The organism is Methylibium sp. Root1272 (assembly GCF_001425905.1).
In the GTDB taxonomy this organism is placed as follows: Bacteria; Pseudomonadota; Gammaproteobacteria; order Burkholderiales; family Burkholderiaceae_C; genus Methylibium.
Map to the genome: position 1 here is coordinate 1 of NZ_LMDY01000019.1, position 55,764 is coordinate 55,764.

Here is a 55,764-nt window from a genome sequence, read left to right on the forward strand (position 1 = left end):
GCTGCCGTCGGCGCAGGCGGTCAGGGCAATGACGGAGGCCGGCGAGGCCAGGCGCTGGCGGCTCCAGCTGCGCCCCGCATCGGCCGAGCTGACCAGCGCGCCGCTCGCGGTCCCCGCCACCAGGACCCGGCCGTTGCTCGACGCCGACTGGAAGGTGTCGGTCCTCAGTACCGGCTTCTGGCGCTCGGCCTTCACCGCACTGAAATCAGGCGCCTGCATGCACCCGCTCAGACCTTGCAGACCATAGAGCAGCAGCAATGTGCTCAGGCCTCGACAGATGGTGTTCATGGTGTGTCTCTCGTCTCTCTTGTTCTTCTGTTCGGGTCTCAGACGAAACGCATCGACACGCTGCCGAGATCCTGGAAGCGCACGTTGACCGCGTCGCCCGCCTCGACCGCGATCGCCTCGGTGACGCCGCCGGTCATGATGAAAGTGCCGGCCGGGATTTCCTGCCCGCGGGCGCCGAGATGGTTGGCCAGCATTGCCACCGCCGCGGCCGGATGGCCCAGCACTGCGGCACCGGCCGCCATCGCGACGACCTGGCCGTTCTTCTCGAGCACCACGCCCAGCGTGCGCAGGTCGAGCTCGGCCAGGTCGCGCATGCGCCCGCCGACGACGAAGCGCGAGGCCGAGGTGTTGTCGGCCACCACGCTCTTCAGGTCGAACTTGAAGTCGCGGTAGCGCGAGTCGATGATCTCGACCGCCGGCACCACGAAGTCCACCGCGGCGAGCACGGCGCCGACGTGGCAGCCCGGCCCCCGCAGCGGCGCCTTGGTGACGATGCAGATCTCGGCTTCGACCTTCGGGTGGATCAGCTCGGAGGTCTGGATCTCGCCGCCATCGGGCCGGCTCATGTAGTCGCTGACGAAGCCGAACACCGGGCTGGTCACGCCCATCTGCTTCATCTTCGCGAACGAGGTCAGGCCGGCCTTCAGGCCGACGGTCTTGTGGCCGCGCGACTCCTTGCGACGGCGGATCTCGTCCTGGATCGCGTAGGCATCGTCCCAGTCCATGCCGGGGAAGTCGTCGGTGATCTTGGTGACGTCGCGCGCCTGCAGTTCGGCCGTTTCCAGGTGCTCGGCGAGCTGGGCGATGGTCTTGGCATCGAGGTTCATGGAGTGTTCCCGCTCATTCGACGAATCGCACCGAGGCGCCGCCGAGGCCCCCGACGCTGCAATACAGGCTGTCGCCGGCCACCACCGGCACGAGCGGTGATTGCGAACCCGACAGGATCACGTCGCCGGCCTTCAGCGCGATGCCGAGGCGGCCCAGCGTGTTGGCCAGCCAGGCCACGGCATTGACCGGCGACCCCTGCACCGACGCTCCGGTCGAGGTGCTGACGATCTCGCCGTTCTTCTCGAGCACCATGCCGGCCAGCGCCAGGTCGAGGCGACGCGGGTCCTTGCGCACGCCGCCGAGCACCAGCACGCCGCAGGAGGCGTTGTCCGCCACGGTGTCCTGGATCTTGATCTTCCAGTCCTTGATGCGCGAGTCGACGATCTCGAAGCACGGCATCACGCAGTCGGTGGCGCGCAGCACGTCGGCCGCGGTGACGCCGGGGCCCACCAGGTCGCGCTTGAGCACGAAGGCCACCTCGGCCTCGGCCTTCGGCGCGATCAGCGTGCTCATGCGGATCGGCTCGCCCTCGTTGAAGGCCATGCTCGAGAGCAGATGGCCGAAGTCGGGCTGGTTGACCTTGAGCATGTCCATCACGACCTTGCTCGTCACGCCGATCTTCTTGCCGATCACGGTCTCGCCGGCGTCCAGCCGGCGCTGGATCATGCGCAGCTGGATCTGGTAGGCGTCGTCGATAGTGATCTCGGGTTCGCGCTCGGTCAGTGGCGCCACCGGCGTGCGATTCAGCAGCGCCTGGTAGAGCTCGTCGCCGTAGCCCTGGATGCGTTGGAGGTCCATGGTCTGGGGTCGGAAAGTGGGAATTCAGGCAGTGGCGCTGGCGCCGGCGGCGGCATCGGCTTCCGCGAGGAAGTCGCCGACCAGCCGGACGAAGCGCTCGGTGTGCTCGATCTGCGTCCAGTGGCCGCAGCGTCCGAACAGGTGCAGTTGGGCATCCGGGATCCACTGCGCCAGCGTCAGCGAGGTGCTCATCGGAATCACCTGGTCGTCGCGGCCGTGGATCACCAGCGTGGAATGCGGCAGCGCGCGGATCGCGGCCTCCGGGCTGGCGAGCGCGTCGACCCAGCGCTGGCGCGGCGCCGGGAACATGGCCCCGAACGACTCCTGGAAGCCGGGGCGGATGCTGGCCTCGTAGCGCAGCTTCGCGAGCTCGTCGTTGACGAGCCGGCGGTCATGCGCGAACACGTCCATGATGCCGCGCATGTTCTCGAACGACGGGGTGTAGCCCCACACCGCGTCAAGCCCCGGCGTGATCGGGAAGCGCACGCCGACGCTGCCCATCAGCACCAGGCGGCGCACGCGCTGCGGGTGGCGGATCGCCAGCGCGAGCGCGAGTGCACCGCCGAAGGAGTTGCCCACCAGATCGGCCTGCGCGATGTCGAGCGCATCGAGCAGGTCGACCGCCTGCTGCACCCAGGCGTCCATCGTGTAGACGCCCGCCTGGTCGGCCGGCTGAGGGCGGTCGGTGTAGCCGAACCCCAGCATGTCGGGCGCGACAACGCGGCGCTGCGTCGCCAGCCGCGGCAGCACCAGCCGCCAGTTGGCCCAGGCGCTGACACCGGGGCCGGAGCCGTGGACGAACAGCACCGGCGGTTGCCCGGGCGCCGACGTGCCCTGGTCATGCACATTGCTTTCGAAGGCGCCGGTGCGGACCTTCTTGCCGATCTCGGGATTCGCAGTGCTCATCGTCCGGCCCTCACAGCTTCACGCACACGTTGCGCAGCTCGGTGTAGAACTCGAGCGAGTGCACGCCGCCTTCGCGGCCGATGCCCGAGGCCTTGGCGCCGCCGAAGGCGGTGCGAAGGTCGCGCAGGAACCAGCTGTTGATCCAGCAGATGCCGACCTCGACCTGCCGGGCCACGCGGTGCGCAGTACCGAGGTTCTGGGTCCACACCGTGGTGGCGAGTCCGTAGTCGGTGGCATTGGCCAGCGCGATCGCCTCCTCTTCGGTGTCGAACGGCGTGATGTGGCAGCACGGGCCGAAGATCTCCTCGCGGATCACCGCGGCCGATTCAGGCAGGCCGGTCCAGATCGTCGGCTGCACCCAATGGCCTTCGGCCAGCACGCCGCTCATCTTAGGCACGCCGCCGCCGGTGACGACAGTGGCGCCCTCCTCCACCGCCTTGCGGTAGTAGCCCAGCACCTTGTCGCGGTGCTCGGCCGAGATCAGCGGCCCCAGGCCCACGCCGGGCTCTTCCGAGGGGCCGACCTTCAGCGCCTCGGCCTTGGCCTTCAGCGCCTGCACGAACTTCTCGAAGATCGGCCGCTGCACGTAGACGCGCTCGGTGCCCAGGCAGACCTGGCCGCAGTTCTCGAAGGCGCTGCGGGTGATGCCCGCCACCGCCTTGTCGAAGTCGGCATCGGCGAACACGATGCCGGCGTTCTTGCCGCCGAGCTCGAAGCTCACCGGCCGCACACCCTTGGCGGCCGCGGCCATGATGGCCTCGCCGGTGCGCGTCTCGCCGGTGAAGGTGATCGCATCGACGCCCGGGTGCTGCGTCAGGAAGGCACCAGCCGAGTCCGGACCGAAGCCGTGCACGACGTTGTAGACGCCCTTGGGGATGCCGACCTTCTGCATCACCTCGCCGAGCAGCGTGGCGGTGGCCGGCGTTTCCTCGGAGGGCTTGACGACCACCGTGTTGCCGCAGGCCAGCGCCGGGCCGACCTTCCAGGTCATCAGCAGCAGCGGCAGGTTCCACGGGCACACCACGCCGACCACGCCGACCGGCGTGCGCACCGCGTAGTTCAGCGCCTGGCCGCCGTCGGGCGTGGCCATTTCGAAGGTCTCGGCCGGCACGTTCTTGATGATGTCGGCGAACACCTTGAAGTTGGCCGCCCCGCGCGGAATGTCGATGTGCGAGGCCAGGCTCAGCGGCTTGCCGGTGTCGGCGATCTCGGCCGCCAGGAAGTCGTCGAAGCGGCGGTTGATCTCGTCGGCCACTGCATAGAGCAGCTCGACGCGCTTGAACACCGGCATGCGGCCCCACTCGCCCTTCAGCGCAGCGCGCGCCGCGGCCACCGCGGCATCGACCTCGGTGCGCCCGGCCTCGTGCACCAGGCCCAGCACGCGGTTGTCGACCGGCGCGCGGTTGGCGAAGGTCTTGTCGGTGGCGACGAACTCGCCGTCGATGAAGTTCAGGAACTGTTTCATGGTTGGTCTTGGATCACTGCGGAAATCATTGCGCCTGTTCGGCGAGCCCGATGGCGGCCAGCCCGGCCCGCGCACAGGCCGCGTCCTGCTCGGCCGAACCGCCCGACACGCCGAGCGCGCCGACGCGCTGCGCACCCTCGTAGGCCGGAACGCCACCGCCGAACACCACCAGTCGCGGTACCGCCGGCAGGCCGGCCTTCAGCGTTGCATCGCCTTCCAGCACCGGCCCCCAGCCCTCGGTCGGGAAGCCGAAGCTCGCCGCCGTGTAGGCCTTGTCGATCGCGATGCCACCCGAATGCAGGAAGGCGCCGTCCATGCGCAGGAAGGCCAGCAGCACGCCGCTCACGTCGACCGCCGCCGCGTTGACCCGGATGCCGAGGCCGCGCGCATGCGCGACCGCCGCCGCGACGGCGGCATGCGCCGCTTCGGACGAGAGGTTGCGCAAGGGAACGGTGGAAGATGTCATCTCGGTCAATCGATCATTCGGTCTGTCGGGTCGCCCGACGCTTCGGTTCGCCACGGCCCACTTCAGCAGACGCCGCGGGTCCGGCTTCGCCGGCCCGCCAGCGTCGCCCCCTTCGAGGGGGAGCGGCGCAGCCGCAACGGGGGTGGATCAAGTCACCACGCTCAGGAAGGCCTCGTTGAGCTTGCGGTCGTGATAGAAGATCGCGCGGCCCAGCTCGTCGTCGGTCCAGGTCAGCGTGGGGCGGTCCGGGTAGGCGATGTAGCCGCCGGAGAACACCTCGTTGCGGTTGCCGCTCGGGTCGAAGAAATAGATCGTCTCGCCGCGCGTGATGCCGTGGCGCGTCGGGCCGATGTCGAGCGAGACGCGCTTGCGCGTGATGATGTCGGCCGCCTTCAGCACCTCGCCCCAGTTGTCCAGAATGAAGGAGGCGTGGTGGAACTTGTTCTTCTCCGGATGGCGGATGAAGGCGATGTCGTGCGGCTTGTTGGAGCAGGTCATGAAGGCCGCGATCTGCAGCCGGTCCGGGCCGGCCACCACTTGCTCGGCCAGGCTGAAGCCCAGCACGTCGATGAAGAGCTTGACGGTGCCGTCGAGGTCGTCGCCGTACAGCAGGCAGTGGTCGAAGCGCGACGGCGACATGCCCTTGAGCCCGTCCGGGTAGATCTCGGGGTTCTCCAGCGGCATGCCGTTGCCGACCTTCTCCTTCTCGGCGAACAATTCGATCGAGTGCCCGGTCGCCACCGTGAAGCGGAAGCGCTCGCCGGTCTTGAGCATCTCGCCGGCCTCGATCCACTGCAGGTTGGTCGCCAGGCCGCTGGCCTTCACGTCGGCGGCCAGCTTCTTCAGCGTGGCCGGTGAGTCGACGCGGAAGCCCATGAAGTCCATGCCGGCCTCGTCGGCCTCGCGCAGCACCACGCTGTGGTGGTCGTGCTCGTCCCAGGCCTTGAAGTAGACGCGCCCCTGGGCGTCGCGGCCGGTCTCCCACAGGCCCATCACGTTGCCGTAGTGCTCGGTTGCCGCTTTCAGGTCGAGCACGCGCAGTTGCACGTGTCCGGGTCTCAGTACGCCAGTCATGGCCATGGTTGTCTCCTCTTGGGGGGTGGGTCGCGGTCAGGAAGTCGTCGATCGCTGCGCGGCACGCGCAGCGTCGAGGAAGGAACGGGCATGGCTGCGCTCGATGCAGCGCGCCATCTTCTCGACGGCGCACAGCCGCAGGTCGCTCTGCGGGTAGGCGCGGCAGGCCAGCACATAGCCGGCCGCCTGCTCGGCCACGCTGACGTGGGCGCGGCTCATCTTCTCGGTGCGCACGGTGCCGGTCTCGATGCGCACCTTGCAGACACCGCAGCCACCGCCGCGGCAGCCGACCGGGATGCCGCGGCGCGCCAGCGCCTCCATGCCTTCGAGCAGCGTGCGCGTATCGGCACAGCCATAGGCCTCGCCGGTGTTGTCGATGTGAACCTCGTAGTGCGACATGGCCTGCCTCAGACCTGCTCGCGCCGCGGTGCGCCGTTCATGCCTTGTCTCCTGACCGTGCGGCCGGTGCCACGTGTCTTTGCACGCGCTGCATCACGACCGAACGGTTGAAACGATAGGGTTCGCGTCCGATACTGTCCAATACTGCTTTTCGCAGAATCGATACCAATCCAGTATTGGCAAACCGACACGGAGCGCTCCGATGGAACTGAGACAGATGCGCGAATTCCTGGCGTTGGCCGAGGAACGGAACTTCCGCCGCGCCGCCGAGCGGCTGCACATGGCGCAACCGCCGCTGACCCGGCAGATCCGCGCGCTGGAGGAGGAACTGGGCACGGCGCTGTTCGTGCGCACGCCCAAGGGCGTGGAGCTGACCGAGGCCGGCCAGGTGCTGCTCGACGAGGTGCCCAACCTGCTGACGCTGGCCGGCCGCGCCAAGGAGCGCACCCAGCTCGCCGGCAAGGGCATGATCGGTCGCATCGACGTGGGCATCTTCGGCTCGGGCGTGCTCGACGTGATCCCGCGGCTGCTGGCGCGCTTCCACGCCGAGCGGCCGACGGTGGAGATCGAGCTGCACCACCTGAGCAAGGTGCAGCAGATCGAGGCGCTGCGCGACCGCCGCATCACGGTGGGCTTCAACCGCCTGTTCCCGCGCGAACCCGATCTGGTGATCGAGACCGTGCTGCGCGAGCGGCTGGTCGTCGGCCTCTACAAGAGCCACCGGCTGTGCGAGCAGCGCGAGATCACGGTGCGCGACATGGACGGCGAGCCGCTGATCCTCTACCCCAACTCGCCGCTGCCGGGCCTGGCCCAGCAGGTGGCCTCCGCGTTCCACCGCGAGGGCGCGCGCATGAACGTGGCGCAATCGGTGGAGGACGTGCTGACCTGCGTGGCGCTGGTGGCCGGCGGCTTTGGACTGTGCATTGCAACCGAGTCGACCGCGAGCCTGCAGCTGCCCGGGGTGGTGTACCGGCCGCTGAACTGCCGCTTCCTGAAGGACATCGAGCTCGCCTGCATCCACCGGCGCGACGATCCGTCGCCGATCCTCGCCACGTTCATCGATGTGGTGCGGGCGTTCTCCAGGGAATGGCAGGGCCGCTGAGCACATGGCGCCGACTCGCTCAGAGCTTTCTGAACAGCGGGCTGCGCGGCGCCGCGTTGGCGGCGTCGGCTGCGGTGAAGAATTTCTCGGTGTAGATGTCGCGCTCGAACAGGCGACCCTGCATCAGCGTGGCGATGCAGCCCTCGATCATCGGCGGCGGCCCGCACAAGTAGGCCGTGTGGCCGCGGAAGTCGCCGGCGAACCGCGCCTTCAGCGCCTCGTGCGCATAGCCGCGCGCGCCCGTCCAGGCCGAGTCCGGAGGCAGGTCCGACAACGCCGGCACGTAGTTGAAGTTCGGGTGTTTCTGCGCCAGCTGCTCGAACAGCTCGCGGAAGTAGAGCTCGCCCTCGTTGCGCGCGCCCTGCACCAGCGTGATCGGCAACGTGCTGCCTTCGGCCAGCAGATCGAGGATCATCGACTTGGGGCTCGACAGCCCGGAGCCTCCGGCCACGAAGATCAGCGGCAGTCCGGCCGACTTGCGCACGAAGAAGCGGCCGCTCGGCGCGGTGAAGTGCAGCGTCTGCCCGACCTGCAGCGTGTCGTGCAGCCAGCCGGTGGCGCGCCCCTCGGGCACGCGGCGGATGTGCAGTTCGACCAGGTCCTCGTTCGGCCCGTTGGCGATCGAGAACGCGCGCTCGCCGTCGACCCCGGGCACCTGCAGCATCACGTACTGGCCGGCCTGGAAGGACACCGGCCGGTCGGTCCTGAGCCACAGGCCGCGGATCGTGGGCGTGAGCATGCGCGCCTCGACCAACTCGGCCCGGTAGTCCTCCAGCGGCAGGAACTGGGCGTCGGGGTCCTCGTCGATGTCGGCCTCGACGACGATGTCGGTGCTGGCCGTCGCGCAGCAGGCGAGGATCTTGCCCTCGTCGCGCTCGAAGTCCATCAGCGCGAAGCTCGACGATTCGTTGTGCTCGCACTCGCCCTCGAGCACCTGGACCTTGCAGGTGCCGCACACGCCGTGGCCGCAGGCATGCGGCAGCCAGACGCCGGCGCGCAGGCAGGCATCCAGCACGGTCTGGCCGTCGCGCACCGCGACCGCCTGGCCCAACGGCTCGATCGTGATCTGAAAGCTCATGGGCGCCTCTCTCTCAGCTGCGCGAGCCCTGGATGCCGTGCAGCCCCGGCGTGCGGAAGCGGATCACCGACTTGTGCACCAGGCCGTTGTCCGCGAGCGACTTCTCCGGGTCGGGCTGGAAGGGCTCGCTGCCATGCGTCCAGACCGCCTTCGACCAGTCGACCTGGGCGAAGTCGGGGTGGCTGCCGTAGATGCCGGGCAGCACCTGCGACTGCAGCGCGCCGAACGGCATGGTGGCCGGCAGCGGCAGCGCCACCGGGGCGCAGAACAGCAGGTGCTCGTCCCAGCAGATGTAGAGCAGGCGGTTGCCGTGGAACTTGTCCTCGGTGTCCTCCACGGGGCCCGAGTAGCCGGGCTTCAGGGCGATGGTGGGCATGGCGGGCTCCTCAGGCGGCCTTGGGCTCGGCGGCAGGCGGCGTTAGGTCCTGGCCGGTCCAGCGTTCCCAGTTGTGGCGGTCGGGCGAGGTGTTGAAGTCGCCGCTGTCGGCGCCCGGCTTAATGTGGTAGTAGTCGAGCACCGCGGCCAAGGGGTTGAAGCCCGGCACCGTCGGGTCGGTGCCCTCGGGGAAGCAGTTGCCTTGGTAGATCTGGTGCACCGGCATCCAGGCCTGGACGTACTTCTCGGGCTCGTCCTTGAAGATGTCCATGCAGCCATCCGAGCAGCAGTGGTACTTCATGCCGTGGTACGAGGTCTCGCGCAGGCTGATGCGCGTCGGGTCCGACACCTCGGTGAATATGCACGGCACCTGGCACACCTGGCACAGCATCGGCAGCGTGTCGTTGCGCCACATCTTGCCGTGCTGCTTCTCGTAGGCAGCGAGCCATTCAAAACGCGGGCGGTAGACGGCGTCGAAGGTCGCCGGGTACTGCTGGCTCAGCCAGTCCAGTTCGTCGGACTGCGGCACCCAGGTGTTGAAGTCGGCGGCGTGGCCGTAGTTGTTGAAGGTGGCCCAGGCGATGTGCGACAGGTGGCCCTTCTCGGCCTGCGCGACCTCGTGGTACTTGGGCATGCGGATGCCGTAGCGGGCCAGGTCCTCGAACAGCGCGCCGCCGTTCTTCTCGAAGTACATCTCCCAGGCCTCGCTCCAGCTCATCACGCGCTTGGGCAGCATGTAGTCCATCATCATCGACACGAGCGTCAGCAGCCGGTAGCCGCGCCAGAACCACTTGTCGACCCACTTCTGGATGATCGGCACGTTGCCGGGGTCCTGCTCGAGCATGAACTTCACGACCTCGAGGCCCAGCGTCATGTGGCGCGACTCGTCGCTCTGCGCCGAGAAGCCGAAGGTCACCGTGGCCATGTCGCCGTTGAAGGCGGCGCCGCTCATGAAGGGCATGAACAGCAGGTTGGTCAGCACGTACTCGAAGGAGAACGAGATCGCGGTGACGAACTCGAACGGCCCCGCCGTCATCGCGTCCTCGAAGTAGGACTTGGGCACCGACAGGTACCAGATGCGGTCGTGCATGTACTGCGGGTCGTGCAGCCCGTCGAAGTACTTGTTGAAGTGGCTGATCGTGTGGATCTGCGTCTGCGCGTGGCGCAGCTCGTCGATCGACTGCATCTGCGCGGCCACCCGGGCACCGACGCCGCGGAACGAGCGGCCGGCCATCGCGTAGCCGCGGTGCGCGGCGTACTCGAGCGGCGACACGCCGGTCAGGAACAGCTTGAGGGTGTTCAGGTAGCGCGGGTCGCTGATGTTGAACTGGCCCTGGTTCTGCTGGAACGCGTCGATGATCGCGTAGAGCTTCTTCTCCTTCTCGCCCTGGAACTTCCAGTACGCGTCCATCGTCAGGCGGAACGGATCCTCCCACTTGTCCCAGTCGTGGATCTTGATGCCCTCGAACTTGTCGAACGGGAACACGTCGTCCATGGACTGGTAGGTGGTCTCCCACCCGAGGCCGCGCGTCATCATCGCGTAGCGTTCCTTGATGCCCAGGCGCTTGCCGGGCTTGGCGGCGGTTTGGCTCATGCGGATCTCCTGCTGCTGAGGGGGAATATTTCGGCGGGCGGGCGGCTCAACGGCGCGCGCCCCACTGGAGGGTGAACTCTTCGTCGGTCTCGTCGATGTTTCCGGACAGCGAGATCAGGCTGAGGTGCAGTTCCTGCACGTCCCAGCGCCGGCCGAGCCGTTCCTCGACCGACTCGCGGCGGATCACGAGACGCCCGGGCGCGTCGATCTTGACCATCGCCGGGTACTCCGAAACGGTCGCCTCGGGGTTGTCGGCGACGATGGCGTCGACGATGCCGCGCGAGATGTCATTGGTCTGAAAGGAGATGAACACGGGCTGTCGCGAGGCGCCTGCGGTGGGTGCGGTGGGGCTCATGGGGTGTCCTCGGTGGTCGGTTCTGGGGCGCGATCAGGCTGCGAGACGCAGGCGTGCGGCGCGGGCATCGAACTCGGCGCGCACGTCGGCAAGCGCTGCGGCGCCCTGTTCGCCGAGCGCCAGTGCTGCCAGTGGCCCGAGCGCGCGCAGCACCTCGTCGCGCCACATGGCGACCCACTCGGCCAGGCGGGCGGCGTTGGCGGGCGACTCCTCGGCCGCCGTCTTGACGGTGGCATCGACCCAGCGTGCGCTTTCCGCATACCAGTCGTTGATGAACTCGGTGAGCATCGCCAGCGCATTGCCGGTGCGCGGGCTGACCTCATCGACGTAGTGGCGGAAGATCAGCGGGTACAGCAGGCCGTCGAACACCAGGTTCTGCGCGACGAACAGCTCGAACCAGTCCTTCGTGACGAACAGGTTCTCCATCACGCGGCGTACGCCCTGCCAGGCGGGGTCCGACAGCCAGGCGATCTTGCCGGCGTCGAGCGAGCTGCCCTGGCTGCCGTCGAGCAGCAGGCCGATGCGCGAGAGCTGCTGCGCGATGCCCAGCCGGTCCATCGCCGCGTACGAGCAGGCCTGCGTGACGGCCGTGCCGTAGCCGTAGGCGCAGCAGTAGGTGTTGTTCATGTTGCTGCCCCACTCGTAGTGGCGCAGCGGCACCAGCACGCGGGTCAGCGAATCGCGCGCCGCGTCGTCGAGCAGGCCGAGCAGGTTGCGCTTCTCGGCGAACTCGAACTGCTTGTCCACGCCCTCCTGCTGCTTGGCGCGCGCCATCGTGTAGACGCCGTAGTAGAAGTGGCGCGGGTCCTTGAACGAGTACCAGTCCGCCATCACGATGCTGGAGCGGCGCACGTCGAACACGTGGTGCTCGGCGTCCCAGAGCGGGCGGTAGTGCCAGTTGGTCGTCGGCTGCATGTCCAGCGTCGCCTCCTGGTAGCGCGACGCGGGCTTGTCCGCGCCCAGTCGGCGCGCCACGTGCGCGAAGGTCTGGCGGATCGGATGGATGTCGGTGGTCTTGATGTCGACTTGCACGGCGTTGTCTCCTGTGGGCCTTCGTCTGTCTGGGCGATCGATCTCGATCAGTCGGTGATGCCGGGGGCGCCGAAGCGCCACTTCATGCGCTCGAAGTCCAGCCGCGCGCCCTCCTCGGCGCTCAGGTGGGTGACCTCGTGCGTCGCGCAGAACTCGCGGAACTGGTCGAACTGCATCACCAGCTCGACCGACAGCTCCGGGTCGCCGATCGCGAACTCGAATTCGACGAAGCGCTCGCCCAGCGTGCCGGTCACGCGCACGAAGCAGGGCTGTCCGGTCATCCGGGCCGCTGAATCCGTCGTCGACCGGACCGCCTTGGGGGGAGCGAGCTTCATTTGTTCAATCCATCACTTCGACCCCGGCGAACGGCCAGGGCGGACAGGTAAGGGCAACGGCCGTGCCACTCGCGCTAAGTGCTTGATTCAAAACACCTCGGTGCCGAGCTTGCGGCGAACCCAGGGTTGCCCCGGATACGGGCCTGATCAGTTGCTGCGGCGCAGCTTGATCATTTGATGAAGTGCCGGTGCAGCGCCGCTCTCGGCGCGAATGGCGCGCAAGAAAAAGCCGCCCGGCCGCCACGAGGCGACGGGGCGGCCCATGCCGCAGGCAGGCGGGGCGCGCTCAGCCGGTCGGCAGGCCTTCCTTCTTGAGCCGGTAGGCCAGCTGCGGACGGGTGATGCCGAGCAGGCGCGCGGCCTGCGACAGGTTGCCCTTGGCGCGCTGCATCGCCGCCTGCATCATGCGGCGCTCCAGCGACTCGAGGTCGATGTGGTGCTCGAAGGCCTCGTCGCACAGGCGGCCCAGGGCGTCGGGGGTGACCTCGGTCACGCGGCCCTTCGCATCGACCGTGCCCTCGCTCGCTCGCAGCGCCGGCTCGCCGAACAGGTGGCAGGCTTCGATCGGGCCGTTGGCCGGCGCCAGCAGCACGGCGCGCTCGACCACGTTCTCCAGTTCGCGGATGTTGCCGGGCCAGGCGTGGCTCAGCACCTGGCGCATCGCCTTGTCGGTCAGGCCGCGCAGCTTCTTGTTGTAGAGCTCACCGTACTTCTCCAGGAAGCGCTCGATCAGCGCCGGGATGTCGGTGGTGCGCTCGCGCAGCGGCGGGATGGTGATCGGGAAGGTGTTGAGCCGGTAGAACAGATCGCTGCGGAAACGGCCGGCCTGCATGGCCTGCTGCAGGTCGACGTTGGTGGCGGCGACGATGCGCACGTCGATCTTGGTGGCGTGCTCGGAGCCGAGCCGCTCGACCTCGGCGGTCTGCAGCGCGCGCAGCAGCTTCACCTGGGCCGCCAGCGGCAGGTCGCCCACCTCGTCGAGGAACAGCGTGCCGCCGCTGGCGCGCTCGAAGCGCCCGGCACGCGCCAGCTGCGCCCCGGTGTAGGCGCCCTTCTCCACGCCGAACAGCTCGGCCTCGATCAGCTCGTGCGGGATGGCGGCGCAATTGACCGCGATGAACGGGCCGCCGGCGCGCGGGCCGTTCTCGTGCAGCCAGCGCGCGAACATCTCCTTGCCCACGCCGGTCTCGCCCAGCAGCAGCACGGTGATCGCGCTGTCGGCCGCGCTGCGCAGCAGCTCGAAGGCGGCGCGGAAACCCGGCGACACGCCGATCAGCTTGCGGTCGTACTGGCGCCGCGCCTGCACCGCGCGCAGCTGCTCCAGGCCGATGCTGTAGTCGATCAGCTGCTGGCCGATCACCTGCGGGCGGAAGTAGCCGACGTACTGCTCGTCGCGCCAGGCCTCGGCCGGCTGGCCGATGATGCGGCAGCGGCTGTCGCCCTGGCTGCGGCACTCCATCTCCTTGAACACCACCAGCCGCCCCATGAAGGCGCTGGTGTAGCCCGAGGCGTAGCCGATCTGCGTCCAGCAGGCCGGCTCCTCGCCGAAACCGAAGTCGGCGATGTTGGCCTCGTCCTCCCAGGAGTTGGTCCACAGGAAGTCGCCGAAGAAGTGGCCGGTGGCGAGGTCCATTTCCAGCGCCACCTTCTCGACGCTGACCGCCCCCTCCAGCGCATGCAGCTGCGGCCCGAGCAGGAAGGCCTCCTCGTTGCTCTTGCCGCCGCCGCGCTGCTTGACCGCCAGCTCGCCATCGTGGCGGCCGGAGGCGAAGCCCATGCGCACCAGCAGGCCGCGGGCGCGCTCGACGCCCAGGGAGTCGAACAGTTCCTTGCGCAGCGCGGCCAGCGCGCGCGCGTGCAGCAGCAGCATGCGCTGCTCGTCGAGCCAGATGTGCCCGGATGCCGCACTGAATCTCAGCAGCGACAGAGGATCGCCCACGACAAATCTCCTGCAAGAGCGCGGCCGGGCCGCACGGGCGGGGCTCGAGCGGCCCCGTTGACTATCCCGGCCGGATTATCGGAGACGCGGCGACCGCGGGTCAGCGGGCAGACCCGCTCTTGCCTGACACGAGCGGCAGCACGTTGTCGTGCCCGGCGCCGCCGAAGGCCTGCTCGCGCAGCAGCGCCAGCTGGTCGCGCACTCGCGCGGCCTTCTCGAACTCCAGGCTGCGCGCGTGCTCCAGCATCTGCTTCTCGAGCAGCTTGATGCGCCGGCCCAGGTCCTTCTCGCTCATCGACTCGATCTCGGCCGCCGCTTGCGCCGCCTTCAGGTCGTCGCCGCGGCTCTTCTCCGAGTACACACCGTCGATCAGATCCTTGACCTGCTTGTTGATGCTGCGCGGCGTGATGCCGTGCTCGGCGTTGAAGGCGACCTGGCGCTCGCGCCGGCGTTCGGTCTCGCCGATGGCGCGTTGCATCGAGTCGGTGATCCTGTCGGCGTAGAGGATGGCCTTGCCGTTGAGGTTGCGCGCCGCGCGGCCGATGGTCTGGATCAGCGAGCGCTCCGAGCGCAGGAAGCCCTCCTTGTCGGCGTCGAGGATGGCCACCAGCGACACCTCGGGGATGTCCAGGCCCTCGCGCAGCAGGTTGATGCCCACCAGCACATCGAAGCTGCCGAGCCGCAGGTCGCGCAGGATCTCGACGCGCTCCACGGTGTCGACGTCGGAGTGCAGGTAGCGCACCTTCACGCCGTTGTCGGCCAGGTAGTCGGTCAGCTGCTCGGCCATGCGCTTGGTGAGCGTGGTGATCAGCACGCGCTCGTTGACGTCGACGCGGTCGCGGATCTCCTGCAGCACGTCGTCGACCTGGCGGGTGGCCGGCCGCACCTCGACCACCGGGTCGACCAGCCCGGTGGGCCGCACCAGCTGCTCGACCACGTTGCCGGCGTGCTCCTTCTCGTAGGCCGCCGGCGTGGCGGAGACGAACACCACCTGGCGCATCTTGGTCTCGAACTCCTCGAACTTCAGCGGCCGGTTGTCCAGCGCACTCGGCAGCCGGAAGCCGTACTCGACCAGCGTGGTCTTGCGCGCGCGGTCGCCGTTGTACATGCCGCCGAGCTGTCCGATCAGCACGTGGGACTCGTCCAGGAACATCAGCGCGTCCTTCGGCAGGTAGTCGACCAGCGTCGACGGCGGCTCGCCCGGCGCCGAGCCCGCGAGGTGGCGCGAGTAGTTCTCGATGCCCTTGCAGTGACCGATCTCCTGCAGCATCTCGAGATCGAAGCGGGTGCGCTGCTCGATGCGCTGCGCCTCCACCAGCTTGCCGTCGGCCACGAACTCGGCGAGCCGGTTGCGCAGCTCCTCCTTGATGCCCTCGATCGCCGCGAGCACCTGCTCGCGCGGCGTGACGTAGTGGCTGGAGGGGTAGACCACGAAGCGCGGCACCTTCTGGCGGATCTGGCCGGTGAGCGGATCGAACAGCGAGAGCGCCTCGATCTCGTCGTCGAACAGCTCGATGCGGATCGCCAGCTCGGAGTGCTCGGCCGGGAAGATGTCGACCGTGTCGCCGCGCACGCGAAACGTGCCGCGCGCGAAGTCGGTCTCGTTGCGCTTGTACTGCATGCGGATCAGCTGCGCGATCAGGTCGCGCTGGCCGAGCTTGCCGCCGCTGCGCACGATCAGCCGCATCTGCGTGTAGTCCTCGGGCTTGCCGATGCCGTAGATCGCCGACACCGTGGCGACGATGATCACGTCGCGCCGCTCCAGCAGGCTCTTGGTGGCGGAGAGCCGCATCTGTTCGATGTGCTCGTTGATCGCGCTGTCCTTCTCGATGAACAGGTCGCGCTGCGGCACGTAGGCCTCTGGCTGGTAGTAGTCGTAGTAGCTGACGAAGTACTCGACCGCGTTCTTCGGGAAGAAATCGCGGAACTCGCTGTAGAGCTGCGCCGCCAGCGTCTTGTTCGGCGCGAACACGATCGCCGGGCGGCCCATCCGCGCGATCACGTTGGCCATCGTGAAGGTCTTGCCCGAGCCGGTGACGCCCAGCAGCGTCTGGAACACCTCGCCATCGTTGATGCCCTCCACCAGCTGCTCGATCGCGGTTGGCTGGTCGCCGGCCGGCGGATAGGGCTGGAACAGCTGGAAGGGAGAGTCCGCGAACGAGACGAACTCGCCCTCGGGCAGCGCGGCCGGGGCATCGGGCGTATCGGGCAGGACGTGGGCAAGCTCAGGCATCGTGTGCCCCTGTTCGGGTAGGGTGGGCGGCGTCGGGCCGGCTCAGCGCCGGGCCAATCCGCCAGCCTACAGCAAGCGCGATGCCGGGGGCGGCTGCGGGTCACCGCGCACGCAGCGGCGACGCGCCGTTCGCGTCGGCCCGCTCACTCCTGGGAGGGCATCGTCAGGGCGCCGTTCAAGGTCGAGGCCGGCCGGCCGGTACCGGCCTCGTAGAGCGTGGTGCCGGAGAACGAGAAGTCACGCTCGACCGCCGGGTTCGAGACGTCCCCGCCGACGCTCATCGACACGCCGCCGCAGCGCGTCCCACGGCACGACAGCGCACCCAGCGTCACGGCGTCGATCGTGCCGTCGGACCCCACGGCCACCACCAGCGCGCGCCCCTCCAGATCGCGGAAGACGAAGCGCATCGGGCCGTCGTCGGGCACCTCGAAGCCGGCTCCACCGAGAGCGCAGAAATCGATCACGGCGCCCCGGCGGTTCACGATGGTCACGCCACGACCGGCACACGCCAGCGCCGCGTCGTTGCGATCGGGCTGGGCGCTCAGGGTGGCCTTCAAACTCACCACGGGACGCGCCTCCCCCGCCGCGGTGCCGGCGGCGGGCGCGCTTCGCTTCGCGCCGGGCAGCGGCCGCCGCCACCGCTGGCCGGGCGGCAAGGCCTGCAGCCGGGTGTCGTCCAGGCTCAGGGCGCGCGCACCGTTGGCATCGGGAGCGGCGAGCGATGCGCCCTGGCAGGCCGTGTCGTCGCAGACGTACAGCCGCTCGGGCGACGTGCCGATCGCCGCCTGCCTGAGGCGCACCGAAATCACTTGCCCGCCCGCCGCGTCGACCGTCAGGTGCCAGTTCGACACGCCTTCGGCCTGCGCCACGTAGCTGCGCACGCTGCCGCTCTGGCGCGTGCGTGTCGCCGACAGGCAGCCGCGCTGCAGCAGACCGTCGGCACCGGTGATGTCGACGTGCTGATGCGGACAGGCAGGCAACACCACGGGCGACGCGGATGCCGGCGCAACCACCGCCTCGGCCGCGGCCGGTAGCGCGAGCGGGACCGGCTGCGGCAGCGCCGTCTCCACCCGCGCTGGGCGAACGGCATCGGTCGGTTGGCTCCAGCGGACCCACACCAGCCAGCCGGAAAACAGCAATGCGGACAGCATCACCGCGGCCAGCACCCAACCGCGACCATGGAGTTCGTCGTCGAGCCAACGGGGAAGGAAGATCATCGTTTGCGTCAGAACGGAGGCAGCACCGCGCTGCCGTTCAGCAGCGCCGCGGCGCCGCCGTGCAGTCCGTCGGTCACGGTGGTGCCGGAAAAGCTGAAACGGCGGCCGCTCTCGCTGGCCGGGTCGTCGCCCGGCTGCGTCGTGACGCCGGAACAGGCCAGGCCCTGGCACTCGAGGGCACCGATCTGCACGAAATCGACCACGCCGGTGGCGTCCACCCCGATCAGCAAGGTGTCGCCGGCCGCGCCACGCAGGCTGAAGATGCGGCGCTCGTGCTCCAGGCGGACCACGCCGCCGCCGCCGGAAGGGCACAGCGTGAGCACCGCGCCGCTGCGCTCGACGATGGAGATGCCGGGCTCGCTGCAGGCCAGGTCGGCATCCTGCTGGTCGCCAGGCGCCTTGAGGCTGGCGCTGAGGCTCATCGCCGCGCCATGCTCCGCCGCGAGCACCGCCTGGTTCACGACCAGCGTGCGCCCGCCGTGCGCGTCGCGCGGGCCGATCGAGAAGCCGGCGCACGTGTCTTCCCCGCAGCGGTAGTCGCCGCGACCGGGCGCCGACAGGTTGGCCGCCAGCACCCTTCCGTCCCCGCTGTCGATGCGCAGCGTCCAGTCGGAGACGCCTTGCGGCTCGAGCACGTAGCTGCGCAGGTCGCCGCTCTGCAGCATGCGGGTGGTCGCCACGCAGGCCCGTTGCACCTTGCCGTGCGCCGTCACGAGATCCAGTTGCTGGTAGGGGCAGGCCACGAGCGAAGGCTTCGTCGGAGTGGCCGTGCCACGCGCGTCGGCGCGAACGCCTGGCTGCATCGGCAGCACGACCGGCATCGCCCCGGCCGGGTTCAGCTGCGGCGCGGCAACCGCCGGCGCCGCCGCGCGCGGCGCCGGGTCTCGCCAGAGATTGGTGCCGACGGCCACCAGCAGCACCGCCAGCACCGGCAGCAGCAGGAGCAGCCACCCCAGATGGCGTGGCCGCTCGTCGAACCAGAGGGAGTTCTTGCTCATGTCAACATCGATGGCCGGATCACGGAAAACGTGAGTTCGCGAACTGCGGTGCCGGTTGGTCTCCCGGCACCGCGGTACTCGCTCCCCTCACCCGCCCCCGGCCTCAGGCCTCAGGGCTTGCAGACATAGCCGCTGGTGCTGATGCTGATGATGGGCTGTGACTCTTCGCCACCTTCACGTACCCGTGTCTTGAAGGTGATGTTGGCCGGCGCCGTCTCCACGCCGTTCGGGCAGGTCACGCGGTGGTAGACCCAGGCGCTGATCGGGTTGTTCTTCGAGTACGGCTCGCAACGCTCAGGATCACTGGCGTTGACGTCGGTGCGGAACGCGACCTTGGTGTTGTCGCGCGTGATGGCCTGGTTGAGCCCGCTGTTCGTGCGCCCGACGTACTCGACATACTTGGTCGACAGCCCGGTGTCGACGCTCGTGCCGCTCGTCCCCATGTAATAGCCGGCCTCGACGGTCGCAGCGGTGGGCACCGTGCGGAAGAAGTCGTTGATCTCGAAGGTGAGGTTCGGCGGGTTGGCGACCGTGGTGTTCAGGATCGCGCGGGTGGCGAACACGTACACCTTGGTGGCGTTGCAGGTGGTGGTGCCCGAACCGGCGCAGTAGACGCGGTCGTACAGCGTGCCCACGGTCTTGGCCGGACTGCCGGTCTGCAGCGTGTACGAGGTCGACGCGACCGGCGTCGACGCGTAGCCCGGCATCGCAGCGCTGCCCGGCAGGCCGGTGAACTTGCCGGTGGCGAGCGAGGCCGACTGCTGCTCGACCGGCAGTTGGTCGCCGGTCGGCGCCACACCGGTGTTGGTGCAGGTCGCCGGCGTCGGAGAGACGACCGTCTTCGGGTTGACGGTCTGCAGGATCGTGCCGGAGGTCGGCAGCGACACCCATTGGGCCTGGGCGGGAGCGGCGACGCCGAACGCGGCGGCGACCGCCGCCAGGGCGGTCAGGTGGGAATGAACTTTCATGAGGGTCTCCTGTGGGTTTGTCTAGGGTCCGCGACGTGTCAGTCGTCGTCCTCGTCTTCGGGCGCGCACGCTTCGCTGGTGCATACCGGCTGGTAGCCCAGCGCGTAGATGCTGTTCTGGTCGACGTCCTCGTTCTCGGAGTTCAGCAGGCGCAATGCGAAGTCCTGGAGGCTGTAGCCCTCGGGAGCGCGCGTCTTGGTCAGCAGCCACGGCGAATTCGGGCTGCTCGGCCCGCTCGCCTCGGCGGCATTGGCATCGATGCGGAAATCGACCCAAGCGTTGTTGCGCGGCGGCTTCGCGGTGTCGTACTCGTTCAGTCCCGAGAAGGTACGGCCGGCGGCCTTGAGCAGCTTGGTCGCCGCCGGGCTGCCGGCGAAATAGGCGACCTCGACGCCCTTGTCGGTGCGCACCTGGCGCAGCACGTCGTTGACGTTGAACGCGGCGCCCGTCTCGTCCCACTGGTTCGCGTTCATCTGCACGCGCACGCCGAAGATGAAGAGCTTCTTGTCGGTGCAATGCCGCCACACCTTCTCGAGCTGGGTGCCCACACTGACGCCGTTGATGATGATCGGCGCCGAGCGCGACGCCACCAGGTCGAATCCGCTCTCGCCCGGCAGGCTGGTGACCTTGCAGGTCGTCACGCCGCTCGAGTTCGTCGGGTTGCAGGTCTTCAACACGTTCGCACCGCTCGCGCTCAGCGTTTCGAACCCCGCGGCCTGCGCCGCACCCGCGCCGGCCAGTGCCAGGCCCATGCCCATCACCGTGGCGATACCACGCCGCCGCAGCGGCCATTTCGATTTCATGCTGGTCTCCTCTCTCCGTTGGAACGCTGCACCCGCCGGCCCTTCCGGCGGGTGGCACCCTCCCGCCTTGCGCGGGAAGCTCCTTGCTCTGTTGTCCGTTCTCGCCCGCATCCCACCGCGCGCTAGGGCGGCGGCGCGATGAAGCTGCCGTTCAAAGTCACCGTTCTGTTGCCCGGCAAGTCGGCGGGTTCGATCTCGTGCAGGACGGCGCCGTTGAAGGTCACGGTTCTTTCGCCGGCTCCGTTGGGCGCACCGACCACGACGTTGCTGCAATCGCTGGTGCAGAGGAAATTGCCTCCGCTGTAGGACATGCCGCTCGCGTCGATGCGGGTGACCACGCCACCGCGGATCTGCAGCAGGACTCTCGGATTCATTCCGATCGGCACGGAGCCGAACACGTCGATGTCGAGATCGCCGGCACCGGATTGGGTCGTGGTCTTGCTTCCCGGCGCCGGGCAGATGTCGGTCACCGTCTGGGCGCCGAAGCTGACCTGGCCAAAGAAGTGATCCGTCGTGCCCAGGCAGTCGTTGGGTTGCGGTGAGAACTCCGCCGGGTCGATGTACTCGATCGTCAGGAACGAACCCTGCAGCGTCGCCGCGTCGGTCAGCGTGGCCGGCGTGCCGTCGGCGTTCAGCGCCCGCAGTTGGACGCCGGTGAGCGTCAGGCTGCGCAGGGTGAGTTCGGGGCCGTAGTCGTAGTTGAGTTCCGGCGCACCGAGGACCGCGCCCGCGCATTCGGCGCCCACGCACTTGAAGATCACTGGCTGGCCGGTGCCCGGGTCGGTGTACGGCCGCAAGGCCGTGATGCTGAGCAGGTTGCCCTCCTCGAAGTACACGGACAGGGCGCCACCGAACGTGACGGCGGTTCGTGGCAGGCCGGCGTTGCCGCCGAACATGCCGCCGATGCCGAACGGATCGCTGGCGTCGATGCATTCGGCGGCCAGGCTGAAGTCCGGGTACACCAGCGCGTAGCGGTTGTTGTCGCACGGCAGCACCGGGATCGCCGGGCCGGGGGCCGGCAGCGTCAGGCTTCCGTTCAGCACCGCGCTGCCGATCCGCGCATCGGTGAAGGTGGCCGCCCGGCTGAGGTCGCCGGCCGGCGTGCCGAGCACGAGGCCGGTGCAGCCGGCCGCACTGCAGTCGTAGGCCACGCCTTCCGCGGTGACATAGCGTTCGGTGAGCAGGTCGTTGCCACGGAGACGCAGCGTCAGCGTGGCGCCGTTCGGGTCCGTGACCACGTAGGCCATCACCGTGGGATCGGCCGTCTCCGGCAGGCCGTTCTTCGTCGCCGTGCAGAAGCGGCTCGGCTGCCCACCGACGGTGACCGTGATCGACTCCGCCAGGCACAGGCGGGCCTGGGCGGCGAGCGTCTGCGACAGGTCCGTCAGCGTGATGCCGTCGGCGGTGAGCCTGGCGTTGAGCGCGACCATCGTGTCGTACATCGGGTCGCCGTCACGCGCCTCGAACACGGCCTGCGTGAAGCTCGCCGTGCCGGACTGCACCTCGACGCCCAGCACGTCCTGCAGGTAGGCGGTCACGGCGGTCTGCGCCTCTGCGATCCGCGCATCGGTGATGCGCGCGATGTTGGCCGTGGCGGAGCCGCTGTAGCTGTCGAATGCCGACGCCGGGTCGGCACCGAGCAGTTGCGCCACCAGCAAGGTGGTCAGGGCGGTGACGTTCGCACGCCCCGGCTCGGTGGCGACAGAAACGAGGAAGCTTCCATCGACCAGGGCATTGCGCAGCATGTACGGGGGGTCGAGGTCCGTCAGGCCGGTGCGGTGCTCGTTGGCCTGGCCGGCGCCGTAGTTGTCGCTGCTGCGGATGATCCCGCGGCTGCCCTTGGCCGAGACGACGATGCGTCCCTGGATCGGCGAACTGCCGGGCTCGTTGTTCTCGACCACGTAGCCCGGCGTCACGATGCCGGTCAACTCGGCACGCACCGGCGACGGTTGCCCGTCGACATCGCTGGTCGTGCCTCCCCCACCGCAAGCTGCCACCAACACGGCGACGGTGCAGGCGAGCACGCCGCAGCGCCCGCGGAGCACGCCGAGCAGAACATCGCTGGCACGCACGGCGCCCGCCTCAATCCGCGCCGAGCGCATAGGACAGCCCCAGGAAGATGCCGCGCGGTGCGCCGGGGCCGACGAAGGTCGACGGCTGCCACTCGGCCGAGTTGTAGTTCCAGCCGCTCGCGCCGATCGCGCCCACGGTCGACGGCGAGAACGGGTTGATGCCCAGGCTGCCCGCGGTCGCATAGCGGCGGTCGAACAGGTTGGTGACCTGGGCGACGACGGTGAATCCTCTGGAGACGACGACGCTGGTGTCGAGGTTGAAGACCGCGAAGCCCGGCACCGTGCCCTTCTGCCTGAAGGTGCGTCCGGGTCGGGTGGCCGTCTGGATGTAGCCGCCTTCGCTCTGGTCGCAGGCCCGGGTCTGCGCGTTCGTGGGGCAGTAGTACTGGCCGGTCTCCTGGTCCGTGGCGCCGGTGCGATGCAGGTTGTTCTCGTTGCCGCGCACATAGGACATCGAGCGCAGTTGCATGCCCAGGCCGACCTTCCACGACGGCGTGACGCGAAACCCGAGGTTCAGGTTGAAGGCATGGGCCGGGATGCCGGGCATGCGGGCCCCGGGCGACACGAGGATCTGCTGGTAGGTCCCGCGCCCGCCGTTCAGCGACGCGCCGGGCGACGGCAGCAGCTGGTAATCGCGATAGCCCAGATCGGCCTGCGTGCGCGAGTTCTGATCGAAATCGGCGCTGCTGTTGTGCGGGCTCGTCATGTAGAACGACGACTCGAAGGTGGCGTCGGTGTAGGAGTAGCCGGCCTTCACGTCGAGCAGGCCCACGCGGCCCTGCACGCCGAGCTCGAGGCCGCGGCGGCGCGTCTTGCCGATGGTGTCGAAGTAGCTGCGGCCCTGGCCGACGCCGACGTAATAGATGTCGTCCTTCAGGTCGGTGCGGTAGAGGCTGGCGTTCCACTCCCAGTTCGCGGAGAGCAGCCCACGTGCGCCGAGCTCGAACGAGGTGGAACGGATCTGCGGCAGGTAGGGGTCGCCGGACAGCGTGGTCGGCAGGTTGCACCCCGGCCCCAGCAGGCTGCGCGCGGTGGTGCCGATCACCACCGGCGGCTGCCCCGGCGGGCCCGGCAGCGTGACCGGCGTGGGGGTGTCGTCGAAGGCGCAGCCCAGTTCCACCACCGACGGCGTGCGGGACCCTCGGCTCACGTTGGCGAAGGTATTGAGACCCTGCACGGGCAGCCAGTTGAGGCCGATCGACGGATTGAAGGAGCGATAGCTGAACTTCTCGGCCGTCCGCGTCTGCGCGTTGTCGTAGTTCGCCGGCAGTTCGTGCAGGTCGACCTGGCCTTCGACGGTGCGCGTCAGCAGGTGGTTGTCGACCGTGGTGTGGTTGTAGCGCGCGGCGGTGGTGAGCGTGAGCTGCGGCGTCAGGGTCCAGGTGTCGCTGGCGTAGAGACTCTTCGTCGTCGAGGTGCCTTCGAAGTTGTTGCCCGGCACGTCGATCTGCGCGGCCAGGAAGTTCGGAATCTCGGCCGGCGAGGCGTAGACGCCGTGCGACGCGTCGATCAGCCCTAGCCGCTGGTACATGGTGTAGGTCGAGCGACTGCGGTCGATCGAGGCACCCACCATCACGCTGCGCGTCGGCAGGTTCCAGTTGAACTGCAGCGAGGCGCCGCGCGTGGTCTGGTCCAGCGCGGTATCCGTCAGCAGGCCGATCGGCGTGCCGGTGATCACGCCCGGCGTGTTGTAGTAGGCGCCGTTGCGCGGCTGCACACCGGCCGCCGGATTGTCCGGGTCGAAGTAGCCGCCCCGCAGACCGATCATGTCGTCGAAGCCTTCGTAGATGTCGCCGTTGAGGCCGCCGCGCTTGCTCTTGCGGGTGTAGATCTGGCCGGTGACGTTGAAGGTCTCGGAGACGTCGAACTGCCCGCCGAGCGCGAGCTGCAGCACCCGGTTGTCGGAGCGGTCGGGCGACGTGAACACGGTTTCGGCACGCTGCTCGAACAGCGCCAGCGGGATCAGGCCGTTGCCGATCAGCTCGTTGTTCGCGTACAGCGCGCTGGCGAACAGCGAGCCGCGATCGAGCCGCAGGTCGCTGCGACCGAACAGCTGGTTCACGCGCGACGGCGAGTTGTCGCGCCAGCCGTCCTCGCGAAAGCCGGTGTAGGCCAGGAAGCCGCCCAGCGTGTCGTCGTTGGCGCCGGCGCTCAGCTTGACCTGCTTGCGGCCCCAGGAGCCGGCCAGCAACTCGCCCTCGACGCCGGGCGCCGTGAAGCCGTTCTTGCTGCGCACCGAGATCGCCCCGCCCAGCGTGTTCAGCCCGAACAGCGGGTTCGAGCCCGGAAAGAGATCGAAGCGTTCGATCGCGTTGAGCGGGATCAGGTCCCAGTTCACCACGTCGCCGAACGGCTCGTTCACCCGCACCCCGTCGAAGAACACCGACAGCCCCTGCGGCGTGCCGATCTGCGGGCTGGCCGTGAACCCCCGGTAGTTCACGTCCATCTGGAAGGGGTTGCCGCTGTAGTCGTTGACGCTCACCCCCTGCAGCTGGGTGTTCATGTAGTCGCCGATGTTCAGCGCGCGCGACTCCTTGATCTGCTCCTTGGTCGCGCTCTGGATGTTCGCGGGAATCTGGTCCTTCGTCACCGCCAGGCCGGGCATCGGGCCGACGTCGGTCGCACGCTTGCCCGGCACCAGCACGGGGTTGAGCCGCACGGCCGCGGCCGGTGGCGCCGCCTCGGGCGCCGAGGCCGCGGCGTCGGGCGCCTGTTGGGCCAGTACGGACAGCGGCGCCGTCAGCGTCGCCAACGAAAGCACCGCTTGCGTCAGGGGCGTCAGGCGGTGTTCTCGGGCTCGGGATCGGGCACTCATGCAGTGGGTCTTCAGCGACGGAAACGGCTTGTGCGCGAGGGGCAGGAACAAGGGGCGTCGCATGCTAGGAGCGAGGTGCGCGCAGGCGATACGGGAGACGCTCCCGACTTGGCTCGGTGGAAATCCCGAGCGTCTTGCACCGCCTTTCGCGCAGGTTCGCGGGGCCTGTGCCAGTCCGGATCATTTGCTCCACGAGGGTTCGAACGGGCAGCGCCTAAAATCAAACGAGGGCCGCACTAACCCTGTGGAGGCCCCTGTCCCTCAAACTCCGCTGGAACTCTCCATGTCTTTGTTCGCATCCGTCGAGCTCGCACCGCGCGACCCGATCCTCGGCCTGAACGAGCAGTTCAATGCCGACCCGAACCCCGCCAAGGTCAACCTCGGTGTCGGCGTCTACTACGACGAGAACGGCAAGCTGCCGCTGCTGAAATGCGTGGCCGCGGCCGAGCACCAGATGCTCGAGGCGCCGAAGGCGCGCGGCTACCTGCCGATCGACGGCATCGCGGCCTACGACAAGGCGGTGCAGGGCCTGGTGTTCGGCGACGCCGCCACCGCCAGCGGTCGCATCGCCACCGTCCAGGGCCTGGGCGGCACCGGCGGCCTGAAGGTCGGCGCCGACTTCCTGAAGCGCCTGAACCCGAACGCGCAGGTGCTGATCAGCGACCCGAGCTGGGAGAACCACCGCGCGCTGTTCACCAACGCCGGCTTCACGGTCGGCAGCTATCCGTACTACGACGCCACGAAGCGCGGCATCGCGATCGACGGCCTGCTCGGCGCGCTGAACGGCGCCGCCGCCGGCACGATCGTCGTGCTGCATGCCTGCTGCCACAACCCGACCGGCTACGACCTCTCCGCGGCGCAGTGGGAGCAGGTGATCGCCGCGGTGAAGGCGCGTGGCCTCGTGCCCTTCCTCGACATGGCCTACCAGGGCTTCGGCTCGGGGCTGGCCGAGGACGGCGCGGTGGTGCAGCAGTTCCTGGCCTCGGGGCTGGACTTCTTCGTCTCCACCAGCTTCAGCAAGAGCTTCTCGCTGTACGGCGAGCGCGTCGGTGCGCTGAGCGTCGTGTGCGCGAGCAAGGAGGAAGCCTCGCGCGTGCTGAGCCAGCTGAAGATCGTGATCCGCACCAACTACTCCAACCCGCCGACGCACGGTGCCTCGGTCGTGGCCACCGTGCTCACCACCCCGGCGCTGCGCGCGCAGTGGGAGGAAGAACTCGCCGGCATGCGCCAGCGCATCAAGGCCATGCGCGTGGCGCTGGTCGAGAAGCTGCAGGCCGCCGGTGTGAAGGGCGACCTGAGCTACATCATCACTCAGCAGGGCATGTTCAGCTACTCCGGCCTGAACGCGGCGCAGATGCAGCGGCTGCGCGGCGAGTTCGGCATCTACGGCGTCGATTCGGGCCGCATCTGCGTGGCGGCGCTGAACCGGCACAACCTCGACGCGGTGGCCAAGGCGATTGCCGCGGTGATCTGAAGTCGCCGCTCCTGCGGCGCGTTCCGGCGCGCCGCCGACCGAAAGCCGCGGCCCGCCGCGGCTTTTTTGTGCCCCCCGCAAGCTCGTTTGCAATTCTTTTCAAGCCGGACAGCGCAACCGATGCACCGATCCGGGGTCTCATGCGTTAGATAGCAGACGCCGCCCCGCGGCCCGAGGTGACCACGTGATGCGCATGGACAAGACCCTGATCGCCCTCAGCCGCCGCCTGCTGGCCGGCCTGTGCGCAGGCCTGCTGGTGGCAGCGCCTGCCCTGGCAGAGACCGACCCGGCCGATCCGCCCGCTCGCGTGGGCAGCATCAGCGCGCTGCGCGGCCCGGTCGACAGCTCGCCCGAAGCGGGTGCGGCCTGGGACCCGGCCAAGCTCAATCAGCCGATCACCAGCGAGACCTCGCTGTGGGTGCCGCCCGGGAGCCAGGCCGAGGTACGCATCGGCAGCAGCTCGGTGCGCCTGGACGGCAACACCCAGGCCGTGTTCTCGCAGCTCGACGACCACGGCATCGCGATCGACGTGGCCCAGGGCACCGTGCGGGCCCGGGTGCGCAGCCTGGCCACCGGCGACAGCTTCAGCTTCTCGGCCGACGGCGTGCGTGCCGAGGCCCAGGCGCCCGGCGACTACCGCGTCGGCTACGACCCCGACCGCCGCGCCTACACCGTGCGCGCGCTGTCCGGACGGCTGCGCGTGGTGACGCCGAACAACACCTTCAACCTCGAGTCCGGCCAGGAGAGCCTGGTCGAGAACGGCGGCAGCGAACTGCAACTGCGCGCGATGGGCCAGCGCGACGACTTCGATGCCTGGGCCGAGGCACGCGACCGCGACCAGGATCGCCTGGCCTCCGCGCGCTACGTGTCGCCCGAGACCACCGGCATCGAGGCGCTTGACGAGCACGGCTACTGGACCACCGCGCCGGATTACGGCGCCATCTGGTACCCGCGCGGCCTGCCCTATGGCTGGGCACCCTATCGCTACGGTCACTGGGCCTACGTGCGGCCCTGGGGCTGGACCTGGGTCGACGATGCGCCCTGGGGCTTCGCACCCTTCCACTACGGCCGCTGGGCGCTGATCGGCGGCAGCTGGGGCTGGGTGCCGGGCCCGATCGTGCCGCGCCCGGTGTATGCGCCGGCACTGGTGGGCTACGTCGGCGCGCACTCGGGCAATGTCAGCCTGAGCATCGGCTTCGGCGGCGGCGCGCCGGTCGGCTGGTTCCCGCTCGGCCCGCGCGAGTACTACCACCCGCCCTACCGCTATTCACCGCGCTACGTGCAGCAGATCAACGTCATCAACGTCGTCAACCCGCCGCAGCGTCCTCACGACGATCGCCGCGCGACGCGACCGACGCCGGTCGAGCGGCCGTCCTACCGCTATGCGCAGCGCCCGGACGCGGTCACCGTGGTCAGCGAAGACAACTTCCGCAATGCCCGATCGATCGGCCGCGAGCGCCTCGACCTGACGCCCGGCCAGATGGCCCAGTTGCAGCCGGTCGCAGCCAGCCTCAATCTGCCGGGACGTCCGGGCGGCGCGGCACCAGGCCCGGCTGGCCGGCCCGGCGGCGCCGCAAGCGGCCTGCCGTCGGCGCTGCTGCCGGCACCGGGCCGCGCGCAGCGTCCGCAGGAGCCCCGGCGCGCGCCGGTCTACGGCACGCGAGACGACGCGCCGTCGATGGCCAATGCCCCAGGCGGCTCGGCGCAACGTCCATCGCCGATGGGCCAGGACCGTCGCCGTGACGAGGGCGAACCGCCGGCGGCGATGCCGATCCCGGGCCGCGGTGTCCCGGCGGCCGGGCCTCCGAATGTGCAGCGGACCCCGGTGGTCCCGCAACCGCGGCCGGCGATCGTGCCGGGTGAACGGACCGGTTCCGTGCAGGACGGACGCGATGCCGCCGACCGCCCGCGTTCGGCCCAGCGCGAAACCGGCCCACCGCGCGGTGACGACCGAGACGACCGCGGCCGCCGCAGCTACGTCGACCCCGGCAGTGCCGAGCGCGGTCCGCACGGCCAGCGCACTCCGCGACCCGATGCTGGGGGTGCGGCGCCCGCGCAGCCGGTGCCCCGACCGCAGCTCTCGCTGCCACAGGCCACCCCCTCTCCGCAGGCGATCCCGCGGCCGGTGCCGGTGCCCGCACCGCAGGCCCTTCCCCGTCCGCAGGTGGCGGTGCCCAATCCGCCGCCGCAACCCATGCCCCAGGCCCGCGAACCCCGCCAGCCCATCCAGCAACAACAGCAGCAACGCGGGCGCGAATCGGCGAACGAGCAGCGCGGCGCCGCGGGCGGCGAGCGCCGCGGCGGCGGCGGCGACGGAGGGCAGCGGGGCTGGAGCCAACGCGAACGCTAGGCATCGGCTGCTCCCGCACCCGAAACGATCGCAAAAGTGTCACGCTTTGGTGCAGCCCGGCCCCACCGAGCTGCGGGTTGGCCTCCATGCACCGGTCGGGCGCTTTCCTCCTACACTGCTGCAGCGCACCAACGGTGCACGTTTGCGGCCTGCCGAACGGCGACTGCTCGGTGGCATCCGCGGGCCGATCCATCCGCCTTCGGGGACTTGCATGCTCTATCAGCTCTATGAAACCCAGCGCGCGCTGCTCAGCCCGTTCTCCGAATTCGCCAGCGCCTCGTCCAAGCTCTACAGCCACCCGCTCTCGCCCTTCGCCCAGGGTCCCGGCGCGCAGCGCCTGTCGGCCGGTTTCGACCTGATCCACCGGCTGACCAAGGAATACGAGAAGCCCGAGTTCAACATCACCAGCATCCAGGTCGATGGCATCGACGTGGTGGTGCAGCAGAACGTCGCGATCGACAAGCCCTTCTGCAAGCTGCTGCGCTTCAAGCGCTACACCGACGAGGCCAAGCTGCTGACCAAGATGCGAGACCAGCCGAGCGTGCTGGTCGTGGCCCCGCTGTCCGGCCACCACTCGACGCTGCTGCGCGACACCGTGCGCACGCTGCTGAAGGACCACAAGGTCTACATCACCGACTGGGTCGATGCCCGCATGGTGCCGGCCGAGGCCGGCCTGTTCCACCTGGACGACTACGTGCACTACGTGCAGGAGTTCATCCGCCACATCGGCCCGACCGTCAACGTGATCTCGGTGTGCCAGCCCACGGTGCCGGTGCTGGCGGCGGTGTCGCTGCTGGCGAGCGCCGGCGAGAAGACGCCGCGCACGATGACGATGATGGGCGGCCCGATCGACGCCCGCAAGTCGCCGACCGCGGTGAACAACCTGGCGATGAACAAGAGCATCGAGTGGTTCGAGCACAACGTGATCTACCGCGTGCCGTCCAACTACCCCGGCGCAGGCCGCCTGGTCTACCCGGGCTTCCTGCAGCACAGCGGATTCGTCGCGATGAACCCGGACCGCCACATGACGGCGCACTACGACTACTTCCTCGACCTGGTGCGGGGCGACGACGACAGCGCCGACGCCCACCGCGAGTTCTACGACGAGTACAACGCCGTGCTCGACATGCCGGCCGACTACTACCTCGACACCATCAAGACCGTGTTCCAGGACTTCGCGCTGGTGAACGGCACTTGGCGGGTCTCGGGCGAGCTGGTGCGCCCGCAGGACATCAAGACGACCGCGCTGCTGACGGTCGAAGGCGAGCTCGACGACATCTCGGGTGCGGGCCAGACGGCCGCGGCGGTGGATCTGTGCGCCGGCATCCCCAAGCTGCGCAAGCGCCACTACGAGCTCAAGGGCGCCGGCCACTACGGCATCTTCGCCGGCCGCCGCTGGCGTGATTTCGCCTACCCCGAGATCCGCGACTTCATCGCGAAGCACCACAAGTGAACGCGCTCCAGCGCCCCGCCGACGCGCTTGACGCGCGGCAGGCGGCGCTGGCCGACGCGATCGACGCCGCGCTGCCGCAGACGCAGTGCACCCGCTGCGGCGAGCCCGACTGCCGGCGCTACGCACAAGCGGTGGCCACCGGACGGGCCGAGATCAACCAATGCCCGCCGGGCGGCGCCGAGGGCATCGTCCGGCTCGCAGCGCTGACCGGCCGCACGACGCTCCCTCTGAACCCCGCCAACGGCAGCGAGGGCCCGCGCCGGCTGGCGGTGATCGACGAGACCTGGTGCATCGGCTGCACGCTGTGCATCAAGGCCTGCCCGGTCGACTGCATCGTCGGCGCGGCCAAGCAGATGCACACCATCATCGAGCCGCAGTGCACCGGTTGCGAGCTGTGCATCCCCGTCTGCCCGGTCGACTGCATCTCGCTCGAGGACGCCACGCAGACCACCGGCTGGGCCGCCTGGTCGCCGGCCGAGGCCGACGCGGCCCGGGAACGCTATGCCGAGCGCAACCAACGCCGCGAGCGGGCGCGGCGCGAGCACGACGAGCGGCTCGCCGCGAAGGCCACGCACAAGCTGGCTCACCTGGACACCGAGACGAAGCCCGGCGACGCCGACGAGACCGCCCGCAAGCGCGCGGTCATCGCGGCCGCGATGGCGCGGGCGCGGCAGCAACGCTGATGCCCCCCGGCCGCGGCGTACTGCGGCCCGCGCCCTGCCAGAATCCGCGGCCATGAAGCCCGCCGACATCGAGACCTTCTTCGCCACCTTGAAGGCGGCCAATCCGCAGCCGGCGAGCGAGCTGGTCTACAGCTCGGTGTTCGAGTTGCTGGCCGCGGTGCTGCTGTCGGCGCAGGCCACCGACGTGAGCGTGAACAAGGCGACGCGGCGGCTGTTCGCGGTGGCGCCGTCGCCGCACAAGATGCTGGCACTCGGCGTCGACGGCGTCATCGAGCACATCAAGACCATCGGCCTGTTCCGCAGCAAGGCGAAACACCTGCTGGAGACCTGCCGCCTGCTGATCGAGCGGCACGGCGGCCAGGTGCCACGCTCGCGCGAGGCGCTGGAGGCCCTGCCCGGCGTCGGCCGCAAGACCGCCAACGTGGTGCTGAACGTGGCCTTCGGCGAACCGACGCTGGCGGTCGACACCCACATCTTCCGGATCGGCAACCGCACCGGCCTGGCACCGGGCAAGACGCCGCTGGCGGTGGAGCTGAAGCTGTTGAAGCGCGTGCCCGCCGCCTTTCTGGAAGACGCGCACCACTGGCTGATCCTGCACGGCCGCTACGTGTGCCAGGCACGCAAGCCGCGCTGCTGGGAGTGCGCGGTCGCCGCCGTGTGCGACTTCCGGCCCAAGACCGCGATGCCCTGATCGGCCCGCCGCCGCCGGCTATCCTCGCCGTAGCACCTGCCTCACTTCGCCTGGAGCCCCCGATGACCTTCTCCCCGCCCCTGCGGATCTGCATCGCCCTGCTGTGCCTGGCTGCCGCGACGACGCCCGGCCGGGCCGAAAGCTTCGCCTCGTCGGCGTCGAGCGCCGGCTCCGCCTCGTCGGGCAGCGTGTCCGACTCGCTGCACGGATCGAGCAACAGCTCCTCGCGCGACAAGGAGGTGGCCGAAGGCGACTACCGCGTGATCGAGGTGACCGAACTGGCCCAGCGCCCCGGCGTGCTGCGGCTGACGCTGCAGGCGGCTCGGCCGGGCGACGACGCGCGTGCGTTCTTCCTCGACGTGCCGCGCCAGACGCTCGCGCAGCATGGCGTGGACACCGGCGACGTGGTCAGCGCGCACCACCGACCCTACGGACTGGAATTCGCACGCGCACAGACGCGCGTGGCCTTCTTCCTGGTGCTGCGCGACGACTGGCAACGCGAACTGCCGCCGCACGCCGTCGCGCTTTGACGGCACGGTTGCGCGCGCTGGCGCTGGCCGCCGGCCTGTGCGCCGGTGCCGCGGCGCCCGGCCACGCCGCGGCGTCATCGTCGTCCGACGCCTCGCGCTTCTGTGACCGCCCGTCGCCGCTCACCGCCCAGCAGCAGGACCGGCTGCTGCGCTTCGCCGCCGTCGTGCGGCAGGAGCTCGAGGCCTCCGGCCGGACGGTGGCGCTGATCTCACGGTCGGGCCTGGATCTGAGCCGCTTCGACGTGCGCTACTCGCACGCCGGCATCAGTCTGCAAGCCAGCGAGAACGGGCCCTGGTCGGTGCGCCAGCTCTACTACGCCTGCGATGAATCGCGACCCCGGCTCTACGACCAAGGCATCGCCGGCTTCCTGTTCGGCACCGACGATCCCGCGACCGGCTACGTGTCCATCGTGCTGCCGCCGCCGGCCGAGGCGGCGGCGCTGGAACGTGCGGCCCTCGACAAGGCGCTCGCGCTGCGACTGCTGGCGGGCCGCTACAGCGCCAACGCACACCCCTATGGCCTGCGCTACCAGAACTGCAACCAGTGGGTGATGGAACTGCTGGCCACGGCCTGGGGTGCGCTGGACGGCAACGATCCCGGCGCACGCGCACGCGCGCAGGCCTGGCTCGCCGACCAGGGCTATGCGCCCGCGCCGCTGCAGGTCGGCTCGCAACTGCTGATGTTCGCGGCGCATTTCGTTCCCTGGGTGCACCTCGACGACCATCCCGTCGAGGACCGCTACGCGCTGCGATTCCACATCAGCATGCCGGCGTCGATCGAGGCCTTCGTGCACCGGCGGTTGCCGGGCGCCGAACGCATCGAGCTCTGCCACGACGAGCGCCAGGTGGTCATCCGTCGCGGTTGGCAACCCATCGGCTCGGCCTGCGAGCCCGGACCGGGCGACCGGGTGGTCGCGCTCGACTGACTGACGAGACAGGTTCCGTCCTACCATCCTGTCCGCAGACCGCAAGGAAGCCCCCTCGCCATGACCCGCGTCCGCCCCGGCAAGTTAGCGCACGTCCTCTACCGGACCCGCCGCTTCGAGGAGATGCTGGCGTGGTACCGGGTCGTGTTCGATGCCCGGGTCCAGCAGCAGAGTCCGGCGCTGGCCTTCCTGACCTACGACAACGAGCACCACCGCTTCGCGTTCGCCAACCTGGCACTGCTGCAGCCCGAGGGCAGCGAGACCGAGAAGGCCGGCCTGATCGGCGTCGACCACGTCGCCTACAGCTACGCCTCGCTGCACGACCTGTTCGAGAACTACGTGCAGCTCAAGTCGCTGGGCATCACGCCCTACTGGTGCATCCACCACGGCGTGACGGTGTCGATGTACTACGCCGACCCCGACGGCAACCAGATGGAGTTCCAGGTGGAGGCGTTCGCCTCGATGGAGGAAGCCAACGCGTTCATGCGCGGGCCGGTCTATGCCGCCAATCCGCTGGGCGTCGAGTTCGACCCGGACGACTGGCTCGCGCGGCTGGCGGCCGGCACGCCGGCGTCGGACCTGCTCGTGCGACGCGTGCACGAGCCGATGTCACCGATCCGAGGGACGGTGGAGCGCCAGGGCCTGTAGACGCTACAGGACCACCCGGCGTCCGTAGCCCGGCGCCTTCGGCCAAGCGGAGGCCGTCGGACCGGGCGCCTCGCCGAGCCCCTGCCAGACGGCGGCGGAGAGCCAGCCGCCGTGCGTGACCAGCAGCACCGCGGGCGCCTGTGCGCGCACCGCCTGCACCCTCGCGAGCAGCGCCCGCACGGTCTCGCCACCGCCCGGCGCATGGCCGGCGAGGTCCGCCGACCAGGCCTCGATCTCGGCAGCGTCGATCGCCTCCCAGCGGCGCCCGTCCCAGCGGCCGAAGTCCAGCTCGACCAACCGGGCATCGACGAAATGCTGGAAGCCGAAGCGTCGCAGCCAGCGACCCACGTCGCGGCAACGCGCCAGCGGCGAGGTCGCGACCGCGCGTGGCAGACCCTCGCGGCGCGCGATCGCGCGGATGCGGTGCGCCAGCCGCTTGGCCTTGCGACGATCGACCGGCAGGTCGCTGCGGGCGCCGATGCAGCGGCCCGCGGCGCCTTTCGGCGCCGGGTGGCGCCAGGCGTGCATCACCGGCGCCGGACGCGCAGCATCGACGCTCATCGGCCCAGCATCGCCAACAGGGCCAGGTAGACCGCCAGCTCGCTGAGCTGCTGCGACGCGCCCAGCGTGTCGCCGGTCACGCCGCCCAGCCGAACGCGGAACCAGCGCGCACAGGCCAGCCCGGTCACCGCGGCGGCGACCAGCGCCGCCGCCCAGGCCTGCGGCGACGGCAGCGCGAACGAGTCGCTGCCGTGGCGCGCCGTTGCGAACAGGGCGATCAGCGCCAGCGGCCACGCGCACGCGACCGCCCAGCTGCCGACCGACACCTGCTGCGCCAGCGGCTTGGCCTTGGCGTGCGCCGGGTCGCCGGCATACGGCAGCCAGCAGTTCAGGCTCACCGCGACCGCGCGCGACAGCGTGTGCGCGACGCACAGCGCCGCGAGCACCCAGCCCAGCGGCAACGAGGCCAGCACCAGCGCCTTCAGCCCCAGCATCACGACGATGCCGATCGCGCCGTAGGCACCGATGCGCGAGTCCTTCATGATCTCCAGCGCGCGGGCCCGCTCGGCGCTGCCGCCGAGTCCGTCGCAGGTGTCGGCGAAGCCGTCCTCGTGGAAGGCGCCGGTCAGCAGGATCGTCGCCGCCATCGACAGTCCCACGGCCACCGGCATCGGCCACAGCATCGCCGCCATGGCGAGCACCAGCGCCGCCACCGCGCCGACGAAGGCGCCGACCAGCGGGAAGTAGCGCGCACTCTGGTTCAGCCACGTCGCGTCCCAGCCCATCCACGCCGCGAGCCGGCCGGTGATCGGCACGCGGGTGAAGAACTGCAAGGCCAGCAGCAGCAGGCGCAGTTCGTGGGCGAGGTGATGCTTGATGGGGTTCATGCGGTCGCGGCGCTCGCATCGCGCCCGCTGATCCCGGCGCTGTCGAACGAGGCCATGCCGTCGAGCAGCGCCACCGCGCTGACCACCAGCGGCCAGGCCAGCGCCGCGCCCGAGCCTTCGCCGAGCCGCAGGTCCAGCGCCAGCAGCGGCCGCGCACCCAGGTGCGCCAGCGCGAGGGCGTGGCCGGCCTCGTCGGAGCAATGGGCGAACACGCAGGCGTCCAGCACCGCGGGCTGCAGCGCGTGCGCGACCAGCAGCGCCGCGGTGACGATGAAACCGTCGACGACGATCAGCCGCCGCTCGTGCGCGGCCTGCAGCATCGCGCCGGCCAGCGCGGCGATCTCGAAACCGCCGAACGCCGCCAGAGCCTCGAGCGGCGTGCGGGCGCCGGCGTGGCGCTGCGCCACCTGCGCCAGCACCGCGAGCTTGCGTGCCAGGCCGGCATCGTCGAGCCCGGTGCCACGGCCCACGCAGGCGGCCAGCGGCGCGCCGGTGAAGCGCGCCGTCAGCAGAGCCGCGGCCGAGGTGTTTCCGATGCCCATCTCTCCCAGCACCAGCGCGTTGCCGGGCACCGCACGCACGACCTCGCGGCCGAGTTCGAGCGCCTGCACGCACTGCGCCCCGCTCATCGCCGGGCCTTGCGACGCATCGGCGGTGCCGCCCGGCGCGACCGGCCGCACGATCAAGCCCGGCCTTGCCGCACGCGTGCCGCGCACGCCGGCGTCCACCACCGTCAGCGGCAGGCCGTGCAGGCGCGCGAGCACGCTGATCGCAGCGCCGCCGGCGAGAAAGTTCTCGACCATCTGCGCGGTCACATCGCTCGGGTAGGCCGACACGCCGCGCGCTGCCAGGCCGTGGTCGGCCGCGAACACCAGCACCTGCGGCGCATCCAGCCGCGGGTCGACCCGGCCCTGCAACAGGCCCGTCTTCAGCATCAGCGCCTCCAGCTGGCCCAGCGCGCCGAGCGGCTTGGTCAGGTGGTCGATGCGCCGCTGCAGGCTGGCGGCCAGCACGGCGTCGGCCCGCGGCGCGATGGGGGGTGGCGTCCAATGCATCTCAATCCTTCCGGGGTTCGGGCTCGGCCAGCAGCCGCATCAACGCGCCCGGCTCGAAATGCCGGTCGATGAAATCGGCGAGCCCGTCGAACACGGCCTCGAGGCCGCGCACGCGCGCGCCGAACAGCGCGCGCAGCACCTCGGTGGATTCGAACAGGCCGTGCGCGTAGAGGCCCAGCACGCTGCCCTGTTGCCAACCAATGGCCTCGCCCTCGGCATTGCACAGCGCCACCGTCGCAGCCGGCAGCGCCGGGTGCTGCACGCTGCGGCCATGCCGGATCTCGTAGCCGCCGAAGTGCACGTCGCGCAGCATGCTCCATTCGTCGCTCACGCCGCCGAAACAGGCCTCGGTGCGGCGCAGCAGCTTGTCGGGCTCGAAGGCGGTGACCAGCGGCAGCAGGCCGAGCCCCGGTGCGTTGCCCTCGCCGTGCTCGCCTTCCACGCCGTGCGGGTCGACCAGCGCCTCGCCCAGCATCTGCAGGCCGCCACACAGGCCCAGCACGGGTCGGCGCGCGGCGGCGTGCCGGGCCAGCACCGCATCGATGCCCTGCTCGCGCAGCCAGGCCAGGTCGCTGCTGGTGTGCTTGGAGCCGGGCAGCACGATCCAGTCGGCGCCCGCCAGCTCGGCCGCGCTGCGCGCCCAGCGCAGCTGCACGCCGCGCAACTGGCGCAGCGGCTGGAACTCGTCGAGGTTGCTGATGCGCGGGTAGGCGACGACGGCGATGCGCAGGCTGGCCGCCGCCTCGCCGTCGCCGCGCTGCCAGGGCAGGCCCTCGTCGTGCAGGCCGTCCTCTTCGGGCAGGCCGTGGCCACGCCACAGCGGCAGCACCGCGAGCGTCGGCACGCCGGTCAGCGCCATCAGCTGCTGTGGGCCCGGTTCGAGCAACCGCGCGTCACCGCGAAAGCGGTTCAGCACATAGCAGCGCAGCAGCGCGCGTTCTTCGGCCGGCAGCAGCTGGTGGGTGCCGTAGAGGTGGGCGAACGCGCCACCGCGGTCGATGTCGCTGACCAGCAGGCAGGCCGCCTGCGCAGCCTGCGCGGTGCGCATGTTGACGTAGTCGCTGGCATGCAGGTTGATCTCGGCCGGCGAACCCGCACCCTCGATCACCACCACGTCGTTCTCCGCCATCAGCGACTGCAGTGCGTCCTGTGCGAACGGCCACAGCCGCTCGCTGCGCTCGCGCCACGGCACGGCCGCCAGGTCGGCGCGCACCTCGCCGAGCACGACCACCTGGCTGGCGGTGTCGTTCTCGGGCTTGAGCAGCACCGGGTTCATGCGCACGTCCGGCGACTGCCGGGCGGCCAGCGCCTGGAAGTACTGCGCGCTGCCGATCTCGCCGAGCCGACCGTCGACCCCCGGTACGACACGCGCGTTGTTGCTCATGTTCTGCGCCTTGAAGGGCGCGACCTTCAGGCCCTGGCGCGCGTACCAGCGGCACAGCGCCGTCGCCAGCCAGCTCTTGCCCGCCCCGCTGGTGGTGCCGAGCACCATGACGGCGCGCGCTGTCATCGCCGGCCCTCGCCCGCCAGCGCCTGCGGCACGACGAGCTCTCGCCACAGCGCCGCCAGGGCCTGCTGGGCAGCCAGCGGCTGCACGCTCAGACGCACGGCCCCCGGCCGGCCCAGCGAGGCCGCGTCGCGCAGCTTCAGACCGCGCTCGCGCAGGCGTGGCAGCAGCTGCGCGGGCGGCGGCAGCGCGTCGGGCCAGCGGGCCACGAAGAACGGCGTGTCGCTCGGCTCGCAGGCCCAGCCGAGCGCGGTGCAACCGGCCAGTTGCGCCGCCTTCCAGTGCCGCAGCGTCGCGAGGCTGTCGCGCACCCACTGCTGCGTCTCGTGCTGCGTCCACGCGTCGAGCATCGCCACCGCGTGCGCACCGAGCACCCATGACGGCGCGAGCGCCTCCACGCGAGAGCGCAGCGCGTCGTCGTGGAGCGCAGCCTCGGGCGCCACCGCATAGGCACCGCGCACGCCGGTCAGGCCCAGCGCCTTGTTCGGCGACCACAGCGTCCAGGCATCGGCCTGCAGCGGCGGCGCCTCGCCGTGCAGGCGCAGCGGCGCGTAGGCGCAGTCCACCACCCGCAGCACCCCCGGCAGACCTTCGGGCAGCGGCGACGAGCGCCCCTCCGGACTGCCCGGCTCGGTGTGCCAGATCAGGGCCGCGTGGTGCGGCGATGCCGCCATCGGAAGGCCGGCGGCGCGCGCCGCTGCTGCGTAATCGCCATAGCCCGGCCGCGGCGCGTACACCGCGGCACCGGGGGCCTGCTGCGCCACAGACAGACTGAGCCGCACGATGAACTCGCTGGCGCTGCCGGCCAGCACGATGCGCTGCGATGCCACGCCGTGCAGCGCGGCCAACGCCTCGCGCAGTGCCTCGTAGCCGGGGTCGGGATAGCGCGTGGCATCGGCCACCTGCACCGCACGCCAGGCCGCGGGCGCGGGGCCGCAGGCGTTCGCGTTGGTCGAGAAATCCCAGCGCGGCACGCCCAGCGCGTCGGGTCCGCCGTGCAGTGTGCTCATGAACGCCCGGCCCACGAGAGTGTGGCCAGCGCCATCGCGACCCACGCGGCGACCGTCGCGTGGCGCAGGCCCTGCGCGAGCCGGTCCGCATCCGGCGACGGCGCCCGCTCGTTGAGCGCATACACGTCTGGCTTGCGCAGGCGCACGCCGAGCCGCAGCGCCATCGCTGCCATCGGCCAGCCGCCGTTGGGTGATGGCGTGCGGGCCGCCTCCATGCGCAGTGCCGGCCATGATGAGACAGGGCACAGCAGCAGCGCGGTCAGGCGTGCCGGCAGCCACGACAACAGGTCGTCGGCGCGCGCCGCCCACTTGCCTGCCCATTCCCAGCGGCCGCGGTAGCCCCACATCGCGTCGAGCGTGTTGGCCAGCCGGTAGATCACGGCGCCGGGCAGCCCGAACAGCGCGAACCAGAACAGCGGCGCGACCACCGAATCGTTCAGGTTCTCGGCCAGCGTCTCGATCGCGGATTCGCGCACCGTATCGGCATCGAAGTGACGGGTGTCGCGGCTCACCAGCCGAGCCACTTGCGCGCGGCCGGCGTCGATGCCGAGCGCCAGGCTCCGTTCGACGGCAGCCACATCGTCGCGCAGCATGCGCCACGCGAACATCGGCTTCAGCGCCAGCGCGAGCAGCGGCACCGCCAGCCAGGCAGGTGTCGCCGACAGCCCCGATTGCAGCGCCGCGCCGGCGAGCCCCAGCCCGGCAGCCAGCAGCAGCCACACCGAGGCCCCGCCAGCGAAGGCCGGCGCCGGCGGCCGGGCCACGAGCCAGCGGCCGACCGGCGCCAGCGCACGGCCCATCCAGGCCACCGGGTGCCAGGCGTTGCGCGGTTCGCCGAAGACAGCGTCGAGCGCCCAGGCGAGCGGCAGCGCCAGCGCGAGGCAGGGCGCGGCCGGCGCAGCGAACAGCGATGCGATCGACACCGGCACGGAAGCGTCTGCGTCCATCAAGACTCCTGCTCCGTCGGCAGGTGAGGCACGGTGATGTAGCGCTGCACGCCCCCGGCGCCCGGCAGCGGCTCGACGCGCAGCGCGCCGTCGAACACGTCGACCAGCGCGCCGTGCAGCGCCGGATCGTCGTGCGATCCCTCGGCGCGCAGCCGCCCGGCCTGCAGCACCACCAGCCGGTCGGCCTGCAGTGCCAGCGGCAGGTCGTGCAGCACGCTGACCACCGTGTGGCTGCGCGCCAGCCGGCGCAGCAGGCGCACCAGCGCCACCTGGTGCGGCGGGTCGAGGTGGGTGGTTGGCTCGTCGAGCAGCAGCACCGGCGCACGCACCGCCAGCGCTCGCGCCAGCAGCACGCGCTGGCGTTCGCCGCCCGACAGCTCGTGCAGGCGGGCGTGCTGCCAGGCACTGCATTCGGTGGCGGCCATGGCCTCGTCGACGATCGCCTCGTCGGCCGGCCCCGCCAGCGCGAACAGGCCGAGCTGCGGCAGGCGGCCGAGCTGCACCGTCTCGCGCGCCGTGAGGTCGCCGCTGGTATCGCCCTGCTGCGCCAGCCAGGCGATGCGCTGCGCACGCTCGCGCGCCGGCCATTCGGCCAGACGCCGGTCCTGCAGCCACACGTTGCCGCGCGCGGGCGTCAACAGCCCGGCCAGCGTGCGCAGCAGTGTGGACTTGCCGGCGCCGTTGGGGCCGACGATGGCGGTCCAGCCCGGCGTCAGACGCAGCGACAGGTCGTGCAGCACCGGGTGAGCGCCCAGCGCGACCCGCAGGCCATCGGCGCGCAGGACCATGCCCTGCTCACCATCGCCCTGCGCGACGCGCGCCGTCATGCCACCCCCCGGCGGTGCAGCAGCCACAGCAGGTAGCCGCCGCCCAGCACCGCGGTCAGCACGCCGACCGGCAACTCCTGCGGCGCGATCAGGCTACGCGCCAGCACGTCGGCCGCGAGCAGCAGGCTGCCGCCGGCGGCGGCGCTGGCCACCAGCGTGAAGCTCTGCGTCGCCGGCACGAAACGCCGCACCAGGTGCGGCGACACCAGTCCGACGAAGGCCACCAGCCCGGCCTGCGACACCGCGAGCCCGGTCGCCAGTGCCAGCACCGTCACCAGCACCATGCGCAGCTTCGGCAGCGCGAGGCCCAGGCTCACGGCGCTGTCGACACCGAGCGTCAGCGCGTCGAGTACGCGTGCCAGCCGCCACGCCAGCGGCAGCGTCAGCGCCAGGCCGACGGCCAGCAATCCGACGCTGGTCCAGCCCAGGAAACCGGTGCTGCCGAGCATGAAGGCCTGCTTGCCGCGCAGCGCGTCGGGCGCCACCATCGTGGCCAGATCGCCGAACGCACCGAGCACCACGCCCACCACCACACCGGCCAGCAGCAGCCGCACCGTGTGCTGGGCACCGCGCGACAGCAGCAGGGTCAGCAGCACGCCGCCCAGCGCGCCGGCGAAGGCGGCCAGCACGAGGCCGGCGCGCGCCAGCAGGTCGGCCGCCGCGAGGCTGACGCCGTGTCCGGCGAGCGCGCTGCCGGCCAGCACCAGCACCACGCACAGCGAGGCGCCGGAGGCCGAGCCGAGCAGGTACGGGTCGGCCAGCGGGTTGCGGAACAGGCCTTGCGCCACCGCGCCGGCCAGGCCGAGCAACGCGCCGACCAGCCAGGCACCGAGCGTGCGCGGCGCGCGGATCTCGCCGACGATCAGGCCGGCATCCGGGCCCCACAGCGACGCGACCGACCAGCCTTCGCTGCCGGCCATCAGGCCGGCGACGAACAGCAGCGTGCTCAACACCGCCAGCCCGACGGCGAGCTGGCGGCGACGCGAAGCGAGTTCGGCGTGCGTCATCGGCTTCCCGCGCCCGGATTGGCACTCGCCGCCGACGCCGGCAACGCGGCCAGGCAGTCGGCCAGCAACAACGCAGCTTCACCCATGCGCGGGCCGGGGCGCACCAGCACGTCGTAGGGCGCGCTCGCGAAGCCGCAGGTCTGCCGCCGCTGCAGCGCCTGCAGCGAGGCCCAGCCCGGACGCCCCGGCATCTCGGCCAGGTTGCGCTGCAGCGCCATCACGATGTCGGGCTGCGCGCGCAGCACGTACTCGGGGTTGAGGCGCGGAAACGGCCCCAGGGCCGGCGACACGATGTTGCCCAGGCCGAGCCGCAGCAAGGTCTCGCCGATGAAGGAGCCGCTGCCCGCGGCGTACGGCGTGGCATCGACCTCGAAATAGACGCGCCGACCGCGCAGCGCGGCCGGCACCCGCGCGGCGGCGGCGGCGAGCTGCTGCTCGATGGTCGACCACAGCGGCCCGGCCGCGGCGGGCGTGCCGAGCAGTTGCGCCACGGCGTGCAGCGCGCGCTGCACGCCGGCATGGTCGCGCGCCTCCAGCACCATCAACTTGAGGCCCAGAGCCTCCAGCCGCTCGATCACGCGGTCGGAGGTCGCGAGCAGCACCACGTCGGGCTTGAGCGCGACGATGGCCTCGATCTGGGCGTCCTCGAGTCCGCCCAACTTGGGCAGCGCGCCGACGCCGGCCGGCCAGTTGGAGAAGCGGTCGGTGCCGACCACCCGTGCGCAGCCACCGAGCGCGCACACGCTCTCGGTCAGCGAAGGCAGCAGGGTCACGATGCGCTGCGGCGGTGCGGCCAGCGTGAGCGTGGCGCCGCGGTCGTCGCGCAGCACGATCGGCGCTGCCGCCGCGGCGGTGTGCAGCCCGAAGGCGAACAGCAGCGAGAGGCCGCAGCACCTCCGTATCGCCGACCAGCTCATCGCGCCGCCCGCTTGACCGGCACTTCGATGCCGGCGACCAACAGCGTGACCCGCGCGCACTGGGCTGCCACTGACTGATGCAGGCGGCCGAGGTCGTCGACGAAGCGACGCGCCTCGGCCCCCAGCGGCGACAGCCCGAGGCCGATCTCGTTGGACACCAGCACCACCGGGCCGCGCGCCGACTGCAGCGCGTCGCACAGGCCGCCGACGTGCCGGTCGAGTTCGGCATCGGCGACGGCCTCGCCGTGCAGCGGCATGCGCAGGTTGGTGAGCCACAGGCTCAGGCAATCGACCAGCACCATCCGACCCGGCTCGCTGTGGCGCCGCACGGCGGCGGCCAGTTCGCGCGGCACCTCGTCGGTCTCGAGGCCGGGCCCGCGCGCGGCGCGGTCGTGCCGGTGGCGCGCGATGCGCGAGTGCATCTCGTCGTCGCCCGCCAGCGCAGTGGCCAGCAGCACGGCCGAGCGGCCGGGCAGTGCCAGCCAGTCGGCCGCGCGCGACTCGGCGCAGCGCGACTTGCCGCTGCGCTGGCCGCCGAGGATCAACTCGCCGGTCCCGCTGCCCGCCGGATGACTGCTGCGCTCGCCCATGCCCCTCCCGTCAGAAGCTGACCTTGACCGACGCCGCGACGGTGCGCCCCGCCTCCGGATAGATCGAGGTCGTCTCGCCGCCGGCTGTGCACCCGAAGGCCTGCGTGTAGTACTTGCGGTCCGTCAAGTTGACCACGCCGAGCGCGAACTCCGCCTGGGTCCACCGATAGGCGTAGCGCAGGTCGGCGGTGGTGCGACCGGGGATGCTGCAGACGTTGGCGAAGTCCGGGCTCTGCGAGGACACGTAGTTCACGATCGCGTCGAGCTTGTGCGCCGGCGCGGGCGTCCAGTCGGCCCGCAGCGACAGCGTGCGCTCGGGCGTCAGCGGCACGTCCTGGCCGTCGTACGGTCCCGCGGTGAAGCGGGCCCGCCGCAGGGCGCCGTTGACGCGCAGGTTCACCGCCTCGGTCAGCGCCTGGGCCAGTTCGAGCTCGAGGCCCTGGCGGCGCGTCGGGTCGAAGTTGACGTTGGCGCCGAACGGTCCGAACGGTCCGACACCGTTCGGGTCGTAGCCGATCTCGTTCTTCAGGGAGCTGCGGTAGGCGCGCAGCTCGGCGCTGCTGCCGGCGGCGCGCCAGCGCACGCCGAGCTCGACGTCGCGCGAGGTCTGCGGCTGCAACGGCACGGTCGGGTTGGTGAAGCTGAACTCGTCGACATTGGCGAGGCGAAAGCTGCGGCCGACGCGGCCGTAGACCGCGCTGTTCTCGGACAGCGGCTGCAACACGCCCAGTTCCCAGGCACGCTGACGGTCGTCGATGCGATCCACCGAGCTGCTGACATCCTTCTCGATGCGCTCGGTGCGCACGCCGGCGCTGAAACGGGTGCCCCCGCTCAGCGTGAGATCGTCCTTCAGATAGAAGCCCGTCGAGGACTGTTCGGCCACCGAGCCGAACGCGCCCAGCACGGTGCGTTCCCACTCGCTGCGGTCGACGCCGAACACGACGGCGTTGACGACCGACGCGAACTGCGTGCGGTTGCGCACCCGCAACGAATAGCTCTTCGCGTCGACGTCGTAGTCGTACGCGAAGGCGCCATTGCGGCTGCGCAGTTCCTTGTCGCGCCAGCCGGCATCGAGGCCGAGCTGCCAGTCACCGCCGAGATCGGCCTCGGCGAACACGCCGCTGCGCGTGTTGCGGATGTCGGCATGGTCGTTCGGCGTGTTCGTCTGGCTCGGGTCCGCGGCGTACTGCGCCGCGGTCAGCGAGCCCGGCAGCCCGGTGTCGAGGTCGTCGTAGGCATGCCGCACGCCGACACGCAGCCAGTCGTTGCGCCACTGGCCGGTGAGCGAAGCGCCTTCCACCTCCGAACGGAAGTTGTCGCGGTGGTTGTCCGTCGTGCGGCGGTTGGCCGCCGCGTCGAGCGAGAAGCCGCCGGCCTCGAGCGTGGCGTCGGCGCGCAGGTCGCGCAGGTGGTCGCTGCCGGCGGCCGCGTATACGCTGGCCTGGTTGCTGCGGCTGGCGCCGCGCCCCGCCTTGGTCGTGATGACGATGACCCCGCCGGTGGCGCCCTCACCGTACAGCACCGTACCGCTGCCGCGCAGCACCTCGATGCGCTCGACGGAGTTGATCGGGATGCCGGCCAGCCGCGTGCCGCCGAGGTCGCCCTCGTTGATGCGGATGCCGTCGAGGATCACGACCTGGTTGTTGTCGGACGTGGTGCCGAAGCCTCGCAGATCGAGCGCGTAGTCGCCGCCGCCGTAGAGGTCGAGCCGTCCGGGGACGCCGAGCAGCTTCATCACGGCCTCGTTCACCGTGGACACGCCGGAGTCGGCGATGTCCTTGGCGGTGAGCACGCTGACGCCGAACGGCAGCGTCGCAGCGTCCTCGCTGAAGCGGCTGGCCGTGACCAGTACCGGCGGCAGCTTGCCGGCCTCGATGGCGGGCGCGGATTGCGCGCTCGCGATACCGCTGGCGAAGCCCAGCAGCGACAGCATCAACAACGGCGCATGCGGCAGCGTCCCGAGGCGAGCAGGAGTGCGAGGCGCGGAGGCCTCGATGGAAGTGGCAATCATGGAATGACCAACGATGAAATCGTGCGCGCCAGCTTCCCCGCGGGCGCCCACCTCATGACGCGCCGCTTGCGCAGCACGCCTCCCGTTGGCCGGTATCCGGGCTGGCGGAACGACCCTCGCGACCTTCCCAGAGCCGAAGACTCCAGTGGCATGTGCGCAAGAGCGGAAGCGTGAACGCAGGAGGCGTTCTGGCTTCGTCCGCTGACCGTTGCGGGGGCAGCGCAGGCTGAAGAGGCACCCGGTGGGTCCCCCTCCTCTGCTTCCCGTTTAACTGCACCGGCGTGAACGCCGGCACGAGCACCAACAGCGCGCAGTGTAAGCGTGACCCGAGCCTCCCCCTACAATCGTTGCGTGCAGTGAGGAGAGGCATGGCGACGATCGAAGAACTGGCCGAGCGCGTGGAGCGGCTGCTGCTGCGGCACCAGGAACTGCAGCGCACGCACGCCCTGACGCTGGAACAGCTGGCCGGCGTCAACGCCGAACGCGACTCGCTGCGCTCGCGCCTGGCCGCCGCCCGCCAGCGCGTGGAGGCGCTGCTGGACCGCCTGCCGGCCGGCGATCCGGCCGCCCCGGCCGGCCAAGAGACCGGAAAGACCGCCGAATGAAGCAGCTCGAAGTCACCATCATGGGCCAGAGCTACATCCTCGGCTGCCCCGACGGCGGCGAGCGGGCCCTGCTCGAGGCAGTGGGCAACGTGGACCAGGAGATGTGCGCGATCCGCGACGCCGGCAAGGTGCGCGCCCGCGAGCGCATCGCGGTGCTCGCCGCGCTCAACCTCGCCTACCAGCTGGCCGAGCGGCCGCTGGTGACCGCCGCACCGGCGCGGAGCGCCAAGGACGCCGCGGCGGACCCTGCGCACGGCGTCGATGTCGGCGCGCTGATCGCGCGCATCGACGAGACCCTCGGGCGCGACGGTCAATTGCTCTGAGGCGCCGAGGCGTCAGCGTCGACGGCGTACACTGATCTCGTCCGTCGCGTTCGCGGGAGTTTTATATTTCCTTGAACCGATGCTCATATGAGCCCGGGCTTGGAACATTGCGAAGCGGGCGTGATCGTCTCGCGTCAGATGAACCCGAAGCTTCGTTGACCTCGCCCACCTGAACTCCCCTGGGTTCAGGAATGCGACTCCCGGCTCGCGGCGGACACCTTTCCCCCCTTTTGTTCTTCACCCGCGACCCGCTGCCGCCATGGCGTACTGGCTGATGAAGTCCGAGCCGGACGAGTGTTCGATCGACGATCTGGCGCGCGCGCCGCGCCAGACGCTGCCGTGGACCGGCGTGCGCAACTACCAGGCGCGCAATTTCATGCGCGACGACTTCCGGCCCGGCGACGGCGTGCTGTTCTATCACTCGTCGTGCCCGCAGCCGGGCATCGCCGGGCTCGCCGAAGTGGCATCGACCGCACAGACCGACGCCACCCAGTTCGACCCCGCCAGCCCGTACCACGACCCGGCCTCGAAGCCCGAGGCGCCGCGCTGGTTCGGCGTCGACGTGAAGCTGGTGCGCAAGACGCCGCTGCTGACGCTGGCCGAGATGCGCGCCGCGCCCTCGCTCGCGACGATGCGCGTGCTGCAGCGAGGCAACCGCCTCTCGATCACGCCGGTCACGCCCGCCGAGTGGCGCGCCGTGCTCGCGCTGCTGCCGCCGGCCTGATGCTGCTGGCCTGGCCGCTGGTCGTCGAGCTGTTGCTGCTGGGGGCCGGTGCCGGCTTCCTGGCCGGGATGCTGGGCGTCGGCGGCGGCATGGTGCTGGTGCCCTTCATCACGTTGTTGCTGACGCTGAAGGGCTTTCCGTCCGAGCTGATCGTGAAGGTGGCGATCGCCACCTCGCTCGCGACGATCTGTTTCACCTCGCTGTCCTCGGTGCGCGCCCACCATGCGCGCGGTGCGGTGCGCTGGGACATCGTGCGCCGCCTCGCGCCGGGCATCGTGCTGGGGTCGCTGCTGGGGGCGCAGATCGCGAAGGCCCTGCCGTCGGCGCTGCTCGCCGGGCTGTTCGCGCTGTTCGTCGGCTTCTCGGCGACACAGATGCTGCGCGGCGGCAAGCCCAAGCCGACGCGGCAGTTGCCGACGGCGCCCGGCCTGTTCGGCATCGGCAGCGGCATCGGCGCGGTGTCGGCGCTGGTCGGCGCCGGCGGGGCCTTCATGTCGGTGCCCTTCATGACCTGGTGCAACGTGCCGATCCACAACGCGGTGGCGACCTCGGCCGCGCTCGGCGTGCCGATCGCGCTGGCCGGCACCGCCGGCTACCTGATCGCCGGCTGGAACCTGCACGGCCTGCCACCCGGCACGCTCGGCTTCCTCTACCTGCCGGCGCTGCTGGTGGTGTCGACCGCCAGCGTGATGACGGCCCCGCTCGGCGCGCGCGCCGCGCACGCGCTCGATGTGCAGCAGTTGCGGCGCGTGTTCGCGTTGCTGCTCTACGCCATCGCCGGCTACATGTTCTGGCGCGCCCTGCAGGGCTGAGCCCGCGTTCGGGCGCGTGCCCTGCGGTCAGCCGACCGCGGCCCCGCCGAATGCGATGCTGGCCAGCGCCACGTGGTTGCCGCCGCGCTGCATGGCCTGCGCCAGCGCGGTCTCGGCGGCCTGCAGCAGGCCCGCCTGCGTCTGCGCGGTGTGCGGGAAGCTCGCGAGCCCCATCGACACGGTGAACCGCAGCGCCGCGCCGCCCTTGGGCACGAGCTGCGTCGCGCACTGGCGGCGCATCCCTTCCATGCGGGCGTGGGCCGTGGCCAGGCCCATGCCCGACAGCAGCAGCGCGAAGCGCTCGCCCTCGAGCCGGCACGGCGCATCCATCGCGCGAGTGTTGCTGCGCAGCAGCCGTCCCATCGCCTCGAAGACGCGCTCGCGACCCGCTTCGTCATGGGGCGGGCTGCCGGCGGGCGGTGCGTCGACGTGGATGTAGACCACGGCGAATTCGCGGTGCTCGCGCAGCGACAGGTCGATCTCGCGGCGCAACTGGTCGTCGAACTGCTCGCGCCGGCCGATGCTGCGCACCGGCTCGCCCGGCGCGTTGCGATTCTCGGCATCGCTGCGCAGCAGTTCATTGGCGCGCTGCTGCTCCTCGAGCTGGTGCAGTGCCTGCTGCAGCTGGCCGGACAGGCGGGTGCGCTCGCTGCGTTCGACCCAGACGCCCAGCAGCGCCCCACCACCGAGCGGCACGCGCGCACCGAGGAACTCGCGGCGCTCGCCGCCGAACTCGAGGCTGTGTTCGCTGACGCTGGTGCCGGGCCGGGCCAGCGCAGCCTGGTCGGCGGCGCGCAGCGCGCCGGCGGTCGGCGCGGTGAGCAACTCGGCATCGGTCCGGCCGCAGGCCTCGGCCGGCACGCCGAGTGCCGCCACCGCCGCCGCATTGAGGTGTGTGTAGCGCCCCGCGGCGTCCTTCGTGTAGACGGGCAGACCGAGCTGCTCGAGCGCCTCGGTGAGGGCCGACGCGGTGGCGGAGGACTCGAAGGGAACGCTCATGGTGCTCGAACCATGATAGCCCTGCACCACCGGCGCGTCCCCCCAGCTTGAGGGTGTCGAACCCCCTAGAGCCGGTCGACGCGACGCCTCAGCCGATCAGCGTCTGCATGCTGTGCTCGATCTGCCCGGTGAGCTGGTCGAAGCGCTCGAGCAGCGCGTCGCTCGCCTCGGCCAGTTGCTGCCGGCCGGCCGGCGTGCCGGCGGCGTCGATGCCGGCGCGCATCCGCGGCCAGGCCTGCGCCGCTGCGGCCAGCGTGGCGCGGATCTCGGGGGTCGACAGCGGCGCGGCCTGCAGGGCGGCCAGCGCCTGCTCGGCCTCGAGCGCGGTGCGCTCGGCCGCCTCGCGTGCCAGCGCGGCCATCGGGCCGGGCAGCAGCGTGGAGAGCAGCACCTCCTTGGCCAGCCTCTGGCTCAGCATGCGCTGCCGGCCCGCGAGGTTGATCACGTGCAGGCGCGGCATGCCGCTGGCCTGCTCGAGCGCGGCGGTCAGCGTTTCGGCAGACTGCAGCAACGCCTCGGCCAGCGCATCGAGCTTGAGCAGGCGCCCGGCCTGCGGTGCGTCGCCGAGCATCGCGTGCATCGGCTGCCAGGCGGCCAGCACGCCGTCCAGCAGGTCGCCGAAGGTCGGCTTGGACAGCAGGCGCCCGAGCTGGGCCAGGTTGGCCTGCAGGCGCTCGACCGCCTGCGATTGCAGAACCTGCGCTGCGCCGGCCTCCGCCTCACCGTCGGCGATCTGCAGCGCATAGAGCTTGACCAAGCGCTGCGACAGCATGCGCAACTGGCCGGAGCGGTTGACTCCGGCCGCGTCCTGCGCGGCATCGATCAGCTGCTGGGCCGCCTGACCGACGCGCAGCTGCTGCTGCATCGCGCTCTGGCGCAGCAGCCTGAAGGCCTCTTCCTCCGGGACCTGGCGCGCCAGCATCAGGATGCCCTTGGCCCGGTCCACGAGCTTGCGTTCCTCGTAGCGGTGCCCGAGATCCTCGAGCGCGTCGCGCAGCCCGCGCTCATGGCGGAAGCGTGCCTGCACCAGCTGCAGCAACGGCCGCAGCCGCGCCGCGGCGTAGCCCTGCACCACCCAGCCCTGCACGCCGCACTGCAGGGCTCGCTCCATGGCCTCGACGCCGGCGTCGCCACTGAACACCAGCACCGGCACGGCCTGGGTCGTGCGCAGGATGTCCAGGGCACGGAACAGCGGCTCGCCCGGGTGCGAGGACCAGACCACCAGCACGTCCGGTCCCTGCCGAAGTGCCTCCTGCACCAGCTTGTCGCACGGGCAGGCACCAAGCACGTGAATGCCGGCCGCGCGCAGGTCGGCCGCCAGCGACGGCGCACCGTGATCGGGGTCGAGGACGAGGAGGACGGAGGTCACGCGACGACGGGGCCTTTTCAGTGGAGAGGACGCGCTTCGCGGCCTGCAGGGGCGCCAGTATGGAGCAGCCGGCGTGCCGTCCGGCGTTCCGCCTGGCACGATTGCTGCTCTGCACAACGCGGGCGCAGCGACGCGCCCGGATCGGCGCTCCGCACGCCCGGTCCTGTGCACACCGACGTGCCCAGCTTCGTGCCTTCGTCACTCGCCTTCCGAGGCCGAGCGACCGTTCTCCCTGGAGAAGCACCATGAGCTCGCCGTCGTCGGCCGCCTTCATCGCGGCGCCCCGCCTCCCCCACTCGAACCGCTGCCGCGCGTGAGCGCAGGCACGTCACGCCATGGCTGATTTCAAGACCTTCGTGCGCTCGGGCCACTGGCCCACCCTGCTCGCGTCCTTCCTCTACTTCGACTTCTGCTTCGCGATCTGGGTGCTGAACGGCGCGATGGCGCCCTTCATCAGCGAAAGCTTCCAGCTCAGCGCGGCCCAGAAGGGCTTCATGGTGTCGGTGCCGATCCTGGCGGGCGCGCTGATGCGCTTCCCGCTCGGCGTGCTGTCGCAGTACATCGGCCGCAAGAACGCGGCGATGGTCGAGATGGCCCTGATCGTCGCCGCGCTGGGCTTCGGCTACGGCTACGTCGACAGCTACGACGGCGTGCTCGCGATGGGCGTGCTGCTCGGCATCGCCGGCGCGAGCTTCGGCGTCGCGCTGTCGCTGGGCTCGGGCTGGTTCCCGCCGCAGCACAAGGGGCTGGCGATGGGCATCGCCGGCGCCGGCAACTCGGGCACGGTGCTCGCGGTGCTGTTCGCGCCGCCGCTGGCGGCCCAGTTCGGCTGGTCCACCGTCTACGGCCTGGCCGCCTGCACCATGCTGCTGCCGATGCTGGTGATGTGGTTCGCCGCCAAGGAGCCGCCGGACCGCGAGCACCAGACGCTGCGCGAGCATGTCGCCTGCCTGTTCGAGAAGGACGGCTGGGCCTTCAGCCTGATCTACGTCATCACCTTCGGCGGCTTCATCGGGCTGGCCAGCTTCCTGCCGACCTACTTCTACGACCAGTTCCACGTCACCAAGATCGAGGCGGGCCAGTTGACGATGCTGGCCACGCTGATGGGCTCGGCGGTGCGCGTGCTGGGCGGCTACATCTCCGACCGCATCGGCGGCATCAACACGCTCAGCGGCGTGCTGATGATCGTGATCGTGACGCTGGTGATGTGCGGCTTCGCCGGCGGCTCGGTGGCGGTCACCACCCTGCTCTTCATGCTGTGCTTCGCGGCGCTCGGCGCCGGCAACGGCGCACTGTTCCAGCTGGTGCCGCTGCGCTGGCCGATGACCACCGCGGTGGCCGGCTCGATGATCGGCGAGGTCGGTGCGCTCGGCGGCGGCTTCCTGCCCAATGCGATGGGACAATCCAAGCAGCTGGCCGGCACCTACCTGTGGGGCTTCGTCGCCTTCGCGGTGCTGGCGCTCGTCATGCTGGTGATGCTGCGGCGCGTGCAGATCCGCTGGACCCGCACCTGGGCCGAGAAGGGCGGGCGCGCCCGCGCCACGGCGGCGTCGTCACCGACCGACTACGGCGCGGCGGGCCGGGCCGCGCGGCCCTGATCTCCGGCGCAGCCCCATGAGCCTCCCCCGCCCCGACACCGCTGTGCGCCGGGCCGCTTCAGCGCGGCAGGAACAGCAGCCACACGACGAGCAGCGCGTTGAACAGCAGCGAGATCGCGAAGGCGATCTTCCACAGCGCGCTCGGGTCGCGGGCGACGAGCGGCGTCGCCGGCGGCGCAGCGAGCGGGCGGGACGCGCCGCGCTCCAGTGCCAGCACGAACTCCTCGGCCGTCTCGAAGCGTTGCCGGCGGTCGCGCGCCACGGCCTTCAGAACCACGTGGTCCAGCCAGATCGGCAGCTCGGGCCGCAGCCGCGAGGGCGCGACGGGGTCGCGCCGGTAGCGCGCGATCTGGAAGGGCTCGATCTCGCCGTACGGCAGCCGGCCGCTCAGCCAGCGGTAGAGCGTGACGCCCAGCGCGTAGAGGTCGCTCGCCGCGTCGGCGCCGGCATGCCCCTCTTCCCATTGTTCGGGGTTCATGTAGCTGGGCGTGCCGGCATGCAGGCTGCGCACCGAATCGGGCTCGCGGCCGGAGATCGCCACGCCCAGGTCGAGCAGGCGCCACTGGCCGTCGTCGCCCAGGTGCAGGTTGGCGGGCTTGACGTCGCGATGCACCACGCGCTGGCGGTGCAGGCGACCCAGCGCGCGCGCCGCGGCGAGCACGCCCTCGACCACCTCGCCCACCGTGAAGCGTTGGCCGGCCCCCAGCATCTGCTCGAGCGTGCTGCCGCCGTGCCAGTCGAACACCGCGTAGAAGGCGCTCGGGTCGCGCGGCTCGCGCACCCGCACGAAGCCCTGCCCGTCGCGCTCCGTGACGGTGCGACCCAGCCAGGCCTCGTGCGCGAGCATCGCGCGCTCCTCCGGATCGCCGGCGCGCGACTCGTGCAGCGTCTTGATCGCCACCAGCTCGCGCGTCGCCGTATCGCGCGCCTGCACCAGCCGGTGCACGCCGGTGTCGGCCACCAGCGCGGTGATCACGTAGCCGTCGAGCGTGTCGCCCACCTTCAGGCGGGGCGGCATCGGCAGCTGGCGCCCCAGCAGCAGGGCGTCGTCCAGGCTGCCGGCATCGAGCCCGCGCACGCGGACGACCAGCGCCGTGGCGTTGTCGCGGCCGCCCGCGGCGAGCGCGGCCTCGACCAGCCGCTCGCTCGCCTGCTGCGCCGTCGCAGCGGCGGCCAGCAGCTCGCGCATCGCGGAACGCTTGAGCACCTGGTGCACGCCGTCGCTGCTGAGCAGCAGCGTGTCGCCGACCTGCAGCTCGCCCTGGTGGAAGTCGATGCGCAGGCTGTCGTCGAGCCCGACCGCGCGCGTGAGCTGGCTGCGCAGGTCCGGGTGGTCGAAGGCGTGGTCGTGGGTGAGCTGGGTGCACTCGCCGCCACGCAGCAGCCAGGCCCGCGTGTCGCCGACATGGGCGACGGTCCAGGTGTGCCCGCGCAGCACCACCGTGGTCAGCGTGGTCAGGCCCGACGCATCGCCACTGCGGCGGCGGTTGTGGTCGACCAGCCAGGCATTGTGGGCGCCCATCAGGCGGTCCAGTGCGACGGTGGTCTCCCAGGTCGCCGGCACGGCATGGAAGTCGTTGACCAGGGAGATCACCGCCGTCTGCGCCGCCACCAGGCCGTGGCCACCGGCCGACACGCCGTCGGCAATGGCCGCGATCAGGCCGCGGCCGGCCTCGTGCGGCGCCGCGCGCAGCGCCGCGGCGAAGTCCTCGTTGCGCTCGCGCGGGCCCTTGTGGCTGGCATGGCCGATGTCGACGTCGAAACTCATGAAAGGCGGGCGTCCTGGTTCCCCCGGCGCTGCGGTGCGCCGCGGCTGGGGCGCGCCGATTCTGCCGCCGAACGCCGCGCACACCGCGCCGCTGGCACCCCGATTGCTAAACCTCAGCTGTGGTCGAAGGAGATCCGCGCATGAAGAAGATGAAACTCGTGATGGTGGGCAACGGCATGGCCGGTGTCCGCACCCTGGAAGAGCTGCTGAAGATCTCGCCCGATCTCTACGACATCACCGTGTTCGGCGCCGAGCCGCACCCGAACTACAACCGCATCCTGCTGAGCCCGGTGCTGGCGGGAGAGCAGACGGTCGACGAGATCATCCTCAACCCGCTCGACTGGTACGCCGAACACGGCATCACGCTGCACCTGGGCAAGAAGGTCACCGAGATCGACCGCGTGAAGCGCGTCGTGCGGGCCTCCGACGGCACCGAAGCCGAATACGACCGCCTGCTGGTCGCGACCGGCTCCAACCCCTTCATCCTGCCGGTCCCGGGCAAGGACCTGCAGGGCGTGATCGCCTACCGCGACATCGCCGACACCAACACGATGATCGAGACCGCCACCAAGTACCGGCATGCTGTGGTGATCGGCGGCGGCCTGCTGGGCCTGGAGGCCGCCAACGGCCTGATGCTGCGCGGCATGCAGGTCACCGTGGTGCACATCATGCCGTGGCTGATGGAGCGCCAGCTCGACGACGTGGCGGGCAAGCTGCTGCAGAAATCGCTGGAGGATCGTGGCCTGAAGTTCCTGATCGGCGCGCAGACCGAGCAATTGATCGGCGACAAGGACGGCCGTGTGATGGCCGTGCGCTTCAAGGACGGCAAGGAGATCCCCGCCGACCTGGTGGTGATGGCCGCCGGCATCCGCCCCAACACCGAGCTCGCCGAGAAGGCCGGCCTGCACTGCAACCGCGGCATCGTCGTGACCGACACCCTGCAGACGGTGACCGACCCGCGCATCTACTCGGTCGGCGAATGCGCCGCGCACCGCGGCATCGCCTACGGGCTGGTCGCGCCGCTGTTCGAGCAGGGCAAGGTGTGCGCGACGCACCTGGCGCAGTTCGGCATCGGCCGCTACACCGGCAGCCTGACCAGCACCAAGCTCAAGGTCACCGGCATCGACCTGTTCTCGGCCGGCGAGTTCATGGGCGGCACCGACACCGAGGAGATCGTGATGAGCGATCCCTTCGGCGGCGTCTACAAGAAGCTGGTCATCAAGGACGACAAGCTGGTCGGCGCCTGCCTGTACGGCGACACCGTCGACGGCTCCTGGTACTTCAAGCTGCTGCGCGAGGGCCGCAGCGTCGCCGACATCCGCGACAAGCTGATGTTCGGCGAGTCCAACATCGGCGACACCGGGCACGAGGGCCACAGCAAGGCCGCCGCGATGGCCGACAGCGACGAGGTCTGCGGCTGCAACGGCGTCAACAAGGGCACGATCTGCAAGGCCATCAAGGAGAAGGGCCTGTTCACGCTCGAAGAGGTGAAGAAGCACACCAAGGCCAGTGCGAGCTGCGGTTCCTGCACCGGCCTGGTCGAGCAGTTGCTGATGTTCACCGCCGGCGGCGACTACTCGGCCGCCCCCACCAAGAAGGCGATGTGCGGCTGCACCGACTACAGCCACGCCGAGGTGCGCGAGACCATCCGCACCGTGCCGTCCGACGGCAGCAAGCTGCTGACGGTCGACGGCGTCTATCGCGCCTTGAACTGGCGCACCCCGAACGGCTGCTCGAGCTGCCGGCCGGCCGTCAACTACTACCTGATCAGCACCTGGCCGAAGGAGGCCCGCGACGATCCGCAGTCGCGTTTCATCAACGAACGCAGCCACGCCAACATCCAGAAGGACGGCACCTACTCGGTGATCCCGCGCATGTGGGGCGGCGAGACCACGGCCTCCGAGCTGCGCCGCCTCGCGGATGCCGTGGACAAGTACAAGATCCCGACCGTCAAGGTGACCGGCGGCCAGCGCATCGACCTGCTGGGCGTGAAGAAGGAAGACCTGCCCGCGGTGTGGAAGGACATCGGCATGCCCAGCGGCCATGCCTACGCGAAGGCGCTGCGCACGGTGAAGACCTGCGTGGGCAGCGAGTGGTGCCGCTTCGGCACCCAGGACAGCACGCAGATGGGCAAGGACCTGGAGCGTGCGATGTGGCGCATGTATGCGCCGCACAAGGTGAAGTTCGCGGTGTCGGGTTGCCCGCGCAACTGCGCCGAGGCCGGCATCAAGGACGTCGGCATCATCGGCGTCGATTCCGGCTGGGAGATGTACGTGGCCGGCAACGGCGGCATCAAGACCGAGGTGGCGCACTTCTTCGTCAAGCTCAAGACGCCCGAGGAAGTGCTCGAGTACACCGGTGCCTTCTGCCAGCTCTACCGCGAGGAAGGCTGGTATCTCGAGCGCACGGTG

51 protein-coding genes, 1 other RNA gene and 1 riboswitch (1 of these 53 only partly in view) are annotated in these 55,764 nt (G+C 70.4%); of the genes, 16 read left to right on the forward strand and 36 right to left on the reverse strand.

Annotation, left to right across the window (positions count from 1 at the left end; translation table 11 throughout):
• From ASC67_RS19320 to ASC67_RS19355, 8 genes are all read right to left on the reverse strand, one after another.
• Positions 1-288: hypothetical protein (locus ASC67_RS19320; RefSeq protein ID WP_235566397.1), on the reverse strand; the 288-nt coding region annotated here is incomplete at its 3' end.
• A gap of 38 nt (positions 289-326) precedes the next feature.
• Positions 327-1,115 (reverse strand): 2-oxo-3-hexenedioate decarboxylase, encoded by a 789-nt coding sequence (gene dmpH / locus ASC67_RS19325; RefSeq protein ID WP_056326030.1) that lies wholly within the window; start codon positions 1,113-1,115, stop codon positions 327-329.
• A 13-nt stretch (positions 1,116-1,128) separates the two neighbouring features.
• Complete coding sequence (gene dmpE / locus ASC67_RS19330) at positions 1,129-1,914, reverse strand: 2-oxopent-4-enoate hydratase (protein ID WP_056326032.1); 786 nt, start codon at positions 1,912-1,914, stop codon at positions 1,129-1,131.
• A 24-nt stretch (positions 1,915-1,938) separates the two neighbouring features.
• A complete protein-coding gene (locus tag ASC67_RS19335) occupies positions 1,939-2,820 on the reverse strand; it encodes an alpha/beta fold hydrolase (protein WP_056326035.1) in 882 nt (293 codons plus the stop codon).
• A 10-nt stretch (positions 2,821-2,830) separates the two neighbouring features.
• The gene (locus ASC67_RS19340) at positions 2,831-4,285 is read right to left on the reverse strand and encodes a 2-hydroxymuconic semialdehyde dehydrogenase (protein ID WP_056326039.1); all 1,455 of its coding nucleotides are present in this window, start codon (positions 4,283-4,285) and stop codon (positions 2,831-2,833) included.
• Between the two features lie 25 nt (positions 4,286-4,310).
• On the reverse strand, positions 4,311-4,751 hold the full coding sequence (locus tag ASC67_RS19345; protein WP_056326042.1) for a heme-binding protein: 441 nt from the start codon (positions 4,749-4,751) through the stop codon (positions 4,311-4,313).
• 147 nt (positions 4,752-4,898) lie between these two features.
• Complete coding sequence (locus tag ASC67_RS19350; RefSeq protein ID WP_056326048.1) at positions 4,899-5,831, reverse strand: catechol 2,3-dioxygenase; 933 nt, start codon at positions 5,829-5,831, stop codon at positions 4,899-4,901.
• Positions 5,832-5,861: 30 nt separating this feature from the next.
• The gene (locus ASC67_RS19355) at positions 5,862-6,224 is read right to left on the reverse strand and encodes a 2Fe-2S iron-sulfur cluster-binding protein (RefSeq protein WP_011829871.1); all 363 of its coding nucleotides are present in this window, start codon (positions 6,222-6,224) and stop codon (positions 5,862-5,864) included.
• A 202-nt stretch (positions 6,225-6,426) separates the two neighbouring features.
• On the opposite strand from ASC67_RS19355, the gene ASC67_RS19360 reads away from it, so the two are divergent.
• On the forward strand, positions 6,427-7,326 hold the full coding sequence (locus tag ASC67_RS19360) for a LysR substrate-binding domain-containing protein (protein WP_056326051.1): 900 nt from the start codon (positions 6,427-6,429) through the stop codon (positions 7,324-7,326).
• 19 nt (positions 7,327-7,345) lie between these two features.
• Here ASC67_RS19360 and ASC67_RS19365 read toward each other — a convergent pair whose 3' ends face one another.
• From ASC67_RS19365 to ASC67_RS19430, 14 genes are all read right to left on the reverse strand, one after another.
• Positions 7,346-8,404 carry an NADH:ubiquinone reductase (Na(+)-transporting) subunit F gene (locus ASC67_RS19365; protein WP_056326056.1) on the reverse strand — a complete coding sequence of 353 codons (1,059 nt, stop codon included), beginning with the start codon at positions 8,402-8,404 and terminating at the stop codon, positions 7,346-7,348.
• A gap of 13 nt (positions 8,405-8,417) precedes the next feature.
• Positions 8,418-8,780 carry a phenol hydroxylase subunit P4 gene (locus ASC67_RS19370; RefSeq protein ID WP_011829874.1) on the reverse strand — a complete coding sequence of 121 codons (363 nt, stop codon included), beginning with the start codon at positions 8,778-8,780 and terminating at the stop codon, positions 8,418-8,420.
• Positions 8,781-8,790: 10 nt separating this feature from the next.
• Positions 8,791-10,374 carry an aromatic/alkene/methane monooxygenase hydroxylase/oxygenase subunit alpha gene (locus ASC67_RS19375; protein WP_056326060.1) on the reverse strand — a complete coding sequence of 528 codons (1,584 nt, stop codon included), beginning with the start codon at positions 10,372-10,374 and terminating at the stop codon, positions 8,791-8,793.
• A 46-nt stretch (positions 10,375-10,420) separates the two neighbouring features.
• Positions 10,421-10,729, reverse strand: a complete 309-nt coding sequence (locus ASC67_RS19380; RefSeq protein WP_056326065.1) for an MmoB/DmpM family protein — start codon at positions 10,727-10,729, stop codon at positions 10,421-10,423.
• 33 nt (positions 10,730-10,762) lie between these two features.
• Positions 10,763-11,761, reverse strand: a complete 999-nt coding sequence (locus tag ASC67_RS19385) for an aromatic/alkene monooxygenase hydroxylase subunit beta (RefSeq protein ID WP_056326069.1) — start codon at positions 11,759-11,761, stop codon at positions 10,763-10,765.
• A gap of 47 nt (positions 11,762-11,808) precedes the next feature.
• Complete coding sequence (locus ASC67_RS19390; RefSeq protein ID WP_200946985.1) at positions 11,809-12,096, reverse strand: phenol hydroxylase subunit; 288 nt, start codon at positions 12,094-12,096, stop codon at positions 11,809-11,811.
• Between the two features lie 286 nt (positions 12,097-12,382).
• A complete protein-coding gene (locus ASC67_RS19395) occupies positions 12,383-14,035 on the reverse strand; it encodes a sigma-54-dependent Fis family transcriptional regulator (RefSeq protein WP_056326077.1) in 1,653 nt (550 codons plus the stop codon).
• A gap of 100 nt (positions 14,036-14,135) precedes the next feature.
• On the reverse strand, positions 14,136-16,268 hold the full coding sequence (gene uvrB / locus ASC67_RS19400; protein WP_056326080.1) for an excinuclease ABC subunit UvrB: 2,133 nt from the start codon (positions 16,266-16,268) through the stop codon (positions 14,136-14,138).
• Between the two features lie 143 nt (positions 16,269-16,411).
• Entirely contained in the window at positions 16,412-17,485 is a 1,074-nt protein-coding gene (locus ASC67_RS19405) for a hypothetical protein (RefSeq protein ID WP_056326084.1), read from the reverse strand.
• Between the two features lie 8 nt (positions 17,486-17,493).
• Positions 17,494-18,483, reverse strand: a complete 990-nt coding sequence (locus ASC67_RS19410) for a hypothetical protein (RefSeq protein WP_056326088.1) — start codon at positions 18,481-18,483, stop codon at positions 17,494-17,496.
• A gap of 110 nt (positions 18,484-18,593) precedes the next feature.
• Positions 18,594-19,451, reverse strand: a complete 858-nt coding sequence (locus ASC67_RS19415) for a hypothetical protein (protein ID WP_056326091.1) — start codon at positions 19,449-19,451, stop codon at positions 18,594-18,596.
• A gap of 38 nt (positions 19,452-19,489) precedes the next feature.
• Positions 19,490-20,254: a hypothetical protein gene (locus tag ASC67_RS19420; protein ID WP_056326094.1), complete on the reverse strand. Its 765-nt coding sequence runs from the start codon at positions 20,252-20,254 to the stop codon at positions 19,490-19,492.
• A 122-nt stretch (positions 20,255-20,376) separates the two neighbouring features.
• Positions 20,377-22,326, reverse strand: coding sequence for a hypothetical protein (locus ASC67_RS19425; RefSeq protein ID WP_156466837.1), 1,950 nt, complete (start codon positions 22,324-22,326; stop codon positions 20,377-20,379).
• 10 nt (positions 22,327-22,336) lie between these two features.
• Complete coding sequence (locus ASC67_RS19430; protein WP_056326564.1) at positions 22,337-25,141, reverse strand: TonB-dependent receptor; 2,805 nt, start codon at positions 25,139-25,141, stop codon at positions 22,337-22,339.
• A 283-nt stretch (positions 25,142-25,424) separates the two neighbouring features.
• Here ASC67_RS19430 and ASC67_RS19435 point away from each other — a divergent pair, with 283 nt between their 5' ends.
• The 8 genes from ASC67_RS19435 to ASC67_RS19470 all read left to right on the forward strand — a co-directional run bounded on the left by ASC67_RS19435 (position 25,425) and on the right by ASC67_RS19470 (position 33,896).
• Complete coding sequence (locus ASC67_RS19435) at positions 25,425-26,615, forward strand: amino acid aminotransferase (RefSeq protein ID WP_056326103.1); 1,191 nt, start codon at positions 25,425-25,427, stop codon at positions 26,613-26,615.
• A gap of 193 nt (positions 26,616-26,808) precedes the next feature.
• The gene (locus tag ASC67_RS19440) at positions 26,809-28,965 is read left to right on the forward strand and encodes a DUF6600 domain-containing protein (RefSeq protein ID WP_156466838.1); all 2,157 of its coding nucleotides are present in this window, start codon (positions 26,809-26,811) and stop codon (positions 28,963-28,965) included.
• Between the two features lie 211 nt (positions 28,966-29,176).
• Entirely contained in the window at positions 29,177-30,418 is a 1,242-nt protein-coding gene (locus tag ASC67_RS19445; protein WP_056326111.1) for a polyhydroxyalkanoate depolymerase, read from the forward strand.
• Positions 30,415-31,101 (forward strand): electron transport complex subunit RsxB, encoded by a 687-nt coding sequence (gene rsxB, locus ASC67_RS19450; protein ID WP_056326116.1) that lies wholly within the window; start codon positions 30,415-30,417, stop codon positions 31,099-31,101. The genes ASC67_RS19445 and rsxB overlap by 4 nt, the downstream gene beginning before the upstream one ends.
• Before the next feature lie 52 nt (positions 31,102-31,153).
• The gene (nth, locus tag ASC67_RS19455; protein WP_056326118.1) at positions 31,154-31,792 is read left to right on the forward strand and encodes an endonuclease III; all 639 of its coding nucleotides are present in this window, start codon (positions 31,154-31,156) and stop codon (positions 31,790-31,792) included.
• 62 nt (positions 31,793-31,854) lie between these two features.
• Positions 31,855-32,322 carry a hypothetical protein gene (locus tag ASC67_RS19460; protein ID WP_056326122.1) on the forward strand — a complete coding sequence of 156 codons (468 nt, stop codon included), beginning with the start codon at positions 31,855-31,857 and terminating at the stop codon, positions 32,320-32,322.
• Positions 32,319-33,248, forward strand: coding sequence for a DUF2145 domain-containing protein (locus ASC67_RS19465; protein WP_056326127.1), 930 nt, complete (start codon positions 32,319-32,321; stop codon positions 33,246-33,248). The genes ASC67_RS19460 and ASC67_RS19465 overlap by 4 nt, the downstream gene beginning before the upstream one ends.
• Before the next feature lie 60 nt (positions 33,249-33,308).
• Positions 33,309-33,896: a VOC family protein gene (locus ASC67_RS19470; protein ID WP_056326131.1), complete on the forward strand. Its 588-nt coding sequence runs from the start codon at positions 33,309-33,311 to the stop codon at positions 33,894-33,896.
• A 3-nt stretch (positions 33,897-33,899) separates the two neighbouring features.
• Here the strand turns inward: ASC67_RS19470 and ASC67_RS19475 are convergent, their stop codons facing one another.
• Genes ASC67_RS19475 through ASC67_RS19525 form a run of 11 tightly spaced genes read right to left on the reverse strand, consistent with a single transcriptional unit; the run spans position 33,900 to position 45,155 of the window.
• A complete protein-coding gene (locus ASC67_RS19475) occupies positions 33,900-34,457 on the reverse strand; it encodes a histidine phosphatase family protein (RefSeq protein WP_056326134.1) in 558 nt (185 codons plus the stop codon).
• The gene (gene cobS, locus ASC67_RS19480) at positions 34,454-35,284 is read right to left on the reverse strand and encodes an adenosylcobinamide-GDP ribazoletransferase (protein ID WP_056326139.1); all 831 of its coding nucleotides are present in this window, start codon (positions 35,282-35,284) and stop codon (positions 34,454-34,456) included. The genes ASC67_RS19475 and cobS overlap by 4 nt, the downstream gene beginning before the upstream one ends.
• On the reverse strand, positions 35,281-36,339 hold the full coding sequence (cobT, locus tag ASC67_RS19485) for a nicotinate-nucleotide--dimethylbenzimidazole phosphoribosyltransferase (protein WP_056326142.1): 1,059 nt from the start codon (positions 36,337-36,339) through the stop codon (positions 35,281-35,283). Before cobT ends, cobS begins: the two co-directional genes overlap by 4 nt.
• Before the next feature lies 1 nt (position 36,340).
• On the reverse strand, positions 36,341-37,849 hold the full coding sequence (locus tag ASC67_RS19490; RefSeq protein WP_056326147.1) for a cobyric acid synthase: 1,509 nt from the start codon (positions 37,847-37,849) through the stop codon (positions 36,341-36,343).
• Positions 37,846-38,856: an aminotransferase class I/II-fold pyridoxal phosphate-dependent enzyme gene (locus tag ASC67_RS19495; RefSeq protein ID WP_056326150.1), complete on the reverse strand. Its 1,011-nt coding sequence runs from the start codon at positions 38,854-38,856 to the stop codon at positions 37,846-37,848. Before ASC67_RS19495 ends, ASC67_RS19490 begins: the two co-directional genes overlap by 4 nt.
• Positions 38,853-39,803, reverse strand: coding sequence for an adenosylcobinamide-phosphate synthase CbiB (gene cbiB, locus ASC67_RS19500; protein WP_082536135.1), 951 nt, complete (start codon positions 39,801-39,803; stop codon positions 38,853-38,855). Before cbiB ends, ASC67_RS19495 begins: the two co-directional genes overlap by 4 nt.
• A complete protein-coding gene (locus tag ASC67_RS19505; RefSeq protein ID WP_235566398.1) occupies positions 39,803-40,630 on the reverse strand; it encodes an ABC transporter ATP-binding protein in 828 nt (275 codons plus the stop codon). The genes cbiB and ASC67_RS19505 overlap by 1 nt, the downstream gene beginning before the upstream one ends.
• The gene (locus tag ASC67_RS19510; RefSeq protein ID WP_056326153.1) at positions 40,627-41,637 is read right to left on the reverse strand and encodes an iron ABC transporter permease; all 1,011 of its coding nucleotides are present in this window, start codon (positions 41,635-41,637) and stop codon (positions 40,627-40,629) included. Before ASC67_RS19510 ends, ASC67_RS19505 begins: the two co-directional genes overlap by 4 nt.
• Positions 41,634-42,554 (reverse strand): ABC transporter substrate-binding protein, encoded by a 921-nt coding sequence (locus tag ASC67_RS19515; protein ID WP_056326158.1) that lies wholly within the window; start codon positions 42,552-42,554, stop codon positions 41,634-41,636. Before ASC67_RS19515 ends, ASC67_RS19510 begins: the two co-directional genes overlap by 4 nt.
• The gene (locus tag ASC67_RS19520; RefSeq protein WP_056326161.1) at positions 42,551-43,144 is read right to left on the reverse strand and encodes a bifunctional adenosylcobinamide kinase/adenosylcobinamide-phosphate guanylyltransferase; all 594 of its coding nucleotides are present in this window, start codon (positions 43,142-43,144) and stop codon (positions 42,551-42,553) included. Before ASC67_RS19520 ends, ASC67_RS19515 begins: the two co-directional genes overlap by 4 nt.
• Positions 43,145-43,154: 10 nt before the next feature.
• Positions 43,155-45,155, reverse strand: coding sequence for a TonB-dependent receptor (locus ASC67_RS19525; RefSeq protein ID WP_056326164.1), 2,001 nt, complete (start codon positions 45,153-45,155; stop codon positions 43,155-43,157).
• A gap of 69 nt (positions 45,156-45,224) precedes the next feature.
• Positions 45,225-45,475: riboswitch (cobalamin riboswitch) on the reverse strand.
• A gap of 48 nt (positions 45,476-45,523) precedes the next feature.
• Here ASC67_RS19525 and ASC67_RS19530 point away from each other — a divergent pair.
• The 5 genes from ASC67_RS19530 (at position 45,524) to ASC67_RS19545 (ending at position 47,619) form a co-directional block, all read left to right on the forward strand.
• A complete protein-coding gene (locus tag ASC67_RS19530) occupies positions 45,524-45,760 on the forward strand; it encodes a hypothetical protein (RefSeq protein ID WP_056326167.1) in 237 nt (78 codons plus the stop codon).
• Positions 45,757-46,083 (forward strand): cell division protein ZapA, encoded by a 327-nt coding sequence (locus ASC67_RS19535; RefSeq protein ID WP_056326173.1) that lies wholly within the window; start codon positions 45,757-45,759, stop codon positions 46,081-46,083. The genes ASC67_RS19530 and ASC67_RS19535 overlap by 4 nt, the downstream gene beginning before the upstream one ends.
• 35 nt (positions 46,084-46,118) lie before the next feature.
• A non-coding RNA gene (ssrS, locus tag ASC67_RS20400) (6S RNA) lies at positions 46,119-46,304 on the forward strand.
• Positions 46,305-46,342: 38 nt separating this feature from the next.
• Complete coding sequence (locus ASC67_RS19540) at positions 46,343-46,807, forward strand: EVE domain-containing protein (RefSeq protein ID WP_056326176.1); 465 nt, start codon at positions 46,343-46,345, stop codon at positions 46,805-46,807.
• Entirely contained in the window at positions 46,807-47,619 is an 813-nt protein-coding gene (locus tag ASC67_RS19545; RefSeq protein ID WP_056326573.1) for a sulfite exporter TauE/SafE family protein, read from the forward strand. Before ASC67_RS19540 ends, ASC67_RS19545 begins: the two co-directional genes overlap by 1 nt.
• Before the next feature lie 27 nt (positions 47,620-47,646).
• Here ASC67_RS19545 and ASC67_RS19550 read toward each other — a convergent pair whose 3' ends face one another.
• The gene (locus ASC67_RS19550; protein ID WP_056326182.1) at positions 47,647-48,618 is read right to left on the reverse strand and encodes a sensor domain-containing diguanylate cyclase; all 972 of its coding nucleotides are present in this window, start codon (positions 48,616-48,618) and stop codon (positions 47,647-47,649) included.
• Between the two features lie 88 nt (positions 48,619-48,706).
• Positions 48,707-49,987 (reverse strand): type IV pili methyl-accepting chemotaxis transducer N-terminal domain-containing protein, encoded by a 1,281-nt coding sequence (locus ASC67_RS19555; RefSeq protein WP_056326187.1) that lies wholly within the window; start codon positions 49,985-49,987, stop codon positions 48,707-48,709.
• A gap of 335 nt (positions 49,988-50,322) precedes the next feature.
• Between ASC67_RS19555 and ASC67_RS19560 the strand changes: the two genes are divergently transcribed.
• Positions 50,323-51,585: a nitrate/nitrite transporter gene (locus ASC67_RS19560; RefSeq protein ID WP_056326192.1), complete on the forward strand. Its 1,263-nt coding sequence runs from the start codon at positions 50,323-50,325 to the stop codon at positions 51,583-51,585.
• Positions 51,586-51,643: 58 nt separating this feature from the next.
• Here ASC67_RS19560 and ASC67_RS19565 read toward each other — a convergent pair whose 3' ends face one another.
• Positions 51,644-53,353 (reverse strand): bifunctional protein-serine/threonine kinase/phosphatase, encoded by a 1,710-nt coding sequence (locus ASC67_RS19565; protein WP_056326197.1) that lies wholly within the window; start codon positions 53,351-53,353, stop codon positions 51,644-51,646.
• A gap of 140 nt (positions 53,354-53,493) precedes the next feature.
• Here ASC67_RS19565 and nirB point away from each other — a divergent pair, with 140 nt between their 5' ends.
• Positions 53,494-55,764, forward strand: partial view of a nitrite reductase large subunit NirB gene (gene nirB / locus ASC67_RS19570; protein ID WP_056326201.1) — the 5' portion only. The gene runs 177 nt beyond the window's last position; only the first 2,271 of its 2,448 coding nucleotides appear in the window; the start codon lies at positions 53,494-53,496; the stop codon falls past the right edge of the window.

Excerpts from the sequence above, each read along its gene's own strand:
- ASC67_RS19505 (WP_235566398.1), bottom strand. The coding sequence starts at position 40,630 with ATGACGGCGCGCGTCGCGCAGGGCGATGGTGAGCAGGGCATGGTCCTG.
- ASC67_RS19415 (WP_056326091.1), bottom strand. The coding sequence starts at position 19,451 with ATGAAAGTTCATTCCCACCTGACCGCCCTGGCGGCGGTCGCCGCCGCG.
- ASC67_RS19370 (WP_011829874.1), bottom strand. The coding sequence starts at position 8,780 with ATGCCCACCATCGCCCTGAAGCCCGGCTACTCGGGCCCCGTGGAGGAC.
- ASC67_RS19410 (WP_056326088.1), bottom strand. The coding sequence starts at position 18,483 with ATGAGCAAGAACTCCCTCTGGTTCGACGAGCGGCCACGCCATCTGGGG.
- ASC67_RS19525 (WP_056326164.1), bottom strand. The coding sequence starts at position 45,155 with ATGATTGCCACTTCCATCGAGGCCTCCGCGCCTCGCACTCCTGCTCGC.
- ASC67_RS19430 (WP_056326564.1), bottom strand. The coding sequence starts at position 25,141 with ATGAGTGCCCGATCCCGAGCCCGAGAACACCGCCTGACGCCCCTGACG.
- ASC67_RS19360 (WP_056326051.1), top strand. The coding sequence starts at position 6,427 with ATGGAACTGAGACAGATGCGCGAATTCCTGGCGTTGGCCGAGGAACGG.
- cbiB (WP_082536135.1), bottom strand. The coding sequence starts at position 39,803 with ATGGACGCAGACGCTTCCGTGCCGGTGTCGATCGCATCGCTGTTCGCT.
- ASC67_RS19345 (WP_056326042.1), bottom strand. The coding sequence starts at position 4,751 with ATGACATCTTCCACCGTTCCCTTGCGCAACCTCTCGTCCGAAGCGGCG.
- ASC67_RS19490 (WP_056326147.1), bottom strand. The coding sequence starts at position 37,849 with ATGACAGCGCGCGCCGTCATGGTGCTCGGCACCACCAGCGGGGCGGGC.
- ASC67_RS19560 (WP_056326192.1), top strand. The coding sequence starts at position 50,323 with ATGGCTGATTTCAAGACCTTCGTGCGCTCGGGCCACTGGCCCACCCTG.
- ASC67_RS19375 (WP_056326060.1), bottom strand. The coding sequence starts at position 10,374 with ATGAGCCAAACCGCCGCCAAGCCCGGCAAGCGCCTGGGCATCAAGGAA.
- ASC67_RS19445 (WP_056326111.1), top strand. The coding sequence starts at position 29,177 with ATGCTCTATCAGCTCTATGAAACCCAGCGCGCGCTGCTCAGCCCGTTC.
- dmpE (WP_056326032.1), bottom strand. The coding sequence starts at position 1,914 with ATGGACCTCCAACGCATCCAGGGCTACGGCGACGAGCTCTACCAGGCG.
- ASC67_RS19390 (WP_200946985.1), bottom strand. The coding sequence starts at position 12,096 with ATGAAGCTCGCTCCCCCCAAGGCGGTCCGGTCGACGACGGATTCAGCG.
- ASC67_RS19355 (WP_011829871.1), bottom strand. The coding sequence starts at position 6,224 with ATGTCGCACTACGAGGTTCACATCGACAACACCGGCGAGGCCTATGGC.
- ASC67_RS19405 (WP_056326084.1), bottom strand. The coding sequence starts at position 17,485 with ATGATCTTCCTTCCCCGTTGGCTCGACGACGAACTCCATGGTCGCGGT.
- ASC67_RS19540 (WP_056326176.1), top strand. The coding sequence starts at position 46,343 with ATGGCGTACTGGCTGATGAAGTCCGAGCCGGACGAGTGTTCGATCGAC.
- nth (WP_056326118.1), top strand. The coding sequence starts at position 31,154 with ATGAAGCCCGCCGACATCGAGACCTTCTTCGCCACCTTGAAGGCGGCC.
- ASC67_RS19550 (WP_056326182.1), bottom strand. The coding sequence starts at position 48,618 with ATGAGCGTTCCCTTCGAGTCCTCCGCCACCGCGTCGGCCCTCACCGAG.
- ASC67_RS19420 (WP_056326094.1), bottom strand. The coding sequence starts at position 20,254 with ATGAAATCGAAATGGCCGCTGCGGCGGCGTGGTATCGCCACGGTGATG.
- ASC67_RS19460 (WP_056326122.1), top strand. The coding sequence starts at position 31,855 with ATGACCTTCTCCCCGCCCCTGCGGATCTGCATCGCCCTGCTGTGCCTG.
- ASC67_RS19530 (WP_056326167.1), top strand. The coding sequence starts at position 45,524 with ATGGCGACGATCGAAGAACTGGCCGAGCGCGTGGAGCGGCTGCTGCTG.
- ASC67_RS19435 (WP_056326103.1), top strand. The coding sequence starts at position 25,425 with ATGTCTTTGTTCGCATCCGTCGAGCTCGCACCGCGCGACCCGATCCTC.
- ASC67_RS19350 (WP_056326048.1), bottom strand. The coding sequence starts at position 5,831 with ATGGCCATGACTGGCGTACTGAGACCCGGACACGTGCAACTGCGCGTG.
- ASC67_RS19545 (WP_056326573.1), top strand. The coding sequence starts at position 46,807 with ATGCTGCTGGCCTGGCCGCTGGTCGTCGAGCTGTTGCTGCTGGGGGCC.
- ASC67_RS19335 (WP_056326035.1), bottom strand. The coding sequence starts at position 2,820 with ATGAGCACTGCGAATCCCGAGATCGGCAAGAAGGTCCGCACCGGCGCC.
- ASC67_RS19565 (WP_056326197.1), bottom strand. The coding sequence starts at position 53,353 with ATGAGTTTCGACGTCGACATCGGCCATGCCAGCCACAAGGGCCCGCGC.
- ASC67_RS19340 (WP_056326039.1), bottom strand. The coding sequence starts at position 4,285 with ATGAAACAGTTCCTGAACTTCATCGACGGCGAGTTCGTCGCCACCGAC.
- ASC67_RS19365 (WP_056326056.1), bottom strand. The coding sequence starts at position 8,404 with ATGAGCTTTCAGATCACGATCGAGCCGTTGGGCCAGGCGGTCGCGGTG.
- cobS (WP_056326139.1), bottom strand. The coding sequence starts at position 35,284 with ATGAACCCCATCAAGCATCACCTCGCCCACGAACTGCGCCTGCTGCTG.
- uvrB (WP_056326080.1), bottom strand. The coding sequence starts at position 16,268 with ATGCCTGAGCTTGCCCACGTCCTGCCCGATACGCCCGATGCCCCGGCC.
- ASC67_RS19515 (WP_056326158.1), bottom strand. The coding sequence starts at position 42,554 with ATGAGCTGGTCGGCGATACGGAGGTGCTGCGGCCTCTCGCTGCTGTTC.
- ASC67_RS19520 (WP_056326161.1), bottom strand. The coding sequence starts at position 43,144 with ATGGGCGAGCGCAGCAGTCATCCGGCGGGCAGCGGGACCGGCGAGTTG.
- ASC67_RS19475 (WP_056326134.1), bottom strand. The coding sequence starts at position 34,457 with ATGAGCGTCGATGCTGCGCGTCCGGCGCCGGTGATGCACGCCTGGCGC.
- ASC67_RS19510 (WP_056326153.1), bottom strand. The coding sequence starts at position 41,637 with ATGACGCACGCCGAACTCGCTTCGCGTCGCCGCCAGCTCGCCGTCGGG.
- ASC67_RS19440 (WP_156466838.1), top strand. The coding sequence starts at position 26,809 with ATGGACAAGACCCTGATCGCCCTCAGCCGCCGCCTGCTGGCCGGCCTG.
- ASC67_RS19495 (WP_056326150.1), bottom strand. The coding sequence starts at position 38,856 with ATGAGCACACTGCACGGCGGACCCGACGCGCTGGGCGTGCCGCGCTGG.
- ASC67_RS19470 (WP_056326131.1), top strand. The coding sequence starts at position 33,309 with ATGACCCGCGTCCGCCCCGGCAAGTTAGCGCACGTCCTCTACCGGACC.
- ASC67_RS19535 (WP_056326173.1), top strand. The coding sequence starts at position 45,757 with ATGAAGCAGCTCGAAGTCACCATCATGGGCCAGAGCTACATCCTCGGC.
- ASC67_RS19380 (WP_056326065.1), bottom strand. The coding sequence starts at position 10,729 with ATGAGCCCCACCGCACCCACCGCAGGCGCCTCGCGACAGCCCGTGTTC.
- dmpH (WP_056326030.1), bottom strand. The coding sequence starts at position 1,115 with ATGAACCTCGATGCCAAGACCATCGCCCAGCTCGCCGAGCACCTGGAA.
- cobT (WP_056326142.1), bottom strand. The coding sequence starts at position 36,339 with ATGCATTGGACGCCACCCCCCATCGCGCCGCGGGCCGACGCCGTGCTG.